Origin of the sequence: Paraburkholderia sp. J11-2 (assembly GCF_905220185.1) — a bacterium.
Lineage (GTDB): Bacteria > Pseudomonadota > Gammaproteobacteria > Burkholderiales > Burkholderiaceae > Paraburkholderia.
In genome coordinates, this window is the sequence record NZ_CAJMYY010000020.1 from 57,011 (window position 1) to 114,363 (window position 57,353).

The window sequence follows — 57,353 nt, forward strand, 5'->3', positions numbered from 1 at the left end:
CGATTGCGGCTTCCGTTGGCGTGAGGATGAACGCGTGCTCCGGAATTTCGGGCAGATCCGAGACACGATGCCAGGCGCGTTCCCCCTGCACAACGTCGCGGTTCGGGTTGATCGGGTAAATGCGCCCTTCGTAGCCCGCCTGCCGGATAAAGCGCAGCGGTCTGCCCGCCGTCTTTGCCGGGTCGTCCGATGCCCCGATCAGCGCGACGCTTTCGGGCGCCAGCACACAGCGTGCGAGGGATATGTCACGTACGGCAGTGCGGGGAGTCGGCTCCATCGTCTCATTCATGCTCATGTTGTCCCTTCACTTGCGCGGGTCGAAACGGCGTTCGAACACGCCTTCGGCGATACGGTTCTTGAGTACTTCGATCGATCCACCAGCAATCATCCAGCCGCGCGTTCGTCGCACGCAGTATTCCACCAGCGACTCCTGACTGTAGCCCATGCCACCCATCACTTGAAGCGCCTCGTTCGAGACCTCCCAGCCGGCCAGGTTGCATGCGAGCTTGGCAAGCGCCGTGTCGTTGGGCGACGGCAGCGTGCCGCGCGCAACGTTTGCGGCCTTGTAGAGCAGCAATTGAGCGGATTCCAGCTTGAGTGCCATATCGGCGAATTTCCACTGAATGCCCTGAAACTCGCACAACGGGTGGCCAAACTGCTCCCGCATGGCAGCATGCTCGCGCGCGAGATTGAACGCGTGACGGCCCAGGGCCAGAGCCCGTGACGCATTGCCTACGCGCTCGACATTAAAGCCGGAGATCTGCTTCTTGAAGCCGCCTGGCCCGAGCAGGACGTTCTCGGCCGGAATGCGGCATTCCTCCATGTACAACTGCGACCACGGTTCGCCGCTCATGAAGCAGGACGGATTGCCGACCGTGAATCCAGGTGTGCCTTTTTCGATCAGAACCGAGCCGATGTTGCCCGTTCCCGGCCCGAAGCGGCAGTAAATCAGGAAGAGGTCGGCCTCGGGGCTGTGTGTCGAGAAGATCTTCGTGCCGTTGATGACGTACTCGTCGCCTTCTTCGCGCGCGGAGGTGCGCAGTTCGGTGACGGCCGAACCCGCGCCGGGCTCGGTCATGCCGAGCGCGATGACCTTGCGTCCGCTGAGCAGATCCTTGAGGTAGCGGCGCTTCTGTTCCGCGCTCGCATACTCGACGAAAGTGCGAATCGGACCGAAGTTGCCGGCCTGCACGACGTCCGCGCTCTTGGGGCAGACCAGTGCGATTTCCTGGATCGCGATGACGGCGTCCATCAACGTTCCGCCCTGGCCGCCGTCCTCCTCGTCCATCGTAATGCCGAGCAAGCCCTGTTCGGACAGTAGCCGCGCTACGTCGAACGCGTAGCCGGGTTCGTGGGCCCGCCGCAGCGCGCCTTGCGCAAGCGTGTCTTTCGCGAACCGGCGCACGGCGTCTGCAAAGGCGGTTTGCTCCTCAGTGAACTGGAAGTCCATGGTTCTCCTCTTCGTCTCCAGGTACGTGTTCATCGTGAGGTCATTATTCCCGCCGCGAGATTGACACACTACTTCGCATACGGTACGTTGATGTGAGTTTTTGGAACACCAATTCCCGGATAGTCAGCTATGTCCCGCACGGTTCCTCCGCTCAACCCGCTACACGTATTCGATGCCGTTGCGCGTCTTGGCAGCCTCACGAAGGCCTCGGCCGAGCTGTGCGTCACGCACTCGGCGGTGAGCCGGCAGCTCAGCACGCTCGAGCAATATCTCGGCGTCACGTTGTTCGAGCGCGAGCCTCGCGGCGTGAGGCTCACGAAGGCGGGCGCGACTTATCACAAGGCGGTGGGGCCGGCGTTCGCCGCCATTGCGGCGGCAACGGAAAGCATCGTTGGGAGTGCGGAGGGCGAGGCGCTGCGGCTCAATGTCTACACCACGTTCGCAGCGAAGTGGCTCATGCATCGCCTGCAACGCTTCGAGCAGCGCTATCCCAACATTCCCGTCGAGATCAGCACGACCGTTGCGCCGATGAACTTCAATGAAGTCGAGGCCGATGCGGCGATCCAGTTCGGCGACGGCAACTGGCCTGGCATCCAGAGCGAGCATTTGTTCGACGATGTCATCGAGCCTGTTTGCAGCCCGGCGTTGTTGCGTGACGGGCCGCCGCTGAAGACGTTTTCGGACCTCGCGAAACACCGGCTGCTCCAGTCGCGCTATCGGCGTCAAGACTGGTTCGACTGGCTGCGCGCCGTGGGGCGCAGCGATCTCGAAGCGCTCGTGAAGCAGCAGCGCGGCGGATTTCAGAACTCTCTGCTCGCCTATCAGGCGGCGATCGAGGGTCTCGGCGTGGTGATCGGGCAAACGCGTCTGCTCGCCAACGATATCGCCTCGGGCGCGCTGGTATGTCCGTTCAACCGCCCGGTGAAGCGAAAGCTGGGTTATTACCTTCTGGTTGCCGAAGGCCGCAGGCCGTCGCGCAAGATCGCAGCATTTCGCTCGTGGCTCATGGACGAAATCTCTGCCATGCCAAAGATCGAAGGCATGGCAGAGTGATGGGGGGGCTACGCTTGCAATGCAACGAGCCTGGCAAGTGCGAGATCGGTGACACGATGTTCGTCGATGCGCCAGAGCTGATCGAGCAGCGCTCGCGCAGCGGCTGTGCCGATGACCGGCGTTGCCAGTTCGGTGAACTTGGCGTCGAGTTCGGCGTCCGTGAGCGGAGCTTCGGGATCGCCTCGGCGATAAGGAGCAAAAGTCTCGACCATGCGGCCATCGTCGAGCGTCACGGCCACACGCGCTGCGCGCTGTTTCGGGAATGCGGCTGTTAGCGCCGGATCGGCGACCAGTTCGACTTTTTCCATCAATGCGCGCAGCGGCGCCTCGGCAAGCCGTGCGGGCTCGAAAGCGCTGAGCCGCACCGAGCCGTATATCGCCGCGTGGCTCATGACGTAGGGCAGGCTGAAACGCGCCTCAAAGGCCGTTCGCGGATCGCGAATGCCGGCCACCTCGAGCGCCGCACCGTACGTGCGCACGGTGATATTGCGGATCGCGCCGGCCGTGAAGCCGTGCTCGTGCTTCAGTTCGAGCAGCGCGTCGATGGCGGCGAATGTATGTCCGCAGCAACCGTGATTTTTCTGCGTAATGTGCTCGATGTTGAATCGCACGCCCAGGCCGTCGGTTACGCCGTCCCAGCTCGGCGAGTCGCACAATGCGGCTCCGAAGCCCGCTGCGCCTTCGAGGATGTCGGTCACGCCGGTCAGTCCGGCGGCCGCTCCCTGTGCCGCACGCACGCCCACAGCGGCAGCGTGGCCGGCGTGCAGGGCTTTGGTCATGGCGTCGGAGCGGAATGCCTGCTGGAGGCCCGACGCGAAGGTCGCCGCCGTCGCCATTGCATGACGCGCCGTGTCGCTGGAACCGGGCGCGGCAAGAAGCGCACCCGCTGCGGCGGCGCCGAAACATCCCACCGTTCCTGTCGTATGGAAGAAGCGGTAATGAGCGGGTTGTACCGCGGCGCCTATGCGCGTTGAAACTTCGTAGCCCGCAACAATCGCCTTGAGCAACTGGTCGCCACTTGCGTTTCTGTCTTCGGCTAGCGCGAGTGCTGCGGCCACTGTTGGACAGCCCGGATGGTAGACGGCGTCCCGGAAGATATCGTCGAATTCCACGGCGTGCGAGGTACTGCCATTGATCCAGGCGGCAGTTGCCGGGAACGTGCGTGCCCCGGCGCCCGGCAAGCTCGAACGCGCAAAGCCGAATTCCTCGCTGTGCGCGCGCCGCAGTTGCAGGGCGGGTGCCGTGAGCGTGCCTGGCAGGAGCGCCGCGAACCAGTCGATCAGTGCGCGCTTTGCCGCATGACGGGTGGACGCTGGCAAATCGACTTCCGCTTGTGTGGCGACGTAGTCTGCGAAGGTGTCGAGAATCATGTCTGGAGTCCGGTATCGATGGAACTGGGTGTGCGCTGCCTCGCGCGAATGCGGTCGAGGAAGGCAGTCAGGTTGTCGTTGAACCACGGCGCCGCTTCGAATTGCAGCCAATGAGCGGCGTGGCAAATCGACGAGGTGTTGCATTCCGATATTGACTGCACATAGCGAGCCCGCTGTTCAAGCGCATGGCGCTGGTGGGGATCTTGTGAGCCGAGTGCCTGCCACATTGGCGCGCGCACGCGCCCGAAAAGGGCGCGCGTGGGATGAGTCCGTGCAATGGCGCGCGTTTGCACACGCGTCGCCCGCACATGGTCGGCGGTGAGTCTGCAAAGGTCCTCTGTCACGAGGCGGGCGTCGCATAGCATGATTTGCTCGAGTGAAATACGCACGCCTTGCTCGAGGCCATGCGATTTCGCGACCCGCGCCGCTTCATGTTGAATGTCGGCGAGCCGTGCTGAAACCGGGCCCATTCCGGCCGGATTGACCACGGCAAGCGAGCGCACGCGATGCGGCATTTGCACCGCCATCTGTGCGCCAATACATGCGCCGAACGAAAACGCCGCGACGTCAATCGTACCGATACCAAGGCTGTCGAGCAGGGCAAACAGCTCGCTGGCGGCCACTTGCAACGAGAAGTTGCTCACAGGGCCGGTGCTGCGGCCAAAGCCCGGCAGATCAGGCGCGATGACGCGCGAGTGGGCGCAGAGGGCTTCAATATTCTTCAGCCAGTGGTACCAACCGCCGTGGCCGCCGTGGATCAACAGAAGCGGGGCCCCGCTACCCAGATCGATGTGGCTCAGCGCGCACTCGTCAGCTTGCGTGGTGATCGCGGCGCGCGAAAGGCGCGTGTGCAATGCGTCGATCATGGTGTCAGCGCTCCGAATCTAACGCGATGCCACGCGTCTCCTTCATCCGCACATAGGTGAAGAGGCTGATTGCCGAGCCAATGCAGACATAGATCAGGAACAGGTATTCCTGCTGGCGGCCCTGCAGCCACGTCATCAAATAGGGCGTCGTGCCGCCGAGAATCGCGACGACCAGGTTGAACGGGAGCCCGATACCGAGTGAGCGGATCTCGGCGCCGAAAAGCTCTGCCATGAGCGCTGGCGCAATCGCGGTATAGAGGCCGTACACCACGATGCCGAACATCTCGACCAGAGCGATCGACCAGAATGAGCTGCCCACGGAGAGCACGACGGGGTAGACGAACAGCGTATAGAGCGCCGCCATCACGATGAGTTGCGGACGACGCCCGAAGCGGTCCGAGAGCCAGCCGAAGAGCGGTTGAACCGCGGTGAATGCGATCAGGCTCAACGTGCTCGCCGCGTAGGCGGTCGCCGGTTCCGCGCCCGCGCGGTGAATCGCGTAGACCGGCACGTAGACAATGAACAGATAGAAGGCGAACGCGCCGAGAATGCTGGTGCCGATGAGCGTCCACGTTGGCTTCGCGTATTGCGTGAACAGAATGCGGATCGAGCCTTTGCGTTCCTTGGCGCGCGTGGCGGTGCGCCGGAACGCTTCGGTTTCTTCGACGCGCGTACGCAGCCAGTACCCGAACAGGCCGCCAAACGCACCGATCAGGAACGGGATGCGCCATCCGAAATGCAGCATCTGCTCGTGGGTGAGCGCGCGGTTCAGCACCCAGGCGATCGCCGAGGCGGCGATCAAGCCGATGCCCGTGCCGAAGAACAGGAAGCTGCCGTGAAATCCGCGGCGGTTCGGCGGCGCTGTCTCGGCAAGGAACGAACAGGCTGCGGCGAACTCGCCGCCGACGGAGAGCCCCTGCAATAGCCGGGCAATCGTTGCGATGACCGGGGCGGCGAGACCGATCGCCGCGTAGGGCGGCAATACCGCGAGCAGGAGCGAACCCAGCGCCATCAAGGTGACGGAAATGGCGAGCGCGGTCCGGCGGCCGTGGCGATCGGCGACGGCGCCTAGCAGCCAGCCCCCCGCAGGCCGCATCACGAAGCCGATGGCGTAGACGCCGAACGCGGCGAGCAGCGCGGAGCGCTGATCCGTCGACGGGAACAACTGGGGACCGAAGAAAATGGCGAAATTCGCGTAAATCGAGAAGTCGAACCATTCGATGGCGTGCCCGATACAGCCGGCCATCCGGGTGCGAATGACCGGTGTGGCGCTGCGATATCGGTGTGCGGCCGTATTGGACGGTATATCTGACACTGCTGTCTCCTTGTTGAACCTTACGGGTCCTCGGTCCCTCGACGGGACACCCACTCCGGGGTGTACGCGGGGTTTGTAGAGACAGTCTGGGACGGGCGCTTCAGAAAAAACACTTCATATCGCGCACAGACATGTTCCAAAAAGTCACATTGAAGATTCTGTCGATCATGCGCGCAGCCTGCAACCGTCAACTCGAGAAAACCGCCTTACTCATAGTCCGTGAACTTCGAGACCGGTGCATCGCCGCCCGGCGGTGGCGTATAGCCCGGCACGTTTTCCCTGAACTGATTGAGCAGGCCGTTGTCGATTTTCGACAGACCCTTGAACTGCAACTGCATCAGTACGCGGCTGCCGCTGCTCGGCACCGTGGAACTGGTCTCATTCGTGTATTTTTCGAAGGCAACGCCGATCGACCAGCAATCTGCGTCGTACTGAAAGCCGACCAACCCCGCAATGAGCCGGTGCAAATGCATGTCGTAGTTCACGCGGGCGACGCTGGAAAGCCGGCGGCTCAGCGGCCATTGGCCTGAGACGATGAACTGGCTGACCGGCTCGTCGTCCTCGGACGCGTTGGCGCGCGTATATCGATACGCCATATTCAAGACTTTGCCCGCTGCGGGCGCCCACGAAAAACCCGTGCTCGCATGGGAAAGGTAAGCATTCGCCTCGTCGTATTCGATGGCCTGCTCGGCCTTGAACGCGCTGCTGATGTTGAGCGAGGCACCCGCGATCACGCCCGTGCGGGTCATGTCCGTGGCGGTGCCGTCGGCTTCCAGCGTCACACGCGGCGTGGTGAAATTGTATTGCTGCGCGAGCACGAAGCGTCCTGCCTCCGAACCCGTCGCGGCGTCGATGAAACGTGTGGTGATGGCGGCGGTGACGCGATTGGCATCGGCAACACGGTCATTGCCGACAAAGCTATTGGCCGTGAAGATCTCGGCGAGGCCGAAATCGCTCTCGGCGGTGTCGAACAGCGGCGCGAAGCTCTGGTTCCGGTACGGCGTATAGACGTAATAAAGCCGTGGTTCGAGCGTTTGAATATAGGCGTGGCCGAATAGCGTGATGGAACGCTCGAACGTCATGCCGGAGTCGAGGCTCACCGTCGGCACGTTGACCTGGAAATTGCGCGGCTGTCCGGCCACGGCGTCGCTGCCGAGCGAGGAAAGGTCGTAGGCCGCGAAGTGCCACTGCACTTTGGGTGTGATGTACCACGACGGGCGCACGACGGGCAGCGACACGTAGGGATTGAATACGAAGCGATTGCCCTGCGCAACGTCGCTGCTCGACATCGTGAAGCGCGATGCATCCGCTTCCGCACCGAAGTCGAATCCGTCCACGTTATAGCGCGCGTATTGCACGTTCAATTGCGGCTCGCGGTTGTAGACCGTATCGTTCGAATAGGCCTGCCAGTGCTGCTCGCGCAACAGCACCGACCACGGTCCGTTCGCATAGCGCAGGCCCGCTTCCTGGTCATAGAGTGTCGTCGATCCCAGCAGAAGCTGGTTGTCGGCGTTCAGGTCGGTGGTGACACTCGAATCCGAAACGCGGTTGTAGTTCACGTAGCCGGAGAAGCCGGAGCCGATATTCCAGTCGTGCTTGAGCGAGAGGGAATAGCGGTCGGTCTTCGTGAGTGCGTCGTGCGGCAGAACCAGAGCCGAGAATTCGCCGCTGTAGTCGCTGCCCAGGTAGCGATAGTCGGCGCTCATCATCTCACCACGGCGGCTGATCGTGCGGGGTGTCAGCGTGAGATCGTAGTTCGGTGCGAGATTGAAATAGATCGGCGTCGCCAGGTCGAAGCCACCCGTGGAGCTGAACGAGAACGTTGGCGGCAACAGGCCGCTGCGCCGGTCGTTCGAGAGCGGAAACGAGAGCCACGGGCTCGCGAATATCGGCACGCCCTGAAAGAACAGCACCGTGTTGCGCGCAACGCCGGTATTCGTGCCGTTGTCCATTTCGAACTGCGAGGCGCGCAGGTACCACGCGGGCTCGCCGCTGCATTGGCAGGTCGAATAGGTGCCGTTGTGGATCACCGCGCGCTCGTTGTCGATCAGGTCGGCGCGTGCGGCCGAACCCCATCCGCCATTGATGACGAAGCGGTAGCGCGGCGTGTTGATATAGCCTTGCTCCGCTTCGACGCGCATATGCGCATAGGGTCCAAAGAACGTGATGCCGTTTTGCGTGAGGCTCGCGTGGCCATACGCGTCGGCGGTGTCCGCGTCTTCGAAGTAGTGAATGGAGTCGCCTTTGATGGCCGACGCGTAACGCCGCAACTCGGCCTCCCCATGTAGCGAGAGGTCGGTGTCGGTCGTGCCGTTCATGGACCGGGCGATTGCGGTCGTTGCGGCTTTGTCGCCCGATTGCAGCGGATGCTCCTGCAACTGCGGATCGACGCGCAAGGCCGAGTCGTCGCCGAGCGATGCGGGCTGCGATGCCGTGCCGGAGAGTTGAGCGAGTGCGGCGGGTGGCGCGAATCCGGGCGCGACCAGCAACAGGGAAATCAGCGGCTTTAGACGTAAGCCGCGCAGTGCGTCACGCAGGATCAAGATAGGCCAGGGAAACCAGGGTTTGCGGATGAAAATGTCTGTGCGGCTCGCTGGGAGCGTGTCCGTGCGCGGGGCGCCTGCTTATTGCAGCCAGGCGGTGCGGGAAGACAGCACGGCTTCTTGATGAGATGCGGACTCGAGCGCGTCGACAATGCCGCGAATGTGCTCGCAGGGCAATGTGAACGACAGGCAGGCAGTTTGCGATAGCCGAAAGCGGATCACAACATGGCGAGTACCGTCGAGCCGCCCGATCTCGCAGCCGCGCGCGTGCATGAGCGCGAACGATGGCGCTTCGCTCTTGTTGATGCGCTGGATCTTTTCCATCGCGTTGGGCAGCGCAACCAGCAGGTCGTTGAATACCGAACGGTGGAGTGCCGCCGTGGCGCTTCCATCGTGAATCAGAAGGAATTCGCCGTCCGCGCTCAGGTCGGCCGAACTGATCTGACGCACGATAGCCGTGACGTTCTCAGCCATGCGCGCGCGCTCCAGCATCTTGCACTGCGATCATGCCAGCGGCTGGCGTGATCAACGCACGATCGCGCGACGGCATCCACACGTGCGCGGCTTCGGCCATGCAGGCGGACCATAGCGGCGCTGAACTGGCTTCGAGGACCGCGCGCGAGACGCGTTCACTGAGAAAGGAAAGGGTCGTGGACATGGTGGACGGGTTCCGTGAGTCGATCCCGCCACCATAAATGAAGGCGCGTGTTTTTTAGTTACCGCGCGAGCGCCACTTCTTAATGTATGTTTCAGAGCGGCGTGGTTTCGGCGCGAATAGCTTGCGCACCTTCGTGCCGAGCCGCCGCAACGGGGCACGCTTGAGCGCCTTGACCTGTTCCTTTGCCCGCTCCAGCGCACTGCGCGTGGCAGCGAGTTCGCTCACTAGCGCGGCGTCCGCCGCAATGCCGTCGATCAACGCAATATTCACGACACGCGTCGAGCGATGCAGGGAAACCGCGCCTTGCGGCCAGTTCACGTCGGGACCGAATGCGAGCACCTGGGTCGCTTGCGCGAGCTTGCTGGACCAGAACGAATGCGTTTCATCACTAATCTCGCGCGATTCGACGAGCGCTTTCGAAAGCGCCAGCGCGTCGAGGTGAATCGCCAGGCCGCGCATCGCGTCAAAGCCGCATTGGCGAGGACCATCGGCGGATTCCACGCTGCCAAGCGATGGATTCAAGCCCGACATCTCCGCGATCCATTGTTCCGCCGCCTGGGCATAAGCGGGCGAGCGCGCGGCGAGATCGCAATCGAACACCGCATCGGATGACGTGAAGGCGTGCCGGAGCGTCAACAGCCAATGCGCGAGAAAGCCGCGATACGCATCGGCGGGATCGATCTGCGCAACGTACTGTTTCCAGAACGTGAGGCGCGCTTCAAGCGTGACACGCGTGCCGCTCTCGGGCATCTCCGGCAACGTGACCCGCAAAGCCTCAATCACTTTGCGCGCGAGCGGAACGTGCCGGTTCATATCGAGCACGGCAAACGGAATGGCGACAAAATGCGCGTTGCGGTGCCTGGCGAACAACTCCCAGCACGATTGCCATTGTGTGACCGGGTTCTTCAGGACAACGATATGCACCGCATCGGGAAACGTATCGTAGAACCAGTTGAGCCGCCCCAACGACCTGCAAAACTTGAAAACCGGTGTGCGCCCGGCGGCGTTTGCCGTGCGCGTGAGCGTATTCAGGTACTCGGCAATACGGGGCGCGGCTTCGGGTGCATCGCCGGAAAAACTATCGACAGAAAAGACCGCTTCATAACCGGCGATTCCCCGCTTTTCACCGTCGAGCAGATGCGCGAACTCGGCGAAATAGGGGCTCTCCAGATCGGGATGCCCCGAACGCCAACTGCTCGCCGTGCTTGTGTTGAGCATGTCCCGATCGATGCTCGCCAGCATTTCATGCAGCGGTTCATAGTACGCGGTGACTTGATCCAGACTGCGAAAACAGGACCATAACCACGTGCCCGCCGTTCGATATCCGGTGTGCAGGAAAATGGCTTTCGATTCGGGATTCATGCGACCTCGGTAGTGAATTCAAATGCCCGTGGCCGAACGCAACCGCCGACAGACCAACGCTGAGACGCTGGAGTGTAGGGCGAGTCAAAGTTTCTCAGGTTACATAAAGCATTACAGTCGATTACGATTTTCAATTCATCAGGCTGTCGTGGCTGTCGTGGCTGTTTGGGCACCACGGCGCATCGCGACGCTCAGTACTTCGATGCGAAATTGGCGGGCGCGAGCCAACGGAAGCCCGTCAGGACCTTGCCTTCGAACCGGCATTCGACTTGCGCGGGCACGAGCGCATGCGTGCTCCGGTCCTCCATCATGCCGCTCACGGTGAACGAGCGGCCGTCCGGCGACGGCCGCGTGTCACTGACCGAGACGATCGCGGGTTCCGCGGATCTCTGCATTCTCTCCACACACTGGTCGGTATTTTTTTGGGCTACGGACGTGCAGCCCTCGAACGACAACGCGGCGGCGATCAGCGCGACTGCCGCGAGCTTGTCCATCTTCATATTCCTTCCTTTCGTTTCCAACATGGTTGATTGTCTCCGGCTTGATATCGTGGCCGACGCCGATTCTATGGCAGCGGCGAGTCTATTCTTCATAACTAAACATCGAGACGTGATTCGGATGCCGATGAAAGCGCCACGGCTGTTTGGTCGGGGCGGGTGGCTGCAAACCTTGTCAACGCGTAGCTGTGGGGCAGAAGATGACCGGGCCGATTTCAAACAACGCGTACGCCGTTAATAGTCGGCAAGAAATTCTCGAAACAAAGATTACGCAACGCACACGTAAAAAAACAGCAGCGACCGGCTCAGCGCCGCATTCCGCCGCCGCCCGCACTGAAGCCGCCGCCGGACCAGCCGCCCGCACTCGAACCTTGTGCCGTGCCCGTTTCGACGCTGCCCAACTGGCTGTCGTCGAGCGTTGACGTGCGTGCGGCGTTGCGGTTGCGCGTGAGCGTCACGCCCGCCGCGCCCGGACCAGGCGCGGCGTCCAGCGCGGCTAAACCGGCAGCAACGTGGGCGTGGTGCTCGGGCTGCGCATTCGCATTCAGCGACGGATGCGCGCCATACACGTAGCCCTGTCCCACCCCGATCGCGAGACTCACGCCAACCGGACCGCATCCCGTGCTGATCACTGCGGCTTCCTGCGTGAAGGACCCCATCGTCCCCACGCCTGCCGACATCTCGCCGCTCGCGGATACCGGCGCGCATTGCATGGCGTCGACCAGGACGCCGTTCTCCGGCACGCTCACGTCGATGAATTCGGTACCGCCAATCAACACGCTCGCGAGCTTGCCAGGCGCGAGCACGCCACTGTGACTCGGACCGGTTGTCATGAACTCGACATCGGCGGCAAAACCCGTGAGGTGCGCCGCATGAGGCGGCAGCGTGACACGGTACGCCGCATTGCGCGGGCCGTCGTCGATGCCCGCGAAACTGCCGCCGCGCGTCACGATCCGGAAGCCAATGCCCGGAAGACTCGTCGCGTAGACGTTGCCGAGGCCAGCGCTCGTGTCGGCGGGCGCGAGCACGCGCAATTCGCGCACGTTGTCCGGGCCGCTGCACGTGAAGGGAATGTCGTTGAGCGCGGCCACATGGGCCGAGCCGACCGTGGTTCCCACCGGCGCATTGAGCGGCACCGAGAGATGCACGGGAGAAAGCGGCAGCACCAGCACGCCGGGGTCCGCGGTCGGTCGGCATTCGGCGTGCGCTAGCGGCACATAGGAACCCGCGAGCAGCGCCAGCACGGTGGTGAGCCAGCGTGCGCCGCGACGCGCAGTCGATTCGAAAGAGCGGGGCATCGTTGAAAAAGGGGCAAGTGAGCGCGACCGATTTTACGGCACGGCGACTTCAGCGCCCCGACAAGCAATTTACCGATTGTTACTGCTGCGCGATAGAACGCAAGGCCCCCGGTTTGACCGGCGGCTCGGGCATGCGGCGCATGTTCAAGGCGTTGACGGCTTTGACGCCCGCGCAGTATCGCCAGATTATTGGCCGGAACTGATTGCGCCGAGACTGTGCGCGAGATCGTCGATGAGATCACGCGGGTCTTCAAGCCCCACATGCAGACGCACGATCGGCCCGGTGTTCCTCCAGTCCTCGCAGGTTCTGGCGCTCGCGACGTTGACGACAGTCGCGAGGCTTTCGAAGCCGCCCCATGACGCGCCGATTCCGAACAGCGACAGCCCATCGACGAAGCGATCGGCCGCTTCAGCCGACACTTGCGAGAGTTCGAATGAGATCAGTCCGTTGGTGCCGGTGCAGTCGCGCTGCCATAGCGCATGACCCGGATGTTCCGGCAGCGCAGGACAGAAGACGCGCGCGACGGCAGGCTGCGTAGTGAGCCAGTGTGCGACTTCGAGCGCATGCTTCTCGTGCAGCGCGAGCCGGGCGCCCAGCGTGCGCGTGCCGCGCAGCACCAGGTACGCATCGTCGGGGCTGACGGCGACGCCCTGCGCATCGCTCATTGTCGCGAGAGGCCGCCAGGCGGCCTCAGTCGTTGTTACGGTGCCCATCATCACATCGGAATGGCCGCTCAGGTATTTGGTCGCGGCCATGATGGAAATGTCGGCACCGAGCCGCAACGGCTGATATTGCACGCCTGAGCCCCATGTATTGTCCGCGGCCAGCAGCGCGCCGTGGCGGTGCGCCAGTTCGGCGAGCGCGGGCAGATCGCATAGTTCGTAGAGCAGCGAGCCCGGGCACTCGACGTAGACGAGCTTCGTGCGGGGCGTCATGCGGCTCGCGACGTCCGAGCCGTCTGCCCGGATATACGTGACGTCGATACCCCACGGCTCGAGGAACGTCCTGGCAAAGTGGCGCAGCGGCTGATAGACACAATCGGAAATCAGCACGTGGTCGCCAGGGCGAAGGTAGGCGAGGAACACCATCGTTATCGCCGCGAGGCCAGTGGGGAAGAGGCGCGTTCGATAGCCTCCTTCGAGTCCCGACACGACATCTTCGAGGGCGAAGCCGGTAGGATTGCCGCGCGCGCCGTATGTGAACAAGCGCTCGGTACTGCGCCGGCTGCGTGCATCGTTCAGATCGGCCATCGTTTCGAATAGTGCAGTGGACGCGCGTACGACCGGCGGGTTGACCGCGCGCCCGCCGTCGACGACCGTGGACGTGCCGCCTTTGACAAGACGGGTGGCAAGGCGCGGAGCGCGCGAATCGTGGGACATGTGAATAGGTGCCTTGAAGCGGGTGCCGTTCGCCGGCAGGTTCGTCGTTGCCTGATGTGCGGGCATCGCCCGCACATCCTGCGTTCACTTCGTCGTGGCCGCTGCGCCGATTCGAAACGTGCTGTGCTCATCGGCGTCGAGCTGGGCGAGCAGGCCGGTTTCCCACGCGAGATACTGACGCGCCGCTGCCTTGTTGCCGTCGTGACGATCATGCACGAAGAACAGGTAGTCGATGCAGGCTTCGTCGGGCGGCATGGCGGGCGTGGCGCTTACGGCGTGTCCGGCCGCCGTCCACGCGCCAAGGCCGCCTGCGAGCAGCACGAAACGGCCTGTATCGTGAGGCTGGCGTCGCAGCCAGTCCGCGACGAACAGCTCGGCGACGCCGCGCTCATCCGCGATGAGCGCGATGTTCCGGTCCGCGGGCACATCTGGCGGATCGGGCAGACGCGGGCGAATTGCCCATTGCGAGCCCGGAATATGGGCGCTTCGATAGCTCATGCTCGGCCGCAAATCGACCACTTGCATTGGCCTGGTCGCGAGCGCTTCGGCAAGCGTTGCCGCGTCAATCTCGGGCAGGGTCGCTTCCACAGCCGCAGGCAGGACCGGCAGCGCCACGCCGCTCGCGAACGCGTCGGGCAGCACGTACGCGTCGTGGCCCAACTGGCGCAGCCAGCTGGCGACGATCGGCGCGCGCACGCCGTCGCTGTCGAACAGCACGACACGCGCATGACGCACGCCGACGTATTGATCCGTGGCTTGTATCAGCTGTCCACCCGGGGTGTGTTGCGCGCCCGGCAACGAGCCGGAGGCGAATTCTTCCGGCGTGCGCACGTCGCACAGGTAGAGCGTGCGGGACGCATCGCACGCCCACTGTGCGAACGTGGCCGCGTCCACATGTGGCACCGCGAAGCGTTCGGCCAGTGTGCGGCTCGCTTCGCGCATCGGCTCGAGGGCGGCGAGCGGCACCGCTTCCGGGTAGCGGCGGGTGCTGCCGTGCTCGAGCGGCAGGTCCTCCAGGTACCACCCCTGCGTGCCGTTTGCGAGCGCCATCACGGGGTTGGCGATGCCCAGGTTGATCAGCGTTTGCGCGCCGATGATGCTGCGCGTGCGACCCGCGCAGTTGATGACGATCGGCGTCGTCGCATCGGAAACGAGTTCGCGGATGCGATAGCCAAGCTCGCCATTGGGGCAGCAGATCGACGAAGGGATCGTCATCTTCCGGTATTCGCCGAGCGTGCGGCCGTCGAGAATGACGACCGGCTCGCCGCGTTCGCGCTTTGCCGCGAGTTCGCGCGCCGTAATGTGCGGCGTGTGATACGCGTGCTCGACCAGCTCGCCGAACGTCTTCGACGGCACGTTCACGCCCGCGAACAGCGTATGGCCGGCGCGCTGCCAGCCCTCGGTGCCATCCTCGAGCACGTGCAGGTTCGTATAGCCACGCTCGCAGAGGCGAGCCGCCGCGTCGAGCGCGACGGTCGCATCGGTGTCGTAGAGCACGAGGCGCGTGGTGCGGCGGGGAACGAGCCGCCCGATCTCGAGTTCGAGCCGGCTATAGGGGAGCGGCACGCCGTGAAAGAGGTGCGCTTCGCCGTACTGCCCGTGCTCGCGCACGTCGATGAGAGCGATCTCGGCGCCGTCACGCAGCCAGCGCTTGAGCGTCGAGGCGTCGATAAACGAAGGGAGCAATGAGGTCATGTCGAAAGCGTTGCCGTTTCGTAGGGTTGAACGAATCCCCACCGATTGCCGGGGCAAAACGGTGCCTCGGTCCCAGCCCCATGTGGGCGGACCTGTGCTGGACACGGCGCCGCCACGGCGCCGGGCAGGATTCGGGAGTGGGCTTTGCGTTAGCGGCGCGTCTTCACGCCGATGTTCATCACCTGATACGTGCCGTTTTCGAGGTCGAACGTGATGCGCTCGGTGAGCGTTTCCAGCGCGCGGCCATACATGTGCAGGTGGCGGATCGGCGTATCGCCCTTGATCTCGACGGCGTGAATGTCGTCCGAGGCAAGCGCGATGCCGTGGCCGGGTTCGACGACGACGGTCTGCGTCACTTCGACCGAGCCCACGCCCGGCGTCCTGCCGTCGTCGGTGCGCCGATAGAGGAAGTTGTGCTCGATGCCGTCGACCGCCGCAATGCAGGCCCATGTCGTGTGGTTATGCGGCGTGATCTTCTTGCCGGGGCGCATGACATTCAGATACAGCGCGTAGGTCTGGTCGGCGTCTTCGTGAATCAGGTAGCGCGCCTGAAGCTCGCCATCGGCGGGCGGCGGGAAGTCCGCGTCCTGCCATAGCTCGCGGCGCGCCGCGAGCGACTTGACCTGATCGAGCACCGCGGCGAGCGCCGGACGCGTCTCGCCCGCGGGCGCAAGCTCGGATTTCATGGCGGCAATCGCTTCAGCGACGGCAGTATCGCGTTGTGCGGACAGGGACGGTGTTGACATGATGAATGGGTCTCCGGGATTGAAAGTAGGTTAAGCGGCGCGATACTCGGCAAGCTCGCGCGGCGACGGGCGCAGTACGTCATGTAAAAAGCGTTGCGCGCGCTCGTGTGCGGGCCGGGTGAAAAACCTGTCGGGCGGCGCGTCTTCGAGCAACTGGCCCTGGTCCATGAACCAGACGCGGCTCGACACTTCGCGCGCAAAGCCCATTTCATGGGTGACGATCACCATCGTCAGGCCGTCGTTGGCGAGACTTCGCATTACCTGCAGCACCTCCTGCACCATCTCCGGATCGAGCGCGCTCGTCGGTTCGTCGAACAGCATCAATGGCGGCTTCATCGCAAGCGCGCGTGCAATCGCCACGCGCTGCTGCTGGCCTCCGGACAGGTTCGCGGGCATCGCGTCGATCTTGTGCGCGAGGCCGACCTTGGCCAGCAGATTCTCGGCCTGGGCGATGGCTTCGTCGCGCGACATGCCGAGCACCCGGGTGGGGCCCAGGATCAGGTTTTGCCGCACCGACAGGTTCTGGAACAGGTTGAAGCTCTGGAACACGAAGCCGATGCGGGCGCGCAGCCGGTTGAGCTTGACGTTGCGCGCATTCACGTCGCAGCCTTCGAACAGGATGCGTCCCTGCTCGATGGCTTCGAGCCGCGTGACGGTGCGGATCAAGGTCGACTTGCCGGAGCCGGACGGCCCGCATACGACGACAACTTCGCCGCGCTCGATTATGGCGTCGATGCCCCTGAGCACATGGTGCTGACCGTAGTGCTTGTGCACGTTCTCGAAAGCGAGCATGGTCATAGTCTCTTTTGCTCCTGCGATATCAAGCGAGGCCCGCGCGCCGGCGAGCGATGCGGCGCTCCAGCTGCCCCGCAAAGCGCGAGACGGCGAAGCACAGGATGAAATAGAAAGCGGCAAGCACGAGGAACGTTTGAAACGGCTGCGTCAGCGTGATCGTGTTGACCTGCGCCGCCGAATACGTCAGCTCGGGCACGCCGATCACATACGCGAGCGAGGTCGCCTTGATGATCGAGACGAACTGGTTGACGATCGACGGCAGCATGTTGGCGAGCGCCTGAGGCAGTTGCACGTAGCGCATGCTCTGCAGCCACGAGAGCCCGTTCGAGCGCGCGGCTTCCATCTGACCGCGCGGCAGCCCTTCGAGTCCGGCGCGCACGATTTGCGCAAGGAACGCGCTTTCGTAGACGACGATCGCGCACACGGCCGTCGTAACCGCCGACACCTGCGCGCCCACCAGCAGCGGCACCGCGAAATAGGCCCAGAAAATCAGCATCAGCAGCGGAATGCCACGGATCAGACGTGTCCAGATGCTGGCGGCGCGCCGCAGTCCACGCAACGGCGAGACGAGCGCGAGACCGATCGCGACGGCAATCGGGAACGACATCGCGAGGCCCAGCGCCGAGATGACGAGCGTGATCGCCACGCCGCCGAGCGGCCCGTGCGGCCAGTTGCCGACAAGAAACAGCCCAAGATAGTTGTGCAGAATATCGAACATGGCTCAAGTCCCGAGCGGCGTCGTGCGACGTTTGGCGAAGTGGTCCGAGAGCGCCATCAGCGCCAGCGTGCCGATCAGATAGAGAACGGTTGCGACGAGGAAGATGTCGAAGGTGCGAAACGTCAGGTTGTCGATCTGGCGCGTGTTGTACAGCAGTTCGTGCACGCCGATCGCCATGGCGAGTGAACTGTCCTTGAAGAGCCGCAACGCCTGGTTCAGCAGCCCCGGCAGCGCCACGCGCATGCCTTGCGGCAAGATCACGTAGCGAAACGCCTGCAGGTACGTGAGACCGATCGAACACGCCGCCTCTTGCTGCGTATAGGGAATCGTGCGCAAGCCGGAGCGCAGGTCTTCCGACATGAATGCGCCGTAGTTGAGCGCCAGCGCGATCGTGGCGAAAAAGAACTCCGTGTTCCCGGCGTTGACCCAGTGATAAAGCGGCGCGGGCAACAGTTGAGGGACGCCGAAATACCACACGAGGATCTGTACGAGCATCGGCACGTTGCGGTGATATTCGACAACGGCAACGACGAACGTCTTGCACGCCTTGATGGGCAGCGCACGCAGCGTTGCGAGCACGACGGCTACGACGATCGCGAACAGGCCAGACACGACGAACAGCTGCAATGTGGTGAGTACGCCGTTGCGCAGCAAAGGCAGGTAGCCGTCGTCGAGCAGAAAGGAGAAGTCGAACATGCTGGGGCAGGTCGTCAGGAGTCGATAAGAAAAATGACGGGGACGGCGTGCGTTGCGCAGGGGGTCCGTCCCGGTGACTTCCGCGCGAAGCGCGTGCGTTCACTGCGTCCTGATCGGTTCGACCTTATAGTCGCGCGTGAACTTGTACGGCGAGTTCACGCCGAGCCATTTGTCGAAGCTCTGCTGAAGTCCGCTCGACTTGTCGTAGTCGTGCAGGATCTTGTTCACCGCCGCCATCAACGCGGGTTCGCTCTTGTTCATGACCACACCCCAGCGCTCCTCGTAGACGGGCGCAGCGAGCATCCGGTATTGCTGGCCGCCCTTTTGCGCGGCCTCGTTCGCAAAGCGCGCGAGGATGTTCTGGCCAGCGACAAGACCGTCCACCTTGCCTTGCTGGAGCGCGAGGAACGCCGACGGAATATCGTGGAACGTGAGTAGATTCGAGTTCGGCAGGCGCGTGACCGATACCGCCGCCGAACTCGAACCTTCCGACGCCGCGATCTTCTTGCCGTTGAGCTGATCGAGATTCTGGATGGGGGAATCGGCGCGTACCAGCACCCGGATCGGCGCGACATAGTACTGGTCGCTGTAGTCGACCTGTGCGGCGCGGGCCGGCAACCACGCCATCGCGGCGGCGAGCACGTCGACGCGGTGCGTCTTCAGTTCGGGAATGCGCGCGTCGGTCGACAGCGTGCGATGGTCGAGCTTCACGCCCAGTCCTTGCGCGAGCACCCGGCATACGTCGACGTCGAAGCCCACGATCTGGCGCGTGGCGGGATCGGGAAAGGCGTACGGCTCACTCGCGTTTTGCGTGCCGCATACGAGGGTGCCGCGGGCCTTGATGTCGGCCAGTTCGTCTGCATTCGCCCGGCCGAAGGTGGCGAGGAAGGTGATCGTCAGAACGGCCAGTTTTCGTTGCCACATAAAGCGGGGTCTCCTCCAGAAAGGAAGTCTCTGCGATGACGGGTGCCGCGGTCGAGCGTGCCCGCCTGTGCCCACCTGTACGTTGAGGGCACGCGTCGACGCACGCACATGTCTCCGGTTGCATAAATTGTGCTTGAGTGTTGACAAGCTTATCGGTCAAAATTTTGGCGAACAATTTAATTATTTGCCGAAAAGCATTAGCGAAATTGAACTATCGGATGCCCGGAATGCGAAACCTCGATATCGATCTGCTGCGCACGTTCGTCGCCATCGCCCAGCGCGAAACGTTCGCTGCGGCGGCCGAGCAGGTCGGCCGCACACAATCTGCGATCACACAGCAGATGCAGCGGCTCGAGCAGGAAGTAGGCTGCATCCTGTTCGAGAAGCGGGGGCGGCAGAAGATGATGACGACGGACGGGTCGAGGCTGCTCGCTTACGCAAACAAGATCCTCGCGCTCAACGATCAGGCGGTGCAACTGGCGTATTCGCGTGGCCCTGGCGAGAAAGTCCGCATAGGATCGCCGCACGACGTGGCGGACTCGATCCTGCCGAACATGCTGCGGCGTTTGTCGAAGTTGTCGACTGAACTGCAAATGGAAATCAACGTCGGACGCAGCCCGTTCCTGATGGATGCGTTGCGCGATGGTGAACTCGATCTCGTGATCTCGACGCGCTATGACGATGCGTTCCCGGGAGTTACGCTGCGCACGTCGCCAATGGTCTGGATCTGCGCGGAGGATTTCACGTTCAATCCGGGCGAGCCCGTTCCACTCGTGATGGCCGACGAGCTGAGCCTGTTTCGCAAGCTGTCGATTGCTGAACTCGACGCGAACGACATTCCCTGGCGGACGAGCTTCATGTCTCCAACGCTGACGGGCATCAAGGCCGCGATCAGTGCTGGCCTCGGCGTCACGGCACGGACCACTGAATTGCTCGACGCGAATATGCGCGTACTGACCGAAGGCGATGGCTTGCCGCGCCTGCCGGAGGTCGCCTTCTATCTGTACGTGCAGCCGACTTGTACGAGCGCCGTGCTGCGCGAGTTGTTCGAGTCGACGGAGCGCATCGCGACGCGCTTCGGGCCTTCGTTCGCATAACCGGCCGCGTTCGGGTCTGGCGCTTTCGTTCGCGTTACGGCCACCTTGCGATTGCAGGATATTGGCATTTACCCCAAGGAAAAGACACTGGCATTTCTCTTGCGGACAGACTAGGATTGCGCCCAATGTTACCGGTTACAGTAAACGGTAACATCCCGGCTGCGGAGTCGCGCTTCACCCCGGTGCGGCCGGGAGCGACCATGACTAATAAAACAGGAGACACGAGATGAATCTGGCCACCAACGTGCGGAGCCGGTCGAGGATTCGCTGGTGGGTTGCGGGCCTCATGTGGGCGGCGATCGCGATCAACTACATCGACCGCACCGTGCTGTCGGCGGCGGCGCCGCGCCTCCAGTCGCAATTCCACCTGAGCGCGGTGGAAATGGGTGTCGTCATGTCGGCGTTCTTCTGGTCGTACGCACTGCTGCAACTGCCCGCGGGTTTTCTTGCCGACCGTTTGGGCCAGAAAAAGGTGCTGGGTTTCGCGGTGCTCTGGTGGTCGCTGGCGACGGCGGCCACGGGCATCGCGAGCGGTTTCAAGTCGCTCGTCGCGTTGCGCGTGGCGCTTGGCGCGGGCGAGGCGGGCGCGTATCCGAGCAACGCGGGCATTGCGTCGAAGTGGTTTGCGCGCAGCGAACGCGCGACGGTCGCGGGCATTTTCGATAGCGGGTCGAAGCTGGGTGGCGCCATCGCGCTGCCGCTCATTGCCGCGATGCTCACGGCGTTCGACTGGAAGATCACGTTCGCGCTCACCGGTTTGCTCGGTCTGATCTGGTACGTGGTGTGGCAGTTCACGTTCAGCGATTCGCCGCGTGATCACAAGCGGGTCAATGCCGAGGAACTCGCGTACATCGAGAGCGATTCATTGGCAGAGCGAAGCGACAACGCAGAGCGCCCCGCGCTGCGCAAGCTGCTCGCACACCGCAACATCTGGGCGATGTGCATTGGCTTCTTCATGATCAACTATAACTCGTACTTCTTCATCACCTGGCTGCCCACGTATCTCGTGAAGGCGCGTGGCATGACGATGATGGAAATGGGCTGGATGGCGTCGCTGCCGCTGCTCGTCTCGATAGTGGTCGAGATTTTCGCAGGCTGGGCGTCGGATCGCGTGTTCGCCTCGGGCAAGCTTTCGCTCACCGCCACGCGCAAGCTCTTTCTCGTGATCGGCTTGCTGATGGCATCGAGCATCGGTTTCGCCGCGTTCGCCGACTCGGCCGCCGTTGCGGTGCTGCTGCTGTGCATTGCGAAGTCGGGCACGACCGTGGCGGCTTCGCAAGTCTGGGCGCTGCCGGCCGACGTCGCGCCGCGCAACGCCGTGTCGATGGTAGCGGGCGTTCAGAACACGGTATCGAACATCGGCGGCGTGGTTGGCCCGATCGTCACAGGGGCGATTGTCGGCGCGACGGGTTCGTTCGTGCCAGCGCTCGTCGTGTCGTCGGCGCTGATCGGCGTGGCGATCGTCAACTATCTGTTCCTGCTGGGCAAGGTCGAGCCGATTCGTCTCGACGGTGCTTCGCCGCAGCCGCAGGCGCGCGAGTACAGCAACGCCCCGTAATACCACCGGATCAACCTACGCGGTTTCGCCGGAAGCATTCCCGCCGTTTTCTCTCAGGCGGTAATACATAGTAGTCCTCTAAATACTAAAACCAGACAGGTCACCTGTATGAAAAAAGCACTTTTCGCAGCGGCCGGGCTTTTGTCCGTCGCACCCGTCATGGCGCAGGCCCAGAGCTCCGTCACGTTGTATGGTCTCGTCGATGCCGGTATCGGTTATGTCAATAACATCAAGGGCGGTTCGGCGTTCCAGTTGACGAGCGGCCGCCTGAGCGGTAGCCGTTGGGGCCTGAAAGGAAACGAGGATCTCGGCGGCGGCCTGAGCGCGGTGTTTACGCTCGAAGGCGGCTTCAAGCCCAGCGACGGCACCGCCGCACAAGGCGGGCGTCTGTTCGGCCGCAGCGCGTTCGTGGGCATTGCGAAGAGCGGCATCGGCACGTTCACGCTCGGCCGCCAGTATGAGCCGTTAGCGGATCTCGTCGCGCAATACGCCGGTTCGGGCTTTTGGTCGCCGTCCACCCACGTGGGCGACAACGACAACCTGAACCAGACGTTCCGCATCAACAACGCGGTGAAGTTCCGCAGCGACACCATTGCGGGCTTCACCGTCGACGGCATGTACGCGTTCAGCAACCAGGCGAGCGGCGCGGGCGGTCAAGGCTTTGGAAACAACCGCGCCTGGGGCCTCGCCGCGAACTACGTGAACGGGCCGCTCTCGATCGGCGGCGGTTACGTGCTGCTCGATCATCCGAACACGACGACCAACACGAGCGGCGCGATTGGTGGCGCGTCGACCACGAGCGGCGACGACTACAGCGGCGGGTTCTTCTACAACCTCGACGGCGGCGTGGCCCGTCAGCAAATTGCGGCGGCCGGCGCGAACTACAAGATCGGCAGCGCGATTGCGGGCTTTGCGTTCAGCCACACGGAACTCGACTATAACGACGGGTCCTCCCGCAAGTTCAACAACTACGACGCGAACCTGCGCTACCTGCTCACGCCCGCCACGACGCTGATCGGCGTCTACACGTTCACGGACGGCCGCGCGAACGGGCTGGCGGGCACGGGCGGCGCGACGCTCAAGCCGAAGTGGCATCAGTTCACGCTGGGCGTGGACTATGCGCTCTCCAAGCGTACGGACGTCTACCTCTCGGGCACGTATCAACTCGCGGCCGGCGACGCATCGACGCGCGTAGGTTCGTCTTACAGCCGGATCGCGGCGATTGCGTATGCGGGCGGCGCATCGTCCACCAATCGTCAGGTCGACGTGTTCACGGGCATCCGCACGAAGTTCTGATCGCGCTTTACGCGCTGGAAGCAAAAAGGCCTCGCCATGTGTGCGAGGCCTTTTTGCGTTGCCGTCGCAACGCGATCACGCTCAAGCCGAGCCGCGCTCGATCAGCGTGAAGCCGACGTCCACTTTTGCGCGCTTGCTCGCGCCGGTCTCGATTTTCTCCATCAGCATGGACGCCGCGAGCTTGCCGATCTTCGTGCCGTCGATCCGAATGGTTGTGAGTGGCGGGTCCGTGTCGGCGGCGAAATTCTGGTCGCCGTAGCCGATCACCTTGAGGCGCCCCGGCACGTCGAGCCCGCGCGCACGGGCTTCCATGAGCACGCCGAGCGCCATGATGTCCGCGCCGCAGAAGATCGCGTCGATCTGCGCATGCTCGTCGAGCAGCTTCGCGAGCGCGCGGCGTCCGTCGCCGAGATGGGCGGGCGAGGGCACGGCGGCCACGGGAATCTCGCGCTCGCCGCCGAAGGCGTCGATGAACGCGTTGGCGCGCAGCGTCGCCCGGCGGTCGCCCGGCGTGACGATGGCCGGGTGCCGCGCGCCACGCTCACGCAGGTAGCGCGCCGCCGCTTCGCCTACGCGCGTATGCGAGAAGCCAATCAACATGTCGAGCGGCGAGCGCGTGATGTCCCACGTTTCGACCACGGGAATGCCGGCCGCGCGCAGTTTCTGCCGCGACGCCTCCGAGTGAATCACGCCGGTGAGCACAATGCCTGCCGGCCGCCGCCCGATGATGGCGTCCAGCAGCGCCTCTTCGCGCGATTCGTCGTAGCCGCTCTGGCCGAGCAGCAACTGATAGCCGGCCGTCTCGAGTTCCGCGGTCAGGGCGGCGACCGTTTCCTGGAACACGCTGCCCGCCATCGCCGGGATCAGCGCAACGACGAGGTGGCTGCGATTCGAGGCAAGCGAGCCCGCGATCAGATCGGGTGTGTAGCCCGTTTGCCGCACGGCCTCGCGCACGCGTTCCAGCGTTTCAACCGAAACCAGTTCGGGATTGTTGAGGGCGCGTGAAACGGTGACCTTCGTGACCCCCGTCAGTCGGGCCAGGTCGCTGAGCGTGACCCGGCCGGTGTTCTTGCGGGCACGCCGCGACGCGGTGCCGGCGGCGGGCTGGGCGAATTCTGTCGAGGTCTTGGTCACGGGCGCGCGCGCTCCTGCGGCAAAAAGGTGTTGGCATTATCCCAAAACTGTACTACGATGGCATCTATGTTACCGGTTACATTAACCGGTAACGCTGTTCCAAACGAAAGGCGCGCGTTCCCCGGCGCAGCCAGCAACAATTTCGCATGGGACCGGAGCCGGTGCCGCTGCGCGCCCTTCGGATCGTCAGCGGAGACAGGCGAATGCTCCAATCCAACAAGTCCTATAACGGGCCGTTGATCCGGCTCAACCCCAACGACAACGTCCTGATCGCGCGCGAGTCGCTGACGATCGGGGATCAAGTCTTGATCGAAGGTGAAGTGATTCGCCTGCGCGCGCAGGTCGCGGCGGGCCACAAGGTGGCCGCGCGGCGCATGGCGTCGGGCGAGCCCATCCGCAAATACGACACCGTGATCGGCGTGGCTGCGCGCGACATCGAGCCTGGCGAGCACGTTCATACGCATAACATCACGCTCGTCGACTTCGATCGCGATCCGGGTTTCGGTCTCGACGTGAAGCCCGTCGACTACGTCGCGCCGGAGCAGCGCGCGACGTTCGACGGCATCGTGCGGCCCGACGGTCGCGTCGCCACGCGCAACTTCATCGGCATCCTCGCGTCGGTCAACTGTTCGGCCACGGTCATTCGCCATATCGCCGACTACTTCACACCCGAGCGGCTGCGCGATTATCCCAATGTCGACGGCGTGGTCGCGTTCGCGCAAACGAGTGGCTGCGGCATGTCCTCGCCGAGCGAGCACTTCGACGTGCTTCGCCGCACCATCGCGGGCTACGCGCGCCACCCGAACCTGGGCGGCGTGCTCATCGTCGGGCTGGGGTGCGAGCGCAACCAGGTCGGCGATCTGCTCGACTCGCAGGGGCTGAAGACGGGCAAGGCCGTGCACGCGCTGGTGATGCAGGACACGGGCGGCACGCGTGCAACGATCGAAGCCGGCATCCAGGCCGTGCAGGCGATGCTGCCCGCGGCAAACGACATCGTGCGTACGCCGGTGCCGGTCAGCCATCTGAAGATCGGTCTCGAATGCGGCGGTTCGGACGGTTTCTCGGGCATCACCGCGAATCCGGCGCTGGGCGCCGCGATGGACCTGCTCGTGCGTCACGGCGGCACCGCGATCCTCTCCGAAACGCCCGAGATTCACGGCGTCGAATACATGCTCACGCGCCGCGCCGTGTCGCCCGAAGTCGGCCAGAAACTGCTTGACCGGCTCGCGTGGTGGGAGCGTTATACGCGCGGCCAGAATGGCCAGTTCAACGGCGTGGTCGGGCCGGGCAACCAGCAGGGCGGTCTCGCCAACATCTTCGAAAAGTCGCTCGGTTCCGCCATGAAGGGCGGCACGACGCCGCTGCAAGCCGTCTACGAATACGCGGAGCCGATCGATCGCGCAGGCTTCGTATTCATGGATTCGCCTGGCTACGATCCCGTCGCGGTAACGGGGCAGATCGCGAGCGGCGCGAACCTGATCTGCTTCACCACGGGCCGCGGCTCCATGTTCGGCTCGAAGCCCGCGCCGACGCTCAAGCTCGCGAGCAACACGCCCATGTTCACGCGTCTCGAAGAGGACATGGACATCAACTGCGGTCGCGTGATCGACGGTGAGCGCACGATCGAGGAAATGGGTCAGGACATCTTCGATCTGATCGTTCGCGCGGCTTCGGGCGCGCGCACGAAGAGCGAGTTGCTCGGACTCGGCGACAACGAGTTCGTGCCCTGGCACATGGGCATCGTGAGCTGAGGGCGCGCGACTGCGCGCCTAGGGCCGGCATCAATAGAACAGGTAGGGAGACAGCAGATGTTCGAATCTGCGCAGCGGCACGGCCGCTCGAAGATGCGCTGGTGGGTTGCCGCCCTCATGTGGGCGGCGATTGCGATCAACTATATCGATCGCACGGTGCTCTCGGCGGCGGCGCCGAAAATTCAGTCCGCGTTCCATCTCGACGCGATGCAGATGGGCATCGTCATGTCGGCGTTTTTCTGGTCGTATGCGCTGCTGCAATTGCCGGCGGGCTTGCTCGCCGATCGGCTGGGCCAGAAGAAAGTGCTGGGTTTCGCGGTGCTCTGGTGGTCGCTCGCGACCGCGATGACGGGCCTCGCGACCGGCTTTCGCTCGCTCGTCGGTTTGCGCGTGGCGCTGGGCGTGGGCGAGGCGGGCGCGTACCCGAGCAACGCGGGTATTGCCACGCGGTGGTTTCCGCGCAAGGAGCGCGCGACCGTTGCGGGCATTTTCGACAGTGGCTCGAAGCTGGGTGGCGCGATCGCCTTGCCGCTGATCGCGTGGATGCTGGCCGTGTTCGACTGGAAGATGACCTTCGTGCTCACGGGCCTGCTCGGCATCGTGTGGTTCGTCGCGTGGCTCGTGAGCTTCACCGACTCACCCGCGGCGCATCCGCGCGTGAATGCGGCGGAACTCGCGCACATCGAAAGCGATAAAAGCGCGCAACGCGCGCAGCCCGTCGCGCGTCCGCCGTGGCGCAAGCTGCTTGCGCACCGCAACGTGTGGGCGATGTGCATCGGCTTTTTCATGATCAATTACAACTCGTACTTCTTCATCACGTGGCTGCCCACGTATCTGATGAAGGAGCGTGGCATGAGCGTGCTGCAGATGGGCTGGATGGCCTCGTTGCCGCTGCTCGTGTCGATCGTCGTCGAGATTTTCGCGGGGTGGGCCTCGGATCGCGTATTCGCGAGTGGCAAGCTCTCGCTCACTGCCACGCGCAAGCTCTTTCTCGTGGTCGGGCTCGTGATGGCGTCGAGCATCGGCTTCGCGGCGTTTGCGCACTCGGCGCTCGTAGCGGTGCTGCTGCTGTGCGTCGCGAAATCAGGCACCACGGTCGCGGCTTCGCAGGTGTGGGCACTACCCGGCGACGTCGCGCCGCCCAATGCCGTTTCGATGATCGCGGGCCTGCAAAACTCCGTGTCGAATCTCGGCGGCGTGGTCGGCCCGATCGTCACGGGCGCGATTGTTGGCGCGACCGGTTCGTTCGTTGCCGCGCTGCTGTTCTCGGCGGCGCTGATCGGCATTGCGATCATCAACTATCTGTTCCTCCTCGGGAAGGTGGAACCCATTCAATTCGGCGACCCTTCACAGGAGACACGCATTCATGAACCCGCAGACTTCAGCGCTTAATCCGTTCAAGGCGGCGCTCGCCGCGCGCAAGAAGCAGGTTGGCTTCTGGCTTTCCATGGCGGATCCGTATCTCGCAGAAGTGAGCGCGACGGCCGGCTTCGACTGGCTCCTCATCGACAGCGAGCACGCACCGAACGAACTGCGCACGATCCTCGCACAACTGCAGGCCGTGGCGCCGTACCCGGGCGAACCGGTCGTGCGCCCCGTGAACGGCGACCCGGCGCTGCTCAAGCGTCTGCTCGATATCGGCGCGCGCAATCTGCTCGTGCCGATGGTCGATACCGCCGACGAAGCGCGCGCGCTCGTCGCCGCCGTGCGCTATCCGCCGCATGGCATTCGCGGCGTGGGCAGCGCGGTGGGCCGCGCGTCGCGCTGGAGCCTGCGTACCGACTACCTGGATATTTCGGATGACGAAGTATGCTTGCTCGTGCAAGCGGAAACGACGACGGCGCTTGGCAACCTCGAAGCGATCTGCGCCGTGGACGGCGTGGACGGCGTATTCATTGGGCCGGCTGATCTCGCGGCTTCCATGGGTTATCGCGGCCGGGCCACGCATCCCGAAGTGCAGCAGGCGATCGACGGGGCGATCCGCACGATCGTCGCGTCGGGCAAAGCAGCGGGAACACTCACGTCCGACCCGGCACTCGCGCGTCACTACCTGGAGCTTGGCTGCACGTTCGTCGCGACGGGGGTGGACATCCTGATGTTCGCGAACGCGGCGCGCAAGCTCGCGCGTGATTTCGCGGACGTGCGCAAGGCGGACTGAGGCAGCGCGCCAAAAGACCGCGCGAAGCGATGGAGGAGGAGACGCGACATGAACGATTTCGCAGCGAAAAGCGGGGCGGCTGAGCACATCCGGGCCCTGCGCGAGAACTGGCGCATCATCTTTGCCGCGACGGCGGGGTGGGCGCTCGACGCATTCGATTTTACGATTCTGCTGTTTCTGATTCCCCATCTGGGCAAGGTGTTCGACGTGGGCTTGCCCGCGATGGCGTTCGTGGTGACCGCAACCGGCTTCGCGAAAGTGGCGGGCACGATCGGCTGGGGGTTTGCCGCGGACCGCTTCGGTCGAAAGATCGTGTTCATGGCGGCCGTGCTGTGGTTTTCATGTGCCGCGGGTTTGAGCGGCCTCGCGTGGAGCTACGCGTCGTTCATGGCCATGCGCGTTTTGTTCGGCATTGGCTTCGGCGGCGAGTGGACCGCATCGGTCGCGCTGCTGATGGAAACCGTGCCCGCGAAAATTCGTCCGCTCGCTTCGGGCATCATGGTCGCGGGCTACGAGTTCGGCTATCTGCTCGCGGCGCTCGCATTCCACTTTCTGTTTCCCGTCACGGGCTGGCGCTGGATGTTTTTCCTTGGCGTGCTGCCCGCGCTGCTGACGCTCTTCCTGCGCCGCAACGTGGGCGAGTCGCCGGACTGGGAGCGTGAACGGCAGTCGAAGGTGCGCCGCCGCGCGCGCGAAGTGTTCATCTTCAATCCGGCCGTCTTGCAGGCGTGGCTTTTTTCGGCCGCGATCAATTTCATGCTGTGGGCCGTGCAGGTGCTGTATCCCACGTTCCTGCTCACGACGCAACATCTCGACTCGAGCCAGATCTTTCCGTTCATCATCGCCTATTCGGTGGGCTCGGTCATCGGCAAGCCGCTTTCGGGCTATAGCGCGAGCCGCTTCGGCGAGCGCCGCACGATCTGCATGTTCCTCGGCGTCGTGATCCCGTCGACGGTGCTCTATACGATGGTGCAGAGCCACTTCCTGCTCGGCGTGGGCGCGTTCTGCATGGGCATGTTCGCGAACGGCCTGTTCGGCATCATGCCGCTCTATCAATCACGGCGTTTCCCGGTGGAAGGGCGCGCGACCGGCATTGGCATCAGCTACGCGATGACCTCGGTAAGCGTGGTCGCCCCGTATGCAATCGCGCTCGTCACGCCGTCGCTCGGGCTCAAGTTCGGGATGGCGTCGTTCATCGCGGGCGGCGCGCTGCTGCTGATCGCGATCAGCGTGTTCGATACTTCGCGCTGGATGCCGCGCGGCGAAGCGGCCGAAGGCGCGACTCAAGGCGGCACGGAGCCCGGCGAAACAGGAACGCCGATGCTGGCGGCCGGCAGCGCCACGCGTTGAACGGGCCAACAGGAGCACACCGATGAACACAACCTCACGCCGCTGGACCCGGCGACCCGAAGATTCCACCTGGGGTGACTGGGGCGCCGACGATCAACTCGGCCGCCTGAATCTGATCACGCCCGCGAAGGTGCTCGAAGGGTTGCGTGAAGCGCGCGAAGGCCGGACGTTCTGCCTGAGCCTGCCGCTCGATTGCCCCGGCAACCGCGTGCTGAACCCGCGCCGCGCGCCGCCGCGAGTCGAACCGACGATGCGCGGCGACAAGCCGAACATGACCTACCCGCTCTCGCGCGACAACGCGGTCCTCACCGACGTGATCTGCGACGACGTGGTCACGCTCGCGCTGCAGTATTCGACGCAGTGGGACAGCCTCGCGCACATGGGGCAATGGTTCGACGCCGACGGCGACGGCAAGCCGGAAATGTGCTTCTACAACGGCTTTCGCGCGGGCGAGGACATTGTCGGACCGCTCGATTACCGCGACGAGACGTTGCCCGAGACGGGTCGCGCGAGCGGCGCCTGGCGGCTCGGCATCGACAACATGGCGGCGACCTGTGTGCAGGGGCGGGCGGTGATGGTCGATATCAAACGGCAGTTCGGCACAGGGCCGTTGCGCATTGGCTATCGCGAGTTGATGGAAGCGATGAAGGCGCAGTGCGTGGTTGTCGAGGCCGGCGACATGCTCTGCCTGCGCATGGGCATGGACGAAGCGTTGCTCGATGTCTATCGCACGCAGAACGAACAGGCGCTCGAAGGCGGTTTTGCCGGTCTCGACGGCCGCGATGAAGCGCTGCGCCGCTGGATCATCGAATCGAATGTGGCCGCTCTGATCTCCGATAACGTGGCCGTCGAATGCCTGCCCGCGGCGCCTTGCAACGACGCGCGCTATCCCTCGCATCCGTTGCACGATTTGTGCTTGTTCCGGCTTGGCGTGCATCTGGGCGAGCTTTGGCATTTGAGCGAACTCGCAGACTGGTTGCACGCGCACGGCCGCAACCGTTTTCTGTTGACCGCGCCGCCGCTGCGGCTGCCGCGCGCGGTCGGCTCGCCGGTCACACCCGTCGCGACGGTCTAGCGGCTTACGGACATATTTGCGTGCGCGAGCAGAAGTACAGCACGCGCAGGCGCTGGACATCTGACGATTTCGATACTCGAAATCCCTTGTAGAAAGGAGCATGCAGTGAGTTTGGAGTTGACGCGAGGCGAACTGCTTCGACAGGAAAATTTCATCGACGGCAAGTGGATCGCCGCCGCCGGAGGCAGCCGTTACGGTGTGACGAATCCCGCGACGCAGGACACGCTCGCGCAGGTTGCCAACAGCTCGGCCCGCGATGCCCGCGCGGCGACTGAAGCGGCGAGCCGCGCCTTGCCCGCCTGGCGCGACAAGCTGCCCCGCGAGCGGGCGCAGGTGCTCAGCCGTTGGCACGCGCTCATCATCGAGAACAGCGAGGATCTGGCCCGCCTCATGTCTATGGAGCAGGGCAAGCCGCTCGCGGAGGCGCGCGGCGAAGTCGCGTATGGGGCTTCGTACGTTGCGTGGTTTGCCGAAGAGGCGACGAAGGTCTATGGCGACATCATTCCGCAGACGCAGCGCGGCAAGCGCATGAGCGCGATCAAGGAGCCGATTGGCGTGGTCGCCGCGATCACGCCGTGGAATTTCCCGCTCGCAATGATCGCGCGCAAGATCGCCCCGGCGCTCGCTGCCGGCTGCACCGTCGTGGCGAAGCCCGCCGAAGACACGCCGCTCACGGCACTCGCGCTCGCCGCGCTTGCGCAGGAGGCGGGCTTGCCCGACGGCGTACTCAACATGATCTCGGCCGCGCGTGACGAAGGTATTGCCGCTGTGGCCGACTGGCTCGCCGACGATCGCGTGCGCAAGATCACCTTCACGGGCTCGACGGCGGTGGGCAAGCATCTGGCGCGCGAGTCGGCAGGCACGCTCAAGAAGCTCTCGCTGGAACTGGGCGGCAACGCGCCGTTTATCGTGTTCGAGGACGCCGACCTCGACGCGGCCGTCAACGGCCTGATGGCGGCCAAGTTCCGCAACGGCGGCCAGACCTGCGTCTGTCCCAACCGCATCTACGTGCATGAATCGGTGTACGAACGATTTGGGCATCTGCTCGCGCAGCGTGTGGCTGCGCTTCACGTTGGACCGGCGACGGACCTGAAGGCGCAAATCGGCCCGATGATCAACGAGCGCGCGATCGACAAGATCGCAAAGCACGTCGACGACGCCGTGGCGAACGGCGCGCGCGTACTCACGGGCGGCAAGCGACTTGGCGAACTGGGACCGAATTATTACGCGCCCACCGTGCTCGCCGACGCGACCGACGCGATGGTGCTGTGCTGCGAGGAAACGTTCGGGCCTGTGGCGCCGCTATTCCGCTTCACGGACGAGAACGATGTAATCAGGATTGCAAACGATACGCCATTCGGTCTCGCTGCTTACTTCTACACAAACGACGTGCGCCGAATCGATCGTGTGGCGCGAAAACTGGAAGTCGGTATCGTCGGCATCAACGAGGGCGCCGTGGCCAGCGAAGCAGCGCCTTTCGGCGGCGTGAAGGAGTCCGGCTATGGGCGCGAAGGCTCGAAGTATGGCCTCGACGATTACCTCAGCATCAAGTATCTGTGCCAGGGTGGGCTCGACTGAAACTCGCGGCGCGCTGCGGTGTGCGAAGACCGGCCACGTGGCCGGTTGATTCGATCGCACTTCGGAGTATCGGGAGCAGAACAATGGGCAGCCAATTTATCAATTTGCGCTGCGTAAAAGATGCCACGTAAATATACGAACGATCGCACATATTATTCTTTTCGCTGTCTGTTCATCGCCGTGAAGCTAACTTGACGACTGAATAATTTCTTCATTTTTCAGTAAACACTAAAGTCGATGTTTTGAGTGTCGATAATGCAATCTGGTGCTTGTCCGGTTTTCAGTTCGCGACAAACTTCAATTTCCTTGTTTACGGCAGAGCCACTCCTCGACGATGCAGCGCACCCACTTTTCAATCAATGGTCGTCTCGTTGCGGCCATGTTGTTCCTTAGCATTCTTCTGGTTGTAATTGGCGGGTTCGGGCTCGCGGGCATGGTGGCCAGCAACGATGCGAACCGCCATACCTACTCGGAACAATTGCCGAAATCAATTGCCGTTGGGGAAATGACCATCATGGTCGGGCGCCAGCGCACATCGCTCGACCGCTCCGCGATCAATCCAGGCTCGGATGACGCGCAGAACATGTACGGGAAAGAGAAGGAGGTCCGTGATGCCGCCGATGCAGCATGGCAAAAATATCTTTCCCTGCCGCGCGATGCGGAGGAGGACCGGCTGGCTGCCGGCGTGACTCAGCAGTACCAGGCGACTGAAGCGGAGCTGGCGCGTTTTCGTGAAGCCACGCAGCGCGGCAATCGCGACGAAATTCTCAAGCTGATGTTCAGCGTGGGGAAGGTCTATACGAGCATGCAGGACGCTGCGAACGCACTGAAAAAGTATCAGTTCGATCAATCGAAAGAGCAGTACGAAGCGACCGAGCGCCGCTACCAGCTATTTCTTGCGGCGAGCATTGTCGCAATCATCGCGGGACTCTGCGCAGCGGCGGCCAGCTGGTATTTCCTGCGCAAGGCGATTCTCGTGCCCGTGAACGATGCCATCACGCATTTCGGGCAGATCGCGCAGGGTAATCTCGGTCGCAAGATCGAGGTCCGCACGAACGATGAAATGGGTCGCATGCTCGGCGGGCTGGTGGAGATGCAGGCGAACCTGCGACGCACGGTGCGCACGCTGAGTGAAGGCAGCAACGCTATCGCGACCGCGACCCGCCAGATTGCTGCAGGCAACGCCGACTTGTCGGCACGCACCGAATCGCAGGCGGCATCGCTCCAGGAGACGGCAACGAGCGCCGAGCAGTTGTCGAGCACCGTGCGCCAAAACGCCGACAACGTGCAGCGCGCGAGCGAGCTGTCGTCATCGGCATCGGATATCGCGCGGCGCGGGCACGAAGTCGTTTCGCGCGTCGTGAAGACGATGGGCGACATCAGCCAAAGCTCTGCGTCGGTGGCGGAGATCACCTCGATCATCGAAGGGATCGCGTTCCAGACCAACATCCTCGCGCTCAACGCGGCAGTCGAAGCCGCACGTGCCGGCGATCAGGGGCGCGGCTTCGCGGTCGTGGCGGGCGAGGTCCGCACGCTCGCCCAACGCTCTTCCGCCGCTGCGAAGGAAATTCGCGAGCTGATCGCGCAGTCGACGACGCGTATCGACGATGGCGCGCGGCAGGTCAACGAAGCCGGCGACACCATGAGCGAACTGATCGACGCGGTCGCGCGCACGAACTCCATCATGTCGGAGATCGCGGCAGCGACACAGGAGCAGAGCCATGGGCTCAGCCAGGTCAGCATTGCCGTGAACAACATGGACAACGCCACGCAGCAGAATGCCGCCCTCGTCGAGGAGGCCGCTGCGGCGGCGAGTTCACTCGAGGACCAGGCGCGCATGCTTGCGGCGACGGCGGCGCAGTTCTCGCTCGGCGACGAGGCAGCCTGACTTGTGTTGAGCCCGGCGGTGCCGGGCTCGCTGCACTGCGACAAAGCGCCGCATATAATTAAGTAAAAACATAATTATTCAACAGAGAAAAAATCCCATGTCCCAAGAACAGGAGCCGCGCCGCCGCTTCCTGCGGCAGGTGCTGGCCATCGTGCCCGCCGCAACGGTCGCGTCGGGTGCAACGCTCACTCAAAGTGCCTGCAGCAGCAATGCGTCCCCCGCTGCGACCGCCAGCGAAAACTACCAGCCCACGTATTTCACGGCTGCGGAATGGAAATTTCTGCATGCAGCCGTGGACCGTTTGATTCCCGAAGATGAACACGGCCCAGGTGCCGTGAAGGCCGGCGTGCCCGAATACATCGATCGCCAGATGGAAATGCCATATGGCCACGGCAAGCTCTGGTACATGCAGGGGCCGTTCCATCCCGACGCCGTGCCGGAAATGGGCTACCAGATCAACCTCGCGCCGCGTGACGTCTACCGTCACGGCATCCAGGCCTGCGATGCGTACTGTGCCAGGAACCATGGCGGCAAGACCTTCGCCGAACTCGACGTGGCGGCGCAGGAAGCGGTGCTGCACGACATGGAGCACGGCAAGCTCGCGTTTGAAACCGTGCCCTCGCGCACCTTCTTCTCGTTCCTGCTGGGCAACACCAAGGAAGGCTTCCTTGCCGATCCGATCTACGGCGGCAACAAGGACATGGCCGGCTGGAAGATGGTCGGCTTTCCGGGCGCGCGCGCGGACTTTATGGACTGGATCGATCAACCGGGCGTGAAGTACCCGTACGGTCCGGTGTCGATCAATGGCAGGCGGGGGTAAGCAGTGGCGATCAAGAAGAACAAGGTCGATTGTGTCATCGCAGGTTTTGGCTGGACCGGCGCGATTCTCGCGCAAGAACTCACCGATGCGGGTTTGAACGTAGTCGCGCTCGAACGCGGCGCGATGCGCGACACGCCGACCGATGCGAACTATCCCAAAGTCGTCGACGAACTCAAATATGGCGTGCGCGGCGCGCTTTTCCAGGATCTGTCGACGGAAACCGTGACCATCCGGCACGGCGTTGACGATCTCGCGGTGCCGTACCGTCAACACGCGTCGTTTTTGCTCGGCAATGGCGTGGGCGGCGCCGGTTTTCACTGGAACGGCATGCACTACCGGATGCTGCCCGAAGAACTGGAGTTGCGCACGCGCTATGAAGCGCGCTACGGCAAGAAGTTCATTCCCGAAGGCATGCAGGTTCAGGACTTCGGCGTCACTTATGACGAGATGGAGCCGTTCTTCGATTTCGCGGAGAAAGTGTTCGGCACGTCTGGAAAGGCGGGCAATCTCAACGGTCAGATCCAGGCGGGCGGCAATCCGCTCGAAGGCCGTCGCAGCAGCGAGTTTCCAACCCCGCCGCTGAAGAACGGCCTCGGCGCCACGCTCTTTGAAAAGGCCGCGCGCGAAGTGGGTTTTCATCCATACGATGCGCCTGCGGCGAACGCGTCGGCGCCGTACACGAACCCGTATGGCGTGCGGCTTGGACCGTGCAACTTCTGCGGCTTCTGCGAAGACTTCGGCTGCTACATGTACTCGAAGGCGTCGCCGCAGACCACCATTTTGCCGGTGCTGCTCAAGAAGCCCAATTTCGAGCTGCGCACCAAATCGTACGTCACGAAGGTCATGCTTTCGCCGGACAAGAAGCGCGCGACCGGCGTCACCTACATCGACGCGCAAGGACGCGAAGTCGAACAGCCCGCGGATATGGTCATCGTCGCCGCGTTCCAGATGCACAACGTGCGCTTGTTGCTGCTCTCGGGCATCGGCAAGCCGTACGACCCGAAAACGGGTGAAGGCGTGGTGGGGCGCAACTACGCGTATCAGATGAACGGCGGCATCAACGTGCTTCTGCCGAAGGGTACGCAGCTCAATCCGTTCATCGGCAGTGGCGCGGGCGGCGTGGGCATGGACGATCTCAACGGCGATCAGTTCGACCATGGTCCACTCGGCTTTCTCGGCGGCGCGAGCGTGCGTCACATTCGAACGGGTGGCCGCCCGATCAAGCAGGCCGCGACCGTACCGGGCACGCCGACCTGGGGCAGCGGATGGAAAGCCGGCATTTCGGATGCGTACCAGCGTTACATGACGATCGGCATTTCGGGTTCCGTGATGCCGTATCGCGATGCCTACCTCGACCTTGATCCGACCTATCGCGATGCGTACGGTTTGCCGCTGCTGCGCATGACGTTCGATTGGCACGACAACGAGTACGCGATGCTCGACTACGTCGGCACGCGCATGGAAGAAGTCGCGAAGGCGATGAATCCCGAGAAGTATTTCCGCGCGATCCGCAAGAAAGGCCAGCACTACGACACGCGCGTGTACCAGTCGACGCATACCACGGGCGGCGCTGTGATGGGCGCATCGCCCGCGACGAGCGTCGTCAACAAGTATCTGCAAAGCTGGGACGTGCCCAACGTGTTCGTGATGGGCGCCTCGGCGTTCCCGCAGAACATGGGCTATAACCCGACGGGCATTGTCGCGGCACTCGCGTATCACTCGGCCAAGGCGATTCGCGAGCAGTACCTGAAGAACCCGGCTGCGCTGGTGCAGGCATAAGGAGCGGGCAAACATCATGAAAAAGATTACGTTTGCCATGGCCTGTACGGTTGCTTTTGTGACGACTGCAGCGAGTGCCGGTGTATCCGCGCAGGCCGTGGCTGCAGCCGCGCCAACCGCCGCCGACGCACAGCTGATCCAGAAGGGCCGCTACCTCGCAGCCGCAGGCGACTGTATTGCCTGCCACACGGCGAAGGGCGGCAAGCCATTCGCGGGCGGTCTTGGCATCGCATCGCCGATCGGCACGATCTACTCGACCAACATCACGCCCGACAAGGCTACCGGCATCGGCACCTACACGCTCGACGACTTCGATCGCGCCGTGCGCCACGGTGTCGCGAAGGATGGTTCGACGCTGTACCCAGCCATGCCGTACGTCTCGTATGCAAAGATCAAACCTTCGGATGTGAAAGCGCTGTACGCGTATTTCATGCATGGGGTCGAGCCGGTCTCGCAGGGCAATCGCGCGTCCGACATTCCGTGGCCGCTCTCGATGCGCTGGCCGTTGCGCTTCTGGCGCGGGGCATTTGCGCCGGAAGTCGCGAGCGACGACAGCCCGCTGCCGAACGACCCGGTTGCGCGTGGCCGCTATCTCGTGGAAGGCCTCGCGCACTGCAGCGCGTGCCACACGCCCAGAGGGTATGGCCTGGAGGAGAAGTCGCTGACCGACGACGGCAGCCTGTTCCTGTCGGGCGGCGTGGTCGACGGCTATCTCGCGAAGAATCTGCGTGGCGATCGCAAGGACGGCCTTGGGAACTGGAGCGAAGCTGACATCGTCGCGTTCCTGAAGAGCGGACGCACGGCGCATTCGGCCGCGTTCGGCGGGATGGCGGAAGTCGTGCAGAACAGCACGCAGCATATGAGTGATCAGGACCTTGCTGCGATCGCCGCGTACCTCAAAACGCTCGCGCCGGCCAACACATCGGGTAGCACACTCGCGGCTGATCCTGCCTCGGCCAACGCGTTGCGCGCCGGCACTGACCGCAGCAACGGTGCGCTGACGTTCGTCGACAACTGCGCGGCGTGCCACCGTACGAGCGGCAGCGGCTACGAGAGCACGTTCCCGACGTTGGCACTGTCGACGGTCGTGAACACGGACGATCCGACCTCGCTGATCCACATCGTGCTGCAAGGCGGAGAGATGCCGTGGACCAAGGCGGGTCCGACGCACTACGCCATGCCCGGATTCGACGCGCGACTGACGGACCGTGACGTCGCAGATGTACTGACGTTCGTCCGTGCGAGCTGGGGAAATCATGCTTCGCCAGTAACAGCCGAGCAGGTCGCCAAAGTACGCAAGTCGTCCGGGGCTGCCGCTCAACCGTCACGAGCCGAGAATCCGTAGCGCTGTGTGGTCAACCGTTGTCAACCGTTTGTTCGTAGGCGAGGAAGGCTGAGCACCGCCTCGCCGCTTGCAAACCAGGGGGCACTGCAGACGAATAGCTTCTGCCATGGGGGCAGCCTGCGAAACGGATTCTCCGTGCCCTATTACTACGGCTCACCTTGATCGTTCAAGCGCAAAGCAGGATGATCTGCATCAAACGTCAGCGCGTTACCCCAAGTACCGTAGGGGATGATATTTCGTCATTGACCGCGAGGTGCGAAATGACCCAGCAATCTGCCACGAATGCTTCCGTGCCCTTCGCGAGGATCATGGTCGCCGTCGATTCCACCCCGGCCTCGGCCGCGGCAATCGGGTATCTGAGGCGGCTCCTGCATCCCGGCACAACGTTGTGCATCGTTTCCGTCGCCGAGAATCCACGCACGCTCGTGCCACTCGGAGCGTGGGTTGGGTCGCGGCTCGAGGCTGCGCGAGAGGAGCTACGGCGTGATGCCGGGGAGGCGATTGAGGCGGCACGATCCGCGCTGGATGGCTGCGGATCTCAGCTGGAGACGCAACTGATCGACCTTTGCAAGGAAGGCGGAGACCTCGTACACGCGCTCGCCGAAGCGATGTCGCAATGGTCCCCCGACCTTGTTGTCCTCGGCACGCGGCATCACCGGGCGCTGTTGCGCTGGGTGGAAGGCGAGGTTTCCGCACCGCTTGCCCGGCTGCTTCAATGGCCAGTCCTGATCGTGCCGGTCGGCCATGAGGCCGGGTCGGACGCGTTGCCGTCCCGGGTTCTTTTTGCGACCGACGGGAGCGCCGCGTCCGTGGCCGCTTTGCGTGTGGGTGCCCGGCTGGTCGCGCCGCGGGCGGATTGCCGCGTCATTTACGTTGTTGACCGGCTACTCGCATCCGGGACAGGGCCCTTCGAAAGACAACTCGAAACCGTGCTGACCGAGAGCGGGCATATTGCCGTCAAGGCGGCCGCAGACGAGCTTGCCGCGCACGGCCAGCAAAAGGAATGGGTGGTGGAGACGGCGCTCATCAAGACGAGGAATACGTATGATGACGTGCCTCACACGATCGACCGGGAGGCGCGGCACTGGAAGGCGCAGCTCGTGGTACTGGGAACGCACGGGCGCCGCGGTCTCACGCGCTGGCTGCTCGGCAGCGTCGCGGAACGGGAGGTGCGCTTGAGCGCGGTGCCGCTGCTACTCGTACCGGAATCGGCCGGTTAATCCCGCGGCAGGACGCATTTCGCCGGTCGGCGGCGCACGTCGGAGACTGTCGCAACAGCAAACGGAGTTCGGCCCCGGCGAAGTTGCCGAAGCCCGAAGCGTGCGCAAGTGCGCTCATGGAGGAGCGGCGTGAAGACCCTCGCGATCCTGTTTCTGATTGTGTTGCTCATCAATCTCATGCCGGCGTTTGCGCCGCCAACGTGGATGGCCATGTCGTGGGTCGGCTTCAATGTTCGCGAGGGCAGCCCGCTGCTCTTTGCCCTTGTAGCGGCCAGTGCGGCGACGCTCGGTCGACTCGCGCTGGCCGGCTTCTCTCGTTCACTGGTAAGAAGGCGCTGGATTCGCGAGGCGGATCGACAAAACATAGACGTGGTCAGCGCGTGGCTCAAGAAGCATAAGAAGAAGACGGCCGGAGCCTTTGTGCTCTATGCGCTTAGCCCGTTTCCGTCCAACTATCTGTTCATCGCTTACGGGCTGTCGGGCTTGCCTCTCAGGTTTATCGGCGCAGCGTTTTTCGCAGGGCGCACGGTGAGCTACGTGATCTGGGCTCGTCTCGGACGGTTTGCATCGGAGGTCGTCGATCCTGAAGCCCTGCTCGACGGGCAGTATCTTGGAATCGGCTTCGCGCTCTCGCAACTGGCACTGCTGGCGTCGGTCTACGCGTTCATGAAACTCGACTGGAAGATGCTGATAGAGCAGCGCAAGTTGAGATGGCGACGACCGATCAAGCAGTCGGGCAGAAGAGACGAGGGTTCTGCAGATTTCTGAAAGAGGCAATCAGGAGTAACAGCTTGGCAGGAAAGTAAACATTGCGTCAGGACATTCTGCACTGGACCCTCACGGGACAAGCCTCTCTTCAAAGCATGGGCGAATGCAGATGGTCGGGATGATCGAGCATGTCCGCCACGAGGTGCAGCGACTCCTCCATCGCGCTTGCATCGCCTGGCCCGCCCAGGCAGATGCGCACGGCATTGGGCGGATTGCCATCGGTACTGAATGCGGCGCCGGAGACCACGCCAATCTGTTTCGTGCGCAGATGCGATGCGAGTTCCGACGCGCTCCAGCCCGTTTCCGAAGGCACCGTGAGCCAAAGATGAAAGCAGTCGCTGGACGCTTCGATTTCGCGCGCGGCAAAGACCTGTGCCGCAATATGCTGGCGTACCGCGCACTCATTGCGAATGGCCTCTAGCATCTGCTGTGCAACGCCGTTCTCGATCCAGCGCGCTGCGAGATTCGACATATACGGACTCGCCATCACGGTGGTCGCGCGCAGCGCGCCGGAAAGGCGCTCCGCATGACGCGCGCCCGGCGCGACGACAAAGGCCACGCGCAAGCCCGCGCCGAAGCACTTGGACATGCCCGTCACGTAGTAGGTGAGTTCGGGCGCGAGCGTGGCGAGCGCGACGGGCGGCGTTTCGCAAAGCATGCCGTAGGCGTCGTCCTCGATGATGGGCACGTTGTAGCGCAGCGCGATATCGGCAATATGCTCGCGGCGGGTTTGCGAGAGCGTGCGCGTGGTCGGATTCTGCAGCGTGGGATTGCAGTAGAGCACGCCGGGCTTGCGCGTCTTGCAGAGCGCTTCGAACGCTGTGGCGTTGAGGCCCTCGTCGTCGCGCGGCAACGGCGCGAGCGGCATGCCAAGCTGATTCGCGATCACCTTCAAACCGGGATACGCGAGGCAATCGGTACAGATCGCTTCGCCGGGCTTGACGAGCCTGAGCAGCAAAGCGACCAGCGCGTTGTGTATGCCGGGGCAGACCAGCAGCGCGTCTGTGCGATGCGAAGGCAGCGTGTGACGCAGCCACTGGCTCGCCATGCTGCGCTCGTATTGCGAGCCGCCAAAATCCTGATAACGCAGCATCGACCACGGGTCGGCCGTGCCGATGATCTGCGCCGCCGATTCCGCGAGCAGCACAGTCAATTCCGCCGGTTCGGGCGGCATGTTCATGGTCATTTCCAGCGCGGTGCCTGCGCGAAGCGGAACCGCGGGCGGCCTTCCGCGCACGTATGAACCGCTGCCCGCGCGCGAATCGATCAAGCCCCGTTTGCGCGCTTCGGCATAGCCGCGCGCGAGCGTGGTGTAGTTGATCTTGAGCGCGTCGGAGAGATCGCGCAGCGCCGGCAGCCGGTCGCGCGGCCGCAGGCGGCCGCTCGCGACGTCTTCTTCGATGAGATCGGGAATGGTCTGATAAACGGGCTTGTCGCTTTCGGCAAGCCGTTTGAGCCAGTGGGCGGTGACGTTCGACATGGGGCGTTGCGCGAAAGCGCCTTCGATAATGGGCTGACTCATTCTAGTGAGAATGCGCGGCGAAAAATAAAACAATTGATCGCAGGTGATCGCATCGAATGATCCGAAATGATGCATGCATGCACCTGAATCGCATGTGTGTTGCCCAGTGCCGGGGCGAACCCGGTGCTGCGCGGATGACGAGCCACATCGTCCACGCACGTCTCACTCGCGCCTCGCGAGAAAAAATCACCTGGATCATTCGCGGCACGCGGCATTGATTGGCAATTGATTGCATGGCGCGTGCCACTTGATGGCATATCCGTTGCGAAAAGAGAGACGCCGGCCACCGGTCGGCCACAGTCCTCAATCATTGAACGGAGTCACGCAATGCCCGCCATCACCACGCCCGCCCACAAGACCGGTGACTACCTCGTCGACTACGAAGAGAAGGTCTTCGAGGACGTCAAGGCAGAACGCGGCGAGAAAGCGCTCGTCACGTTTCATACCGTCGCGTTCGAAGGTTCCATCGGCTTCGTCAACATGCTCCAGGCCACGCGCCTGCAGCGCAAAGGCTTTGAAACGTCGATCCTGCTCTACGGCCCGGGCGTGATGCTCGGCGTGCAGCGCGGCTTCCCGACGCTCGGGGCCGAAGCGTTTCCGGGCCATCTGAACTTCAACAACCAGCTGATGAAGTTCATGGCGGAAGGCGGCAAGGTCTACGCGTGCCGCTTCGCGCTGCAAGCGCTTTACGGCCAGACCGAAGCCGCGCTGATCGAAGGCGTGCGGGCCATCAATCCGCTCGACGTGCTCGACCTGAAGCTGCTGCATCGCAAGTCGAACGCGCTCGTGATCGACACCTGGACGGTTTGATTTCGCACGGGTATCGCCATGTCGACCACATCCACAAAGCGCATCGTTCGCGCTGCCGCCGTGCAGATCGCGCCGGATCTCGAATCGTGCACGGGCACGCTCTCGCGTGTTGGCGACGCGATTGTCAGCGCCGCGCGCGAGGGCGTGCAGCTAGCCGTGTTTCCCGAAACGTTTCTGCCGTACTACCCGTACTTTTCGTTCGTGCTGCCACCGGTGCAGTCGGGCGCGGAACATTTGCGGCTGTACGAGCAGGCGGTGACGATACCCGGCCCCGTGACGGAAACCATCGGCGCGCTCGCGCGCGAGCACGGCATGGTGATCGTGCTCGGCGTGAACGAGCGCGATCACGGCAGCCTCTACAACACACAGTTGATCTTCGATACGGACGGCCAGATCAAGGTGAAGCGGCGCAAGCTCACGCCCACGTTCCATGAACGCATGATCTGGGGGCAGGGCGACGCAGCCGGCCTGAAGGTCGCGCACACGGCCGTGGGCCGCGTGGGCGCGCTCGCCTGCTGGGAGCACTACAACCCGCTCGCGCGCTACGCGCTGATGACGCAGCACGAAGAGATTCATTGCAGCCAGTTTCCGGGTTCGCTCGTCGGGCCGATCTTTGCCGAGCAGATCGAAGTGACGATCCGTCATCACGCGCTCGAATCGGGCTGTTTTGTTGTGAACGCAACGGGATGGCTGACCGACGCGCAAATCACCTCCGTCACGAGCGACCCGAAGTTGCAAAAGGCGCTGCGCGGCGGCTGCAACGCGGCGATCGTTTCACCCGAGGGCCAGCATCTGGCCGCGCCGCTGCGCGAAGGCGAGGGCATGGTGATCGCCGATCTCGACATGGCGCTCATCACCAAGCGCAAACGGATGATGGATTCGGTTGGCCACTACGCGCGGCCCGAACTGCTGAGTCTCGCGATCAACGAGCGGCCCGCCACGCCGGTTTTCTCTTTCGACGACACGCCCGTCACCGCTTCATGGAGTTCCCACGATGAATGCCAGCGTCAATTTCCCGGAATCGAGCCTGCAACTCTTGACTGAGCTGCAGTCGAGCGGCCTGCGCCTTGCCGCGCCCGATCACGAGGGGCTGTCGAGGCGTGGCGGCGCGGGGCCGTCCGATCACAAGGCCGTAGTCATCGACGGCGTCACGCTGATGGTGCCCGTGCATACGCACGGCGCGCATCAGTCCGCGTTCGTCGCGAATGCGCCCGACGCCAACGGCGTGAGCGTGCTCACGCGCGGCAGCATCCCGATCGCGCAGATCGCGTTCGCAAAGCAGCCGCGCTTTTACAAGCTGCAAACGCTCGACGGCGTGCCGTATTCGCACATCGCCACGCTGCACGGCACCGACGTGCTTGCCACCACGGTGCTGCAAACCTGTATTCGCTACGAGAGCCGCAAGAAGGCGTGCAAGTTCTGCGCGATTGGCCAGTCGCTTGCCGCGGGGCGCACGGTCGCGCACAAGACGCCGCAACAATTGGCCGAAGTGGCGCGCGCGGCCGTGCTGCTCGACAACGTGAAGCACATGGTGCTCACGACTGGCACGCCGCCCACGCCCGATCGCGGCGCGGCCATTCTGTGCGACAGCGCGCGTGCGATCCGGCACGCAGTCGACCTGCCCATTCAGGCGCAATGCGAGCCGCCCGACGACGATGCGTGGTTCGCGCGCATGCGCGAGGCGGGCATCGACACGCTCGGTATGCATTTGGAAGTGCTGGGGGAGGCCGAGCGCGCGCGCATCATGCCGGGCAAGGCGGCGGTGCCGGTGAGCCGCTACATGTCGGCGTTCGAAGCGGCGGTCGAGGTGTTCGGGCGCGGCCAGGTGAGCACCTATATGCTCGCTGGCCTCGGCGATTCGCCCGAGCGTGTGCTCGAGATGGCGCAGCAACTGCTGCAGATCGGCGTGTATCCGTTCGTCGTGCCGTTCGTGCCCATCTCCGGCACGCCGCTCGAAGATCATGCGCCGCCCACACCGGAATTCATGCGCTCGATACTCGCGCCACTCGGCGCGATGGTGCGCGAGGCGGGCTTGCGCGCGGCCGATATCAAGGCAGGCTGCGGAAAATGCGGCGCGTGTTCTTCGCTCTCTTCGTTCGAAAAGGTGGCGGCATGAACGCGATGCATCCTGGTGCCGGGGACGAGCTCATGGTCGTGCGCTGGGCGCGTTACGCATGGGAGCGCGAAGCCGCATTTGCCATTCGCCGCGCCGTGTTCTGCGAGGAGCAGGGCATCTTCGCGCACGACGATCGTGATGAGATCGACGCACACGCGCAACTGCTCGTGGCCGTTGTCAATCCGCACGGCGAGTCGCCGCAGGTGGTCGGCACAGTACGCATTCATCGCGACCACGCGACGGAAGCGGCATGGTACGGCTCGCGCCTCGCGGTGAGCGCGCCATACCGGCGTCACGGCCGCATTGGCGCAACCTTGATCCGTCTTGCCGTGAGCAGCGCTCATGCGTTCGGCTGCGAGACGTTCCTCGCGCACGTTCAGGCGCAGAATGCGCCGCTCTTTCGCCGTCTGCACTGGCACACGGTCGAAGAGGCGATGGTCTTCGGGCGCGCGCATCACGTCATGCGCGCCGATCTCGCCCACTATCCGCCTTGCGCCACGCCTTTCGACGGCTTCGTTATCGATCAGCGGAGGGCGGCATGACGCTCGACGAACTCGTTGCGAAACTGCGCGTGGGCCGCGGCGTTGCGCACAAATCCGATATCGCGCCGATGCTGGCCGCGCTCGACGCAGGTAGCAAGGACAACGCAGACTCCGCGATGATGGCCGCAGGCGACGACTGCGCCGCGATACCCGACGGCGACGGGTATCTGCTCTTCGCCGCCGAAGGCATGGTGAGCGACCTGATCGAGGCGATGCCGTGGTTCGCGGGTTACTGCTCGGTGCTCGTGAACGTGAGCGACGTATGCGCGATGGGCGGCCGGCCGATTGCTGTCGTCGATGTGATCTGGAGCGATGGCGTAGAACCCGCCGCGCCGGTGCTCGAAGGCATGGCGGCGGCGTCGCGGCAACTGGGCGTGCCGATCGTGGGCGGCCATAGCAACGCGCGCAGCGAGCGCACGCAACTCGCGGTGGCAATCGTCGGTCGAGCGAAGCATCTGCTTTCGAGCTTTGCGGCCCGGGCCGGCGAGAAACTGCTCATGGCCGTGGACTTGCGCGGCGCGTTCGTGGAGCCGTATCCGTACTGGAATGCCGCGACCGAAGCGCCCGCACACCGTTTGCGCGGCGACCTGGCGGTGCTCGCGGAGCTTGCAGAAAGCGGGCTCTGCGGGGCTGCGAAGGACATCAGCATGGCGGGCATCGCGGGAACGGCAATGATGCTGGCCGAGTGCTCGCGCGTGGGCGTGCGCATCGATCTCGATCGATTGCCCAAGCCTGCGGACGTGCCGCTTGCGCGCTGGCTCGAGATTTTCCCGAGCTTCGGCTATTTGCTGAGCGTACGGGACGAGCATGTCGATGCGGTCATCGCGCGTTTTCAGGCGCGCGACATCGCGTGTGCGCAGATCGGCGAAATTCACGGCGACCCGTCCATCGACCTGCAACTCGGCGGCGCAACGCGCAGCGTCTGGCGTCTCGACGCGCAGCCGTTCATCGTGCCCGCCGACCGGCGCGCGACGCGCGCGTTCGAGCAGCCAACCGTTTGCACGTCTACCTGAGCGCCCCTCCCGGAGAGCAACCATGCCTGTTACCCATTTCGTGGTGCGCTGGCCCGACGGCCACGAAGCGCGCTGTTATTCCCCCTCGACCATCGTGCGCGAGCATCTGCAGCCCGGCGTCTACCCGCTCGAGCTTTTTCTCGCCAGGGCGCACGACGCGCTGTGCGCGGCGTCCGAGCGCGTGCGCGAGAAGTTCGGCTACGCGTGTTCGTCGGCGCAAGACCAGTGGGCCGCGATCGAACTCGCTGCACAGCCATTCCGTTCGCAGCCGGCGGCCCAGGTGACCGTCGTGAGCGTCGACTGAACCTATCAAGGAGATTCGCATGTCCACCCAGACGAACGCGGCCAACCCGCCGGTTCCCGAAGCGCATTTCAGCGTGGCGGTCATCGGCGGCGGCCAGGCCGGCCTGTCGATGAGCTACTACCTCAAGCAACGCGGCATCGACCACGTCGTGCTCGAAAAGCGCACCGTCACGCATACGTGGCGCGAACAGCGCTGGGACGCGTTCTCGCTTGTCACGCCGAACTGGCAATGCGCGCTGCCGGGCTACCCGTATCGCGGCGACGAACCGCACGGCTTCATGAAGAAAGACGAAATCATTGCGTGGCTCGACGGCTTCATAAGCCATGTCGATGCCCCGGTGCGCGAAGGCGTGGCCGTCACGCGCGTGTCGAAGCGGCCCAACGGCGGCTTTCTCGTGCAGACCAGCGAGGGGGCATTGAGCGCGGACCAGGTCGTGATCGCCTCGGGCGGCTATCACACACCGATCGTGCCGCGCATGGCCGAGCGGCTTCCCGCTTCAATCGTGCAGATGCAATCGTCGGAGTATCGCAATCCGGCGGCGTTGCCCGAGGGCGCGGTGCTCGTGGTCGGCTCGGGGCAGTCGGGCGCGCAGATCGCCGAAGACCTGCATCTCGCGGGGCGCAAGGTCGTGCTCGCCGTCGGCGAAGCGCCGCGCTGCGCACGCTTCTATCGCGGCCGCGACGTGGTCGACTGGCTCGCCGATATGAAGTACTACGACATGCCGGTCGAAGACCATCCGCTGCGCGAAGGCGTGCGCGACAACACGAATCACTACGTCACGGGCCGCGACGGCGGGCGCGATATCGACCTGCGCAGGTTCGCGAGCGAAGGCATGGAACTGTACGGCGTGCTCGAGGATTTCGCCGACGGCAAGTTGCGCTTCAAAGGGAATCTGCGCGCCAATCTCGACAGCGCCGACGACACGTACAACCGCATCAACATGTCTATCGATCGCTTCATCGTGCAGAACGGTATCGACGCGCCGCCGGGCGAGCCGTATCGTCCGGTGTGGACGCCGCAGCAGGAGCGCACGTCGCTCGATCTCGCCGCGAGCGGCATCGGCAGCATTATCTGGTGCATCGGCTTTCAGCCCGACTTCGGCTGGATCGATCTGCCGGTCTTCAACGGGCGCGGCTATCCGGGGCACGCGCGCGGCGTGACGGTGCAGGAGGGGCTCTATTTTCTGGGCCTGCCGTGGCTGCATACATGGGGCTCGGGGCGCTTCTCGGGCATCGCGCGCGACGCCGCGTATCTGGCCGACTGCATTTCAGCGCCTGCGAGGCTCGATGCGCGCGCGGCGTGACAGCGACCGTGTGCCCGCGCAAACCCGCACGCATTACGTCGCGGGCATGCCGGAGCTGGCGTTCGCCGGGCTCTCCGAGCAGTGGCTCCTGCGCACATGCGGGCAGCTGCACTGGAACGCGCTGGCGGCACAGGCGCAACTGAACACGCCGGACTTCTACGACGACGAAGGCCGCAAATCGTATGCGGCCTTCACGGCAATTCGCGTGTGCGAAGCGCGCCTCGAAGACGTGAGCGAGAACCAGCGCTTCGCGATCGAAGCGGATGTGAAACGGATTGCGGGCGCGCGCCACTTCGGCCAGTTTCGCGTTTTCACCACCGAGAGCGCGATTGCGAAAGTCGAGATGATGTCTACGTTCGTGCGGCGCGAGCAGGCCGGCGACAACCGTTCGGTATGCAAAGCGATGTTCGCTGGTGCGCCCGCACCGGCGACGCCCGCCGCCGCGCATGAACTGATCGCGCAAGTAAAGCGGCTGCGCTCGGGCGACTGGACGCGGCATGGCCGTCTCGATCGCGCGGCGCATGCGGTCGAACATGGGGTCGACTATCTGCCTTGTCCCTCGCTCGATTTCAATGGCGCGCATCTGCTGTATTTCGCGAGCTTCCAGTCGATGGTCGAGCGTGCCGAATGGCATTGGCGGTCCGCGCCGCATTCCGCGCCGCCCACCCTCGTCGAGCGCGACATGGCGTTCTATGGCAACGCGAATGTCGGCGACCGGCTCACGCTGTCGTTCGGCGCGCGCCATGCGGGCCACGACGGGCTCTCGCACTGGTGTGCCATTTCGCGCGCGGCGGATGGCGTGCGCATTGCCGACGTCGTCACACATAAACGGTGGTCGCATGAATGAAGCCGCTATCGCGCCGCGCAAGGCACTCTATACGCAGACCGATCTCGCCGACGTGCCGTGGCTCGACGCGCGTCCTGGCGAGTATCCGTTCCAGCGCGGCATACACGCGACGATGTACACGCAGCGTCCATGGACTATTCGCCAGTACGCGGGCTACGCCGACGCCGCCACCTCGAATCTCGCGTACCGGGCGGCGCTCGAACGCGGCGCGAAGGGTTTGTCAGTCGCGTTTGATTTGCCCACGCATCGGGGCTACGACTCGGACCACGAGCGCGCTGCCGCCGAGGTGGGCATGGCGGGCGTTGCGATCGACGCCGTGGAGGACATGAAGCGGCTCTTCGACGGCGTGGCGCTCGACGAAGTCTCCGTATCGATGACGATGAGCGGGGCGGTGCTGCCCGTGCTCGCCGCTTTCATTGTCGCGGCCGAGGAGTCGGGCTTCGACGTGGCGCAACTGCGCGGCACGATCCAGAACGACATTCTCAAGGAGTTCATGGCGCGCAACGCGTATATCTTTGCGCCCGAGCCCTCGTTGCGGATTGCGACCGACGTGGTGCACTATCTGCTCGCGCATTTGCCTCATTTCAACGTGATGTCGATTTCCGGGTATCACCTGCACGAAGCGGGCGCAGATGGCGTGCTCGAACTTGCGCTCACGCTCGCCAACGCGCGCGAATACGTCCGGCGGCTGATCGAACAAGGGGCCGATGCAGAAAGCGTATGCGCGCAGCTGAGCTTTTTTTTCGCTGTGGGGCGAGACTTTTTTGGCGAAATCGCCAAGCTGCGCGCGGCGCGGGTGTTGTGGGCCGAATTCACGCAGGCACTCGGCGTGCACTCGCCGCGCGCGACGCAACTGCGCATGCATTGCCAGACCGCCGGGTCGAGCCTGCACGCGCAGCGTGCGCAGAACAACGTCGTGCGTACGACCGTGGAGGCCATGGCAGCCGTGTTCGGCGGCACGCAGTCGCTGCACACGAACGCGTGGGACGAAGCGCTTTCGCTTCCGGGCGAGGCGGCTGCTACGCTCGCGCGCGACACGCAAGCGATCTTGCAGCAGGAAATGGGCCTGTGCGACGTGGTGGATCCATGGGGTGGCTCGTATTTGATCGAATCACTCACGGCGCGCACGGTGGAAGCCGTGAAAGCGCTGCTCGCCGAAATCGATAGTCAAGGCGGCGTAATCGCCGCCATCGAAACGGGCTGGGTACAGGCGCGTTTGCATCGCGGCGCGGCTCGCATGCAGGCGCAGATGGACTCGGGCGAGCGCGTGGTGGTCGGCGTGAATCATAGCCGCGAGGCGCACGCCACCGGGAGCGAGCGGCTCGAAGTCGACGCCCGCATGGTGCGCGCGATGCAGGTCGAGCGCTTGCGGCAGATGAAATCGACCCGCGATGCGCTACGAGTGGCCACCGCACTCGATGCGCTTACGCAATGCGCGCGCACGGGCGAGGGCAATTTGCTCGCCGCGACGATAGCCGCGATTCGCGTGCGCGCGACGGTTGGCGAATGCACCGCGGCGCTCGAGCGCGTGTGGCCACGCTGGCACGCCGCGCTCACTTGCGAGGCTCACGCCTGGTCGGGCTCACGCGAGCGCGACGCCGCGTGGCGCAAGGCGCAAGATGCGGTCGAACACTGGTGCGCAGCGTATGGACGCAAGCCGCGCATGGCGCTCGTGAAGCTAGGGCAGGACGGCCATGATCGCGGCGCGCGTGTCGTGGCGGCGGCGCTTGGCGACGCAGGTTTCGAAGTCAGCCTCGGACCGCTCTTTGCGACGCCACACGAGGCGGCTGGCTGGGCGCACGCGCGCGAGCCCGATATCGTCGGGGTTTCGACGCTCGCGGGTGCGCACGCGACGCTGGTGCCCGCGCTGCTCGGCGCGTTGCGAGAGCGCGGCTGCGGCGCTCCGGTGGTGCTTGGCGGCATCGTGCCGGAGGCGCATCACGAATCGCTGTTCACTTGCGGTGTGCTGAAGATATTCGGACCGGACACGCCGCTCGATCAGATCGCACTAGATCTCATTGGAATCCTGAATGAAGTGACATCGTCTCTACAGGATTGCTGCGCGCCATGACGCGTAGTTCAAGCTTCCCGGTACGGCGCTTCGCGAAGGAGATCGCCCTGATAGAACGCCGGGAAGCGTTCGAGTTGACGCTGTGCGTCTGCGAGGGCGAGGTCCGTGCCTAGCACCGCGCTCGAAAAGCCCATGCGTTCCATCTGCAGCACCTGGTCGACGAGCACTTCGCCCGTCGCCCGCAGGTCCCCCTTGAAGCCGAGCCGGCGGCGCACGAGATAAGCCTGGCTATACGCGCGGCCATCGGTGAAGGCGGGGAAGTGCAGCTCGACCCGCGCGGCGCCGGCGATATCGGCGGCATAGGCGAGTGGGTCCGCGTCGTTTGGCAAGGCGAGGACCGGCGTGGCTGCATCGGCGACATTGTCGTGTGCGCCGAGCAGGCGAATGCGTGCAACGGTCTTCATGCCGGGTCCTCCACGATTGCGCGAACGGTGTCCGCAGCCGCCTTGAACCGTTCAAGCCCGACCCGGCGCACGGTTTCGATGAACGTCTCGCGGCGCTCGCCGCTGCGCTCGCGCAGCGCGAGATAGCAGCCGATCACCGCTTCGACGGCGTCGGTCACCTCGTGCGCGGCAAACGACGGGCCAATGACCTTGCCGGGCCGCGCGTCGCCGCTGCGCGTGGAGCCGTCCGCGCCGCCGAGCGTAATCTGGTACCACTCCGCGCCGTCCTTGTCGACGCCGAGTATGCCGATATGGCCGCTGTGATGATGGCCGCACGAATTGATGCAGCCGCTGATATGCAAATCGATCTCGCCGATGTCGTTCAGTTCGTCGAGGTCCTGGTAGCGCTCCATGATGCTCTGCGCGATCGGCAGCGAGCGCGCGTTGGCGAGCGCGCAGAAGTCGCCGCCGGGGCACGCGATCATGTCGGTGAGCAGATGCACGTTGGCGCTGGCGAGCTGGGTGTCGACGGCCGCGCGCCAAAGCGGCAGCAGGTCGTCGGCATGAACCCATGGCAGGACGATGTTCTGTGTGTGCGTCACACGCGCTTCACCGGCCGAGAAGCGGTCCACGAGATCCGCCACGCGCTCGAGCTGGTCTGCCGAGGCGTCGCCTGGCGCCTGCAGCACGCGCTTGAACGAGAGCGTGACGATGCGCAGCGCCGGGTCCTTGTGCGGCGCGACGTTGCGTTCGAGCCAGCGCCGGAACTGCGGCGTTTGCCGGGCTGCATCCTCGCGTGCGGCGGCAGCGGCGGCGTTGGCGGGGCGGCAGGCGGCTGCTTGCTCCGGCACGACGAAATACGCGCGCATGCGGTCCAGTTCGGTTTGAGGGATCGTATGTGGGCCGCCGTCGAGTTCGACGATCTGCCGGAACTCCTCCTCGACTTCGTCGACGAACCGCTGACCCTCGGCTTTCGCGAGAATCTTGATGCGCGCCTTGTATTTGTTGTCGCGCCGGCCGAACTGGTTGTACACGCGAACGACCGCCTCGATGTAGTTCATGATGTGCCGCCACGGCAGGAATTCGCGCAACACGATGGCGATGACCGGCGTGCGCCCCATGCCGCCGCCCACCGTCACACGAAAGCCCAGCTCGCCGTTTGCATCGTGCACGAGGCGCAGCCCGACGTCGTGCCAGCCTGTTGCCGCGCGATCTTCCGTGGCGCCCGTCACGGCGATCTTGAACTTGCGCGGCAGGAATGCGAACTCGGGATGCAGCGTCGTCCATTGCCGCATGATTTCGGCGAAGGGCCGCGGGTCGGCGATCTCGTCGGGCGCCACGCCTGCGCGCTCGTCGCATGAAATATTGCGGATGCAGTTGCCGCTCGTCTGGATGCCATGCATGTCGACCGTGGCGAGCAGATCCATCACATCGGCGGCTTTCGACAGCGGAATCCAGTTGAACTGAACGTTGGTGCGCGTCGTGAAGTGCGCGTGGTGGGTTGGCAGGCGCACGGTGCCGAGCTTGCGCTGGGCCTCCATGGCGCGTTGGTAGACCTCGGCTTCGGGCTGATCGTACTCGCGGGCAACCCGCGCGAGCACGCGAAGCTGCGCGCTCGATAGCTCGCCATACGGTACGGCGACACGCAGCATGGGCGCGTGACGCTGCACGTACCAGCCGTTTTGCAGGCGCAGCGGGCGAAACGCGTCCTCGCTCAGCTGGCCGCTTTGCCAGCGTTCGATCTGGTCGCGAAACTGTGCGGCGCGGTTCGCCACGAAGGCTTTGTCGAATTCGTTGTAGCGATACATAGGTAGCTGCGAATAGGCTGGGCGTGCGGTGGACGCGGAGGGAAGACGTTATCGCGCCGAGGGAGGCGCCTCAATGAGCAGATGACGCCTAAATGAGCACAGCAGATGCAGCGCATACGCGTGGCATTCACGGCCCGGTTCGGCCGCCCGACGAACGCCCGACGAACGCCCGACGAACGCGGCGTGCGGTTTCACTTCAGGCGTTGCGTTTGCGACGCACCAGGCGAGCGTTCTTCCTAGACTATCGTCATGGCCCCAACCCGCGACCGCGATCCGTCGTCTCCGCCGCTTTCCCGCTATCGCAAGAAGCGGGATTTCCGTGTCACGCCCGAACCGGCGCCGTCGGCCGCCAGTCAGTCCGTCGACCACGGGCCTCTGACCTTTGTCGTGCAGAAGCACTGGGCGAGCCGGCTGCATTACGATTTCCGGCTCGAACTCGATGGGGTGATGCTGTCGTGGGCCGTGCCCAAGGGCCCTTGTTACGACCCGAAGGAAAAGCGCATGGCCATTCACGTGGAGGACCATCCGGTCGAATATTCCCGCTTCGAAGGGACGATTCCCCCCAGGCACTACGGCGCCGGTGACGTCATTGTCTGGGACCGCGGCACCTGGGAGCCTGTCGGCGATCCGCAGGAGGGCATGACGGCCGGCAAGCTGGTCTTCCGGCTCCACGGCGAAAAGCTCGCGGGACTCTGGGAACTGGTTCGCATCTCGAAGCCCGGCGACAAGCAGGACCCGTGGATGCTGTTCAAGAAGCGCGATGCATGGGCGCAACCGCTCGCGCAATACGATGTCATCAAGGCGCTTCCCGACAGCGTGACGGCGAAGCCGCTCGGGCTCATTGAAGAACGCGAGCCGAGGGTGGCCCGCTCTGTGAGCAGTCAAGCGCCGCAGGTGGACCTTTCCGCAGCGGTGACCGCGCCGCTGCCGGCCAAACTCGAACCGCAACTCGCGACCCTGGCGTCAACACTGCCCACGAGCGGCGACTGGCTAACCGAAGCCAAACTCGACGGCTATCGCATGCTGTCCCGTGTCGCCAAAGGGCAGGTGCGACTCATCACGCGCGGCGGACTAGACTGGACAACGAAGTTTCCCGAGCTTGCGGCAGAGGTCGGAGACCTTCCACTCAACAGTGCATGGCTGGATGGTGAAATCGCAGTCCTCAAAGATGGCATTCCGAGTTTCGCCGCGCTGCAAGATGCGATAGACGGGGCGGCAAGACAGGACATCGTCTACTTCCTGTTCGACCTGATGTACCTGAACGGGAAAGACCTCAGAAAGGTGCCCCTTTGGGCGAGGCGCGCGCTGCTCGCGCAGATTCTTGAGAATGCGGGTGAGCACATCCGGTTCAGCCAGCATTTCGAGGCGCCTCCTGCCCAGCTGTTCGAAGCGGCCTCAGGCCTGGGTCTGGAAGGCCTCATGCTCAAGCGCCGCGACGCGCCCTATGAACCGGGGCGCACACAAACGTGGCTCAAGGCGAAATCCCGGCTTCGCCAGGAACTGGTCGTCTGTGGCTTCACCGCACGTGGCGGCAAGGACGGCGAGATTGGCAGCCTGCTGCTGGGCTATTACGTGGACGGCAAGCTTCGCGACGCCGGAAGCGTCGGCACCGGCTGGAATGCGCGGACGGCGCAAGACCTGTGGACGCGGCTGACGCCGCTCGAAGCCGATGCGGCACCATTTGATGTCGATGTCGCCAGGCCGCGCCGGTGGTCCCGGCGCTCGGCCGGCAGCGAGCGCTGGGTTCGCCCCGAACTCGTCGCGGAAGTCGAATTCGCGGACTGGACCGCCGATGGCGTCATCCGCCAGGCCTCGTTCAGAGGGCTGCGAATCGACAAGCCGCCACGCGGCGTGGTCCGGGAGGGGGGAAGGACACAGGCGCCTGAACCTTCGCCGAAGCTGAAAATCACGCATCCGGAACGCGTCGTCGACCCGACGACCGGCATCACGAAGGCAGACCTGGTGCGCTACTACGCAAGCATCGCGGAGCGGATACTGCCGCATCTGAAGGCGCGGCCCCTCGCGATGGTCCGTGCCCCCGACGGCATTGCGGAACAGCTGTTCTTCCAGAAGCATGCCGAGAGAACGAACATGCCCGGCCTGACGGCTCATGACCGCAGCCTTTGGCCGAATCATCCGCCGCTGCTAACCGTCGACACCGTCGACGCCCTGCTGTCGGCGGCCCAGATGAATGTCGTCGAGTTTCACACGTGGAATTCGACGGTTCGACGGCTCGACAAGCCCGACCGCGTCATCTTCGACCTGGACCCAGGCGAGGGCGTGAAATGGGGGCGCGTTCAGGAAGCCGCGCTCCTCGTTCAAACGCTGCTCTCGGAACTGGGCTTGGAAGCCTGGCTGAAGACGAGCGGCGGGAAAGGGTTGCATGTCGTGGTGCCGCTGGCTCCAAGGCTGGGCTACGAGGCGGTCAAATCGTTCTCGCAGGCCTTCGTGCGGCATCTCGCGAAGACCATTCCCGAGCGCTTTTCGGCGACCGCCGGGGCTTCGAACCGCATCGGCAAGGTCTACGTCGACTACTTGCGCAATGGCAAGGGGCAGACGACCGCCGCGGCGTTTTCCGCGCGGGCGCGAGCCGGAATGGGCGTCTCGATGCCGGTTGCCTGGGAGCAGTTGAACGACCTGAAAAGCGGGGCGCAGTGGACGGTGCAGACGGCTCGCGACTACCTCAGCTTCCAGCAGCAAGATCCGTGGGCGGATTACGGGGCGGCGGCGCAATCATTGGCATCGGCGATAAAGCTCCTAAAATGAAACGACCGCTGCCCGGCGGCGGCACGGGCCTTGCGCCAAGCGCCGTGCCGACTGTGCCAATGCCGCGAGGAGAAGTCCATGCCCGCCCGCTCAATTGCCTCCCTGTCGCTCTCCTTCGGGCTCGTTTCGATACCGGTGAAGCTCTATACCGCGACCGAGAGTTCGTCCGATGTCCGCTTCCATATGCTCGCGCCCGACGGTTCGCGCGTGAAGCAGCAGTATGTCTCCGAGAAGACGGGCGATGTCGTCGAGCGCTCGAGCATGAACAAGGGCTACGAGTTCGAAAAGGACCGGTTCGTGGTCTTCACCAGCGATGAGCTAAAGGCGCTCGAGGACGCTGCGAGTCATGTTGTCGAGATCATGGCCTTCATTCCGGAGGAGGCGATTGACCCGGTCTTCTACGACAAGGCCTATTACATTGCGCCCGACAAGCGCGGCGGAAAACCATACAGTCTGCTGCAGCAGGCGCTCGCACAGAGCGGACGCTGCGCATTGGCGAAATGGGCGTCCAAAGGCAGGACGCGGATCGTGCAGGTGCGCCCCGAGGAAGACGGGCTCGTCTTTCAGCAACTGCTGTATGCGGACGAGGTGCGCTCGCTGGCGGACCTGCATGTCGAACGCGTCGAAGTGTCCGATACCGAGATGAAACTCGCGCTGCAGATCATCGAGCAGGGCGCCGAAGACAATTACGACCCCAAGGCGTACGAGGATGAAGAGAAGAAGCGCATTCTCGCGGCTATCGACGAAAAAATTGCAGGCAAGCAGGTCGTCGTTCACGAGCCTGCGGAAGAACTGGCCGGCGGCGGCCAGGTCATCGACCTGATGGATGCCTTGCGCGCCAGCCTCAAGGGCGGCGCGAAAGCGAAAGCGGCTCCGGCACCCAGGCGCAGCAAGAGCGCGGAGCCCGTTGCCGAGCTGCCTGTCGCGCCTAAAACGCGCAAGCCACCGGCGCGTGCAGCGAAAGCACCCGCTGAAGCGCCTGCAAAGGTCCGGGCACGCAAGTGACGCCGCAAGTCGCCGCGCGCGAGATTTCGATGCGTGAGTTGCAGGCCATGCTGGGTGTTTCGCGCAGCGTGGTTTCAGGCCTCATTGCTGCGGGCTTCGTGACACCGTCGCGGGGGCCGCGAAACGCGTACCGCTTCACGTTCCAGGATGTCGTGCTGCTGCGCACCGCGTTGCAGTTGCGCGACGCCCGCATACCGACGCGCAAAATCATCACGGCGCTCTCGCGGCTGCGAGACGAACTGCCCGATGAGTTGCCGCTCACTGGGATTCGCGTATCGGCGGTCGGCAACGATGTGGCCGTTCGAACCGGCCCTTCGCAATGGGATGCTGCTACAGGTCAGTTCCTGCTGGATTTCGAAGTCGCGCAAATCAAGGGCGATGTCGTCTTTCTCGACTCGGCGCCTGCGCACGAGGATCTCGCGCACCAGGCCCAGGAGTGGTACGACCTCGGCGAACAGTTGCGGACCTCCGATGTGAACGGTGCCGAACGGGCGTACAAGAAGGCCATCGAATTATCTCCGCAGCCTTTTTATGCTGCCTACGTGGACCTCGGCGCGCTGCTGTGCGAACGCGAAGCGCGTTGCGAAGATGCGCTGCGCGTATTCGACAAGGCGCTCGCTCACTTCCCCGACGATGCCGTGTTGCACTTCAATCGCGCGATTGCATTCGAGGAGATGGGG

Annotated in this window: 51 protein-coding genes (2 of these 51 running past the window's edge); 29 read left to right on the forward strand and 22 right to left on the reverse strand. The window is 63.9% G+C overall.

The features are described 5' to 3' along the window. Together U5A57_RS26135 and U5A57_RS26140 are read right to left on the reverse strand one after the other, a co-directional pair. On the reverse strand, positions 1-295 hold the beginning of the coding sequence (locus tag U5A57_RS26135; protein ID WP_415774664.1) for an acetate--CoA ligase family protein. Its footprint begins 1,856 nt before the window's first position; 295 of the gene's 2,151 nt are visible here — the first part of the coding sequence; it begins with the start codon at positions 293-295; its stop codon lies beyond the left edge, outside the window. A gap of 9 nt (positions 296-304) precedes the next feature. Further along, the gene (locus tag U5A57_RS26140) at positions 305-1,450 is read right to left on the reverse strand and encodes an acyl-CoA dehydrogenase family protein (RefSeq protein WP_321914525.1); all 1,146 of its coding nucleotides are present in this window, start codon (positions 1,448-1,450) and stop codon (positions 305-307) included. 129 nt (positions 1,451-1,579) lie between these two features. On the opposite strand from U5A57_RS26140, the gene gcvA reads away from it, so the two are divergent. Next, complete coding sequence (gene gcvA / locus U5A57_RS26145; RefSeq protein ID WP_321914526.1) at positions 1,580-2,503, forward strand: transcriptional regulator GcvA; 924 nt, start codon at positions 1,580-1,582, stop codon at positions 2,501-2,503. Positions 2,504-2,511: 8 nt separating this feature from the next. On the opposite strand, the gene U5A57_RS26150 is transcribed toward gcvA, so the two are convergent. The 9 genes from U5A57_RS26150 to U5A57_RS26190 all read right to left on the reverse strand — a co-directional run bounded on the left by U5A57_RS26150 (position 2,512) and on the right by U5A57_RS26190 (position 12,412). Continuing rightward, entirely contained in the window at positions 2,512-3,873 is a 1,362-nt protein-coding gene (locus U5A57_RS26150; protein ID WP_321914527.1) for an MmgE/PrpD family protein, read from the reverse strand. After that, the gene (locus U5A57_RS26155; RefSeq protein WP_321914528.1) at positions 3,870-4,739 is read right to left on the reverse strand and encodes an alpha/beta fold hydrolase; all 870 of its coding nucleotides are present in this window, start codon (positions 4,737-4,739) and stop codon (positions 3,870-3,872) included. Before U5A57_RS26155 ends, U5A57_RS26150 begins: the two co-directional genes overlap by 4 nt. 4 nt (positions 4,740-4,743) lie before the next feature. After that, on the reverse strand, positions 4,744-6,054 hold the full coding sequence (locus U5A57_RS26160; RefSeq protein ID WP_321914529.1) for an MFS transporter: 1,311 nt from the start codon (positions 6,052-6,054) through the stop codon (positions 4,744-4,746). Between the two features lie 206 nt (positions 6,055-6,260). Continuing rightward, positions 6,261-8,543, reverse strand: coding sequence for an LPS-assembly protein LptD (locus tag U5A57_RS26165; protein WP_321914530.1), 2,283 nt, complete (start codon positions 8,541-8,543; stop codon positions 6,261-6,263). Between the two features lie 135 nt (positions 8,544-8,678). Next, on the reverse strand, positions 8,679-9,071 hold the full coding sequence (locus U5A57_RS26170; RefSeq protein ID WP_321914531.1) for a hypothetical protein: 393 nt from the start codon (positions 9,069-9,071) through the stop codon (positions 8,679-8,681). Beyond that, a complete protein-coding gene (locus tag U5A57_RS26175; protein WP_321914532.1) occupies positions 9,064-9,255 on the reverse strand; it encodes a hypothetical protein in 192 nt (63 codons plus the stop codon). The genes U5A57_RS26170 and U5A57_RS26175 overlap by 8 nt, the downstream gene beginning before the upstream one ends. 54 nt (positions 9,256-9,309) lie before the next feature. Continuing rightward, positions 9,310-10,617 (reverse strand): hypothetical protein, encoded by a 1,308-nt coding sequence (locus tag U5A57_RS26180; protein WP_321914533.1) that lies wholly within the window; start codon positions 10,615-10,617, stop codon positions 9,310-9,312. Positions 10,618-10,808: 191 nt separating this feature from the next. Then, positions 10,809-11,111: a hypothetical protein gene (locus U5A57_RS26185; RefSeq protein WP_321914534.1), complete on the reverse strand. Its 303-nt coding sequence runs from the start codon at positions 11,109-11,111 to the stop codon at positions 10,809-10,811. A 308-nt stretch (positions 11,112-11,419) separates the two neighbouring features. Beyond that, positions 11,420-12,412 (reverse strand): hypothetical protein, encoded by a 993-nt coding sequence (locus U5A57_RS26190; RefSeq protein WP_321914535.1) that lies wholly within the window; start codon positions 12,410-12,412, stop codon positions 11,420-11,422. Between the two features lie 2 nt (positions 12,413-12,414). Between U5A57_RS26190 and U5A57_RS26195 the strand changes: the two genes are divergently transcribed. Further along, positions 12,415-12,615 carry a hypothetical protein gene (locus tag U5A57_RS26195; protein ID WP_321914536.1) on the forward strand — a complete coding sequence of 67 codons (201 nt, stop codon included), beginning with the start codon at positions 12,415-12,417 and terminating at the stop codon, positions 12,613-12,615. On the opposite strand, the gene metC is transcribed toward U5A57_RS26195, so the two are convergent. The 7 genes from metC to U5A57_RS26230 form a co-directional block, all read right to left on the reverse strand. Beyond that, positions 12,599-13,792 carry a cystathionine beta-lyase gene (metC, locus tag U5A57_RS26200; RefSeq protein WP_321914537.1) on the reverse strand — a complete coding sequence of 398 codons (1,194 nt, stop codon included), beginning with the start codon at positions 13,790-13,792 and terminating at the stop codon, positions 12,599-12,601. The genes U5A57_RS26195 and metC overlap by 17 nt on opposite strands. 84 nt (positions 13,793-13,876) lie before the next feature. Beyond that, on the reverse strand, positions 13,877-15,487 hold the full coding sequence (locus tag U5A57_RS26205) for a rhodanese-like domain-containing protein (protein ID WP_321914538.1): 1,611 nt from the start codon (positions 15,485-15,487) through the stop codon (positions 13,877-13,879). 149 nt (positions 15,488-15,636) lie between these two features. After that, on the reverse strand, positions 15,637-16,233 hold the full coding sequence (locus tag U5A57_RS26210; RefSeq protein WP_321914539.1) for a cysteine dioxygenase family protein: 597 nt from the start codon (positions 16,231-16,233) through the stop codon (positions 15,637-15,639). A 30-nt stretch (positions 16,234-16,263) separates the two neighbouring features. Then, complete coding sequence (locus U5A57_RS26215) at positions 16,264-17,025, reverse strand: amino acid ABC transporter ATP-binding protein (RefSeq protein WP_321914626.1); 762 nt, start codon at positions 17,023-17,025, stop codon at positions 16,264-16,266. A 28-nt stretch (positions 17,026-17,053) separates the two neighbouring features. After that, positions 17,054-17,746: an amino acid ABC transporter permease gene (locus tag U5A57_RS26220; RefSeq protein WP_321914540.1), complete on the reverse strand. Its 693-nt coding sequence runs from the start codon at positions 17,744-17,746 to the stop codon at positions 17,054-17,056. Positions 17,747-17,749: 3 nt separating this feature from the next. After that, positions 17,750-18,442: an amino acid ABC transporter permease gene (locus U5A57_RS26225; protein WP_321914541.1), complete on the reverse strand. Its 693-nt coding sequence runs from the start codon at positions 18,440-18,442 to the stop codon at positions 17,750-17,752. Between the two features lie 99 nt (positions 18,443-18,541). Next, the gene (locus U5A57_RS26230; protein WP_321914542.1) at positions 18,542-19,366 is read right to left on the reverse strand and encodes a transporter substrate-binding domain-containing protein; all 825 of its coding nucleotides are present in this window, start codon (positions 19,364-19,366) and stop codon (positions 18,542-18,544) included. Between the two features lie 227 nt (positions 19,367-19,593). On the opposite strand from U5A57_RS26230, the gene U5A57_RS26235 reads away from it, so the two are divergent. The 3 genes from U5A57_RS26235 to U5A57_RS26245 all read left to right on the forward strand — a co-directional run bounded on the left by U5A57_RS26235 (position 19,594) and on the right by U5A57_RS26245 (position 23,317). After that, a complete protein-coding gene (locus U5A57_RS26235) occupies positions 19,594-20,463 on the forward strand; it encodes a LysR substrate-binding domain-containing protein (RefSeq protein ID WP_321914543.1) in 870 nt (289 codons plus the stop codon). A gap of 226 nt (positions 20,464-20,689) precedes the next feature. Then, the gene (locus U5A57_RS26240; RefSeq protein ID WP_321914544.1) at positions 20,690-22,021 is read left to right on the forward strand and encodes an MFS transporter; all 1,332 of its coding nucleotides are present in this window, start codon (positions 20,690-20,692) and stop codon (positions 22,019-22,021) included. Between the two features lie 108 nt (positions 22,022-22,129). Beyond that, the gene (locus tag U5A57_RS26245; RefSeq protein WP_321914545.1) at positions 22,130-23,317 is read left to right on the forward strand and encodes a porin; all 1,188 of its coding nucleotides are present in this window, start codon (positions 22,130-22,132) and stop codon (positions 23,315-23,317) included. Positions 23,318-23,398: 81 nt separating this feature from the next. Here the strand turns inward: U5A57_RS26245 and U5A57_RS26250 are convergent, their stop codons facing one another. Continuing rightward, entirely contained in the window at positions 23,399-24,451 is a 1,053-nt protein-coding gene (locus tag U5A57_RS26250; protein ID WP_321914546.1) for a LacI family DNA-binding transcriptional regulator, read from the reverse strand. Positions 24,452-24,654: 203 nt separating this feature from the next. On the opposite strand from U5A57_RS26250, the gene U5A57_RS26255 reads away from it, so the two are divergent. The 12 genes from U5A57_RS26255 to U5A57_RS26310 all read left to right on the forward strand — a co-directional run bounded on the left by U5A57_RS26255 (position 24,655) and on the right by U5A57_RS26310 (position 40,183). Next, positions 24,655-26,202 (forward strand): altronate dehydratase family protein, encoded by a 1,548-nt coding sequence (locus U5A57_RS26255; RefSeq protein ID WP_321914547.1) that lies wholly within the window; start codon positions 24,655-24,657, stop codon positions 26,200-26,202. A 57-nt stretch (positions 26,203-26,259) separates the two neighbouring features. Continuing rightward, on the forward strand, positions 26,260-27,594 hold the full coding sequence (locus U5A57_RS26260) for an MFS transporter (protein WP_321914548.1): 1,335 nt from the start codon (positions 26,260-26,262) through the stop codon (positions 27,592-27,594). Then, complete coding sequence (gene hpaI, locus U5A57_RS26265; protein WP_321914549.1) at positions 27,569-28,360, forward strand: 4-hydroxy-2-oxoheptanedioate aldolase; 792 nt, start codon at positions 27,569-27,571, stop codon at positions 28,358-28,360. Before U5A57_RS26260 ends, hpaI begins: the two co-directional genes overlap by 26 nt. Positions 28,361-28,408: 48 nt before the next feature. Further along, positions 28,409-29,710, forward strand: coding sequence for an MFS transporter (locus U5A57_RS26270; RefSeq protein WP_321914550.1), 1,302 nt, complete (start codon positions 28,409-28,411; stop codon positions 29,708-29,710). 22 nt (positions 29,711-29,732) lie between these two features. Then, positions 29,733-30,785, forward strand: coding sequence for a cyclase family protein (locus U5A57_RS26275; RefSeq protein WP_321914551.1), 1,053 nt, complete (start codon positions 29,733-29,735; stop codon positions 30,783-30,785). A gap of 105 nt (positions 30,786-30,890) precedes the next feature. Continuing rightward, positions 30,891-32,363 carry an NAD-dependent succinate-semialdehyde dehydrogenase gene (locus U5A57_RS26280; RefSeq protein ID WP_321914552.1) on the forward strand — a complete coding sequence of 491 codons (1,473 nt, stop codon included), beginning with the start codon at positions 30,891-30,893 and terminating at the stop codon, positions 32,361-32,363. A 334-nt stretch (positions 32,364-32,697) separates the two neighbouring features. Continuing rightward, complete coding sequence (locus U5A57_RS26285; RefSeq protein ID WP_321914553.1) at positions 32,698-34,251, forward strand: methyl-accepting chemotaxis protein; 1,554 nt, start codon at positions 32,698-32,700, stop codon at positions 34,249-34,251. A 97-nt stretch (positions 34,252-34,348) separates the two neighbouring features. Continuing rightward, positions 34,349-35,071, forward strand: a complete 723-nt coding sequence (locus tag U5A57_RS26290; RefSeq protein WP_321914554.1) for a gluconate 2-dehydrogenase subunit 3 family protein — start codon at positions 34,349-34,351, stop codon at positions 35,069-35,071. 3 nt (positions 35,072-35,074) lie between these two features. Next, positions 35,075-36,850, forward strand: coding sequence for a GMC family oxidoreductase (locus U5A57_RS26295; RefSeq protein WP_321914555.1), 1,776 nt, complete (start codon positions 35,075-35,077; stop codon positions 36,848-36,850). 16 nt (positions 36,851-36,866) lie between these two features. Next, on the forward strand, positions 36,867-38,195 hold the full coding sequence (locus U5A57_RS26300) for a cytochrome c (RefSeq protein ID WP_321914556.1): 1,329 nt from the start codon (positions 36,867-36,869) through the stop codon (positions 38,193-38,195). A 260-nt stretch (positions 38,196-38,455) separates the two neighbouring features. Next, positions 38,456-39,415, forward strand: a complete 960-nt coding sequence (locus U5A57_RS26305; protein WP_321914557.1) for a universal stress protein — start codon at positions 38,456-38,458, stop codon at positions 39,413-39,415. A 129-nt stretch (positions 39,416-39,544) separates the two neighbouring features. Beyond that, positions 39,545-40,183, forward strand: a complete 639-nt coding sequence (locus tag U5A57_RS26310; RefSeq protein WP_321914558.1) for a hypothetical protein — start codon at positions 39,545-39,547, stop codon at positions 40,181-40,183. An 88-nt stretch (positions 40,184-40,271) separates the two neighbouring features. On the opposite strand, the gene U5A57_RS26315 is transcribed toward U5A57_RS26310, so the two are convergent. Next, positions 40,272-41,663, reverse strand: coding sequence for a PLP-dependent aminotransferase family protein (locus tag U5A57_RS26315; RefSeq protein ID WP_321914627.1), 1,392 nt, complete (start codon positions 41,661-41,663; stop codon positions 40,272-40,274). 369 nt (positions 41,664-42,032) lie between these two features. Here U5A57_RS26315 and U5A57_RS26320 point away from each other — a divergent pair, with 369 nt between their 5' ends. Genes U5A57_RS26320 through scpA form a run of 9 tightly spaced genes read left to right on the forward strand, consistent with a single transcriptional unit; the run spans position 42,033 to position 50,711 of the window. Then, positions 42,033-42,515, forward strand: coding sequence for an MSMEG_0572/Sll0783 family nitrogen starvation response protein (locus tag U5A57_RS26320; protein ID WP_321914559.1), 483 nt, complete (start codon positions 42,033-42,035; stop codon positions 42,513-42,515). 18 nt (positions 42,516-42,533) lie between these two features. Continuing rightward, positions 42,534-43,559 carry a Nit6803 family nitrilase gene (locus U5A57_RS26325; RefSeq protein ID WP_321914560.1) on the forward strand — a complete coding sequence of 342 codons (1,026 nt, stop codon included), beginning with the start codon at positions 42,534-42,536 and terminating at the stop codon, positions 43,557-43,559. Beyond that, positions 43,510-44,631: an MSMEG_0568 family radical SAM protein gene (locus U5A57_RS26330; protein WP_321914561.1), complete on the forward strand. Its 1,122-nt coding sequence runs from the start codon at positions 43,510-43,512 to the stop codon at positions 44,629-44,631. The genes U5A57_RS26325 and U5A57_RS26330 overlap by 50 nt, the downstream gene beginning before the upstream one ends. Then, complete coding sequence (locus U5A57_RS26335) at positions 44,628-45,173, forward strand: MSMEG_0567/Sll0786 family nitrogen starvation N-acetyltransferase (protein ID WP_415764642.1); 546 nt, start codon at positions 44,628-44,630, stop codon at positions 45,171-45,173. Before U5A57_RS26330 ends, U5A57_RS26335 begins: the two co-directional genes overlap by 4 nt. Then, a complete protein-coding gene (locus U5A57_RS26340; RefSeq protein ID WP_321914562.1) occupies positions 45,170-46,186 on the forward strand; it encodes a sll0787 family AIR synthase-like protein in 1,017 nt (338 codons plus the stop codon). Before U5A57_RS26335 ends, U5A57_RS26340 begins: the two co-directional genes overlap by 4 nt. Before the next feature lie 22 nt (positions 46,187-46,208). Then, entirely contained in the window at positions 46,209-46,490 is a 282-nt protein-coding gene (locus tag U5A57_RS26345) for an MSMEG_0570 family nitrogen starvation response protein (RefSeq protein WP_321914563.1), read from the forward strand. A 19-nt stretch (positions 46,491-46,509) separates the two neighbouring features. After that, positions 46,510-47,793, forward strand: a complete 1,284-nt coding sequence (locus tag U5A57_RS26350; protein WP_321914564.1) for an MSMEG_0569 family flavin-dependent oxidoreductase — start codon at positions 46,510-46,512, stop codon at positions 47,791-47,793. Next, positions 47,777-48,640 (forward strand): Pnap_2097 family protein, encoded by an 864-nt coding sequence (locus U5A57_RS26355; RefSeq protein WP_321914565.1) that lies wholly within the window; start codon positions 47,777-47,779, stop codon positions 48,638-48,640. The genes U5A57_RS26350 and U5A57_RS26355 overlap by 17 nt, the downstream gene beginning before the upstream one ends. Further along, a complete protein-coding gene (gene scpA / locus U5A57_RS26360) occupies positions 48,633-50,711 on the forward strand; it encodes a methylmalonyl-CoA mutase (RefSeq protein WP_321914566.1) in 2,079 nt (692 codons plus the stop codon). Before U5A57_RS26355 ends, scpA begins: the two co-directional genes overlap by 8 nt. 8 nt (positions 50,712-50,719) lie before the next feature. Here the strand turns inward: scpA and U5A57_RS26365 are convergent, their stop codons facing one another. Both U5A57_RS26365 and U5A57_RS26370 read right to left on the reverse strand, forming a co-directional pair. Next, positions 50,720-51,115: a DUF934 domain-containing protein gene (locus U5A57_RS26365; RefSeq protein WP_321914567.1), complete on the reverse strand. Its 396-nt coding sequence runs from the start codon at positions 51,113-51,115 to the stop codon at positions 50,720-50,722. Continuing rightward, positions 51,112-52,902 carry a nitrite/sulfite reductase gene (locus U5A57_RS26370; RefSeq protein ID WP_321914568.1) on the reverse strand — a complete coding sequence of 597 codons (1,791 nt, stop codon included), beginning with the start codon at positions 52,900-52,902 and terminating at the stop codon, positions 51,112-51,114. Before U5A57_RS26370 ends, U5A57_RS26365 begins: the two co-directional genes overlap by 4 nt. 249 nt (positions 52,903-53,151) lie before the next feature. On the opposite strand from U5A57_RS26370, the gene ligD reads away from it, so the two are divergent. From ligD to U5A57_RS26385, 3 genes are all read left to right on the forward strand, one after another. Continuing rightward, on the forward strand, positions 53,152-55,668 hold the full coding sequence (gene ligD / locus U5A57_RS26375) for a DNA ligase D (RefSeq protein ID WP_321914569.1): 2,517 nt from the start codon (positions 53,152-53,154) through the stop codon (positions 55,666-55,668). Between the two features lie 78 nt (positions 55,669-55,746). Beyond that, complete coding sequence (locus U5A57_RS26380; RefSeq protein WP_321914570.1) at positions 55,747-56,673, forward strand: Ku protein; 927 nt, start codon at positions 55,747-55,749, stop codon at positions 56,671-56,673. Between the two features lie 29 nt (positions 56,674-56,702). Further along, positions 56,703-57,353, forward strand: partial view of a tetratricopeptide repeat protein gene (locus U5A57_RS26385; RefSeq protein WP_321914571.1) — the 5' portion only. Its footprint extends 156 nt past the window's final position; 651 of the gene's 807 nt are visible here — the first part of the coding sequence; its start codon is at positions 56,703-56,705; its stop codon lies beyond the right edge, outside the window.

Bases quoted from the DNA above. Each gene is read 5' to 3' on its own strand.
- U5A57_RS26140 (WP_321914525.1), bottom strand. From the start codon at position 1,450: ATGGACTTCCAGTTCACTGAGGAGCAAACCGCCTTTGCAGACGCCGTG.
- gcvA (WP_321914526.1), top strand. From the start codon at position 1,580: ATGTCCCGCACGGTTCCTCCGCTCAACCCGCTACACGTATTCGATGCC.
- U5A57_RS26150 (WP_321914527.1), bottom strand. From the start codon at position 3,873: ATGATTCTCGACACCTTCGCAGACTACGTCGCCACACAAGCGGAAGTC.
- U5A57_RS26155 (WP_321914528.1), bottom strand. From the start codon at position 4,739: ATGATCGACGCATTGCACACGCGCCTTTCGCGCGCCGCGATCACCACG.
- U5A57_RS26170 (WP_321914531.1), bottom strand. From the start codon at position 9,071: ATGGCTGAGAACGTCACGGCTATCGTGCGTCAGATCAGTTCGGCCGAC.
- U5A57_RS26175 (WP_321914532.1), bottom strand. From the start codon at position 9,255: ATGTCCACGACCCTTTCCTTTCTCAGTGAACGCGTCTCGCGCGCGGTC.
- U5A57_RS26180 (WP_321914533.1), bottom strand. From the start codon at position 10,617: ATGAATCCCGAATCGAAAGCCATTTTCCTGCACACCGGATATCGAACG.
- U5A57_RS26185 (WP_321914534.1), bottom strand. From the start codon at position 11,111: ATGGACAAGCTCGCGGCAGTCGCGCTGATCGCCGCCGCGTTGTCGTTC.
- U5A57_RS26190 (WP_321914535.1), bottom strand. From the start codon at position 12,412: ATGCCCCGCTCTTTCGAATCGACTGCGCGTCGCGGCGCACGCTGGCTC.
- metC (WP_321914537.1), bottom strand. From the start codon at position 13,792: ATGTCCCACGATTCGCGCGCTCCGCGCCTTGCCACCCGTCTTGTCAAA.
- U5A57_RS26205 (WP_321914538.1), bottom strand. From the start codon at position 15,487: ATGACCTCATTGCTCCCTTCGTTTATCGACGCCTCGACGCTCAAGCGC.
- U5A57_RS26210 (WP_321914539.1), bottom strand. From the start codon at position 16,233: ATGTCAACACCGTCCCTGTCCGCACAACGCGATACTGCCGTCGCTGAA.
- U5A57_RS26215 (WP_321914626.1), bottom strand. From the start codon at position 17,025: ATGCTCGCTTTCGAGAACGTGCACAAGCACTACGGTCAGCACCATGTG.
- U5A57_RS26220 (WP_321914540.1), bottom strand. From the start codon at position 17,746: ATGTTCGATATTCTGCACAACTATCTTGGGCTGTTTCTTGTCGGCAAC.
- U5A57_RS26225 (WP_321914541.1), bottom strand. From the start codon at position 18,442: ATGTTCGACTTCTCCTTTCTGCTCGACGACGGCTACCTGCCTTTGCTG.
- U5A57_RS26230 (WP_321914542.1), bottom strand. From the start codon at position 19,366: ATGTGGCAACGAAAACTGGCCGTTCTGACGATCACCTTCCTCGCCACC.
- U5A57_RS26235 (WP_321914543.1), top strand. From the start codon at position 19,594: ATGCGAAACCTCGATATCGATCTGCTGCGCACGTTCGTCGCCATCGCC.
- U5A57_RS26240 (WP_321914544.1), top strand. From the start codon at position 20,690: ATGAATCTGGCCACCAACGTGCGGAGCCGGTCGAGGATTCGCTGGTGG.
- U5A57_RS26245 (WP_321914545.1), top strand. From the start codon at position 22,130: ATGAAAAAAGCACTTTTCGCAGCGGCCGGGCTTTTGTCCGTCGCACCC.
- U5A57_RS26255 (WP_321914547.1), top strand. From the start codon at position 24,655: ATGCTCCAATCCAACAAGTCCTATAACGGGCCGTTGATCCGGCTCAAC.
- U5A57_RS26260 (WP_321914548.1), top strand. From the start codon at position 26,260: ATGTTCGAATCTGCGCAGCGGCACGGCCGCTCGAAGATGCGCTGGTGG.
- hpaI (WP_321914549.1), top strand. From the start codon at position 27,569: ATGAACCCGCAGACTTCAGCGCTTAATCCGTTCAAGGCGGCGCTCGCC.
- U5A57_RS26270 (WP_321914550.1), top strand. From the start codon at position 28,409: ATGAACGATTTCGCAGCGAAAAGCGGGGCGGCTGAGCACATCCGGGCC.
- U5A57_RS26275 (WP_321914551.1), top strand. From the start codon at position 29,733: ATGAACACAACCTCACGCCGCTGGACCCGGCGACCCGAAGATTCCACC.
- U5A57_RS26285 (WP_321914553.1), top strand. From the start codon at position 32,698: ATGCAGCGCACCCACTTTTCAATCAATGGTCGTCTCGTTGCGGCCATG.
- U5A57_RS26290 (WP_321914554.1), top strand. From the start codon at position 34,349: ATGTCCCAAGAACAGGAGCCGCGCCGCCGCTTCCTGCGGCAGGTGCTG.
- U5A57_RS26300 (WP_321914556.1), top strand. From the start codon at position 36,867: ATGAAAAAGATTACGTTTGCCATGGCCTGTACGGTTGCTTTTGTGACG.
- U5A57_RS26305 (WP_321914557.1), top strand. From the start codon at position 38,456: ATGACCCAGCAATCTGCCACGAATGCTTCCGTGCCCTTCGCGAGGATC.
- U5A57_RS26315 (WP_321914627.1), bottom strand. From the start codon at position 41,663: ATGTCGAACGTCACCGCCCACTGGCTCAAACGGCTTGCCGAAAGCGAC.
- U5A57_RS26320 (WP_321914559.1), top strand. From the start codon at position 42,033: ATGCCCGCCATCACCACGCCCGCCCACAAGACCGGTGACTACCTCGTC.
- U5A57_RS26325 (WP_321914560.1), top strand. From the start codon at position 42,534: ATGTCGACCACATCCACAAAGCGCATCGTTCGCGCTGCCGCCGTGCAG.
- U5A57_RS26330 (WP_321914561.1), top strand. From the start codon at position 43,510: ATGAATGCCAGCGTCAATTTCCCGGAATCGAGCCTGCAACTCTTGACT.
- U5A57_RS26335 (WP_415764642.1), top strand. From the start codon at position 44,628: ATGAACGCGATGCATCCTGGTGCCGGGGACGAGCTCATGGTCGTGCGC.
- U5A57_RS26340 (WP_321914562.1), top strand. From the start codon at position 45,170: ATGACGCTCGACGAACTCGTTGCGAAACTGCGCGTGGGCCGCGGCGTT.
- U5A57_RS26345 (WP_321914563.1), top strand. From the start codon at position 46,209: ATGCCTGTTACCCATTTCGTGGTGCGCTGGCCCGACGGCCACGAAGCG.
- U5A57_RS26350 (WP_321914564.1), top strand. From the start codon at position 46,510: ATGTCCACCCAGACGAACGCGGCCAACCCGCCGGTTCCCGAAGCGCAT.
- U5A57_RS26355 (WP_321914565.1), top strand. From the start codon at position 47,777: ATGCGCGCGCGGCGTGACAGCGACCGTGTGCCCGCGCAAACCCGCACG.
- scpA (WP_321914566.1), top strand. From the start codon at position 48,633: ATGAATGAAGCCGCTATCGCGCCGCGCAAGGCACTCTATACGCAGACC.
- U5A57_RS26365 (WP_321914567.1), bottom strand. From the start codon at position 51,115: ATGAAGACCGTTGCACGCATTCGCCTGCTCGGCGCACACGACAATGTC.
- U5A57_RS26370 (WP_321914568.1), bottom strand. From the start codon at position 52,902: ATGTATCGCTACAACGAATTCGACAAAGCCTTCGTGGCGAACCGCGCC.
- ligD (WP_321914569.1), top strand. From the start codon at position 53,152: ATGGCCCCAACCCGCGACCGCGATCCGTCGTCTCCGCCGCTTTCCCGC.
- U5A57_RS26380 (WP_321914570.1), top strand. From the start codon at position 55,747: ATGCCCGCCCGCTCAATTGCCTCCCTGTCGCTCTCCTTCGGGCTCGTT.